This window comes from Actinomadura sp. RB99 (assembly GCF_014706005.1).
In the GTDB taxonomy this organism is placed as follows: domain Bacteria; phylum Actinomycetota; class Actinomycetes; order Streptosporangiales; family Streptosporangiaceae; genus Spirillospora.
In genome coordinates this window covers 110,886-166,536 of record NZ_JABMCA010000012.1, presented here as the reverse complement: position 1 = coordinate 166,536, position 55,651 = coordinate 110,886, and the positions used below count along the sequence as shown (strand labels likewise).

The following is a 55,651-nucleotide window of genomic DNA, read 5'->3' as shown; positions in this document are numbered from 1 at the left end:
CCGCTCCAGCTGTGAGCGCTTCTCGTCCTCGGTGGCGCGGGCCAGCTCGATCGTGTCCGGCGTCCCGTCGCCCGCGTCGGGGAGGCGGAAGGTGTTGACGCCGACGATCGGCAGCGACCCGTCGTGCTTGCGCTGCTCGTACAGCATCGACTCGTCCTGGATGCGGCCGCGCTGGTAGCCGGTCTCCATCGCGCCGAGGACGCCGCCGCGCTCGCTGATCCGGTCGAACTCGGCGAGGACGGCCTCCTCGACCAGGTCGGTCAGCTCGTCGATGATGAACGACCCCTGCAGCGGGTTCTCGTTCATCGCCAGACCCCACTCCCGGTTGATGATGAGTTGGATCGCGAGCGCGCGCCGGACCGACTCGGCCGTGGGCGTGGTGACGGCCTCGTCGTAGGCGTTGGTGTGCAGGCTGTTGCAGTTGTCGTAGATGGCGATGAGCGCCTGGAGCGTCGTGCGGATGTCGTTGAAGTGCATCTCCTGCGCGTGCAGGGAGCGCCCCGAGGTCTGCACGTGGTACTTCAGCTTCTGGCTGCGCTCGTTGGCGCCGTAGCGGTCCCGCATGGCGACGGCCCAGATGCGGCGGGCGACGCGGCCGAGCACGTTGTACTCGGGGTCCATGCCGTTGGAGAAGAAGAACGACAGGTTCGGCGCGAAGTCGTCGATGTCCATGCCGCGCGCCAGGTACGACTCGACGTAGGTGAACCCGTTGGCGAGCGTGAACGCGAGCTGGCTGATGGGGTTCGCGCCGGCCTCGGCGATGTGGTAGCCGGAGATGGACACCGAGTAGAAGTTGCGGACCTTGTTGGCGATGAACCACTCCTGGATGTCGCCCATCATCCGCAGCGAGAACTCGGTGGAGAAGATGCAGGTGTTCTGGCCCTGGTCCTCCTTGAGGATGTCGGCCTGGACGGTGCCGCGCACGGTGGACAGCACCCGCGCCCGGATCCCGGCGGCCTCCTCGGCGGACGGCTCGCGGCCGTTCTCCTCGCGGAACCGGTCGAGGCCCTGGTCGATCGCGGTGTTGAGGAAGAACGCCAGGATCGTCGGCGCCGGCCCGTTGATCGTCATCGACACCGACGTGGTCGGCGACGCTAGGTCGAACCCGTCGTAGAGCGCCTTCATGTCGTCGAGCGTCGCGATCGAGACGCCGGACGTGCCGACCTTGCCGTACACGTCGGGACGCTCGTCGGGGTCGCGGCCGTACAGGGTGACCGAGTCGAACGCGGTGGACAGCCGGGTGGCGGGCTGGCCCTCCGACAGCAGCTTGAAGCGGCGGTTGGTGCGGAACGGGTCGCCCTCCCCCGCGAACATCCGCGCCGGGTCCTCGTTGTCGCGCTTGAACGGGAACACCCCGGCGGTGAACGGGAACCTCCCGGGCAGGTTCTCCGAGCGCAGGAACCGCAGCAGCTCGCCGTGGTCGGTGTAGCGGGGCAGCGCGACGCGCGGGATCCGGCTGCCCGACAGCGACTCGCGGGTCAGCCTGGTGTGCAGCTCCTTGTCGCGGATCCTCACGACCTGCTCGTCGCCGGAGTAGGACTCGACCACGGCCGGCCAGCCCTCGATCAGCGCCGCGTTCTCCGGGGCGACGTCGCGGCGGGCCTTCTCCAGCAGCCCCTCGACCTCGGACGCGTCGGTCAGCTCGGCGCGGACCTCGTCGAGGCGCTGCACCCGCCGGACCGCCTCGGCCTGCGCGGCCGTGTCGGCGTGGTAGCCGCGGACGGTCTCGGCGATGTCGGACAGGTACCGGACGCGGCCCGGCGGGATGATCGTGGCGGCGCCGGTCGACACCCTGGTGTCGACGTGCGGCAGCGCGCCGTCCCGCAGGGTCAGGCCGTGCTCGGCGAGCATGCCGCCGAGGTGCTGGTAGAGCGCGGTGACGCCGTCGTCGTTGAAGGTGGCGGCGCTGGTGCCGAACACCGGCATGTCCTCGGGGCGCTGCCCGAACGCCTCCCGGTTGCGGACGAGCTGCCGGGACACGTCGCGGCGGGCGTCCTCGGCGCCGCGCCGCTCGAACTTGTTGATCGCCACGACGTCGGCGAAGTCGAGCATGTCGATCTTCTCGAGCTGGGACGCGGCGCCGAACTCCGGCGTCATCACGTACAGCGAGACGTCCACCAGCGGGACGATCGCGGCGTCGCCCTGCCCGATCCCCGGCGTCTCCAGGATGATCAGGTCGTATCCCGCGGCCTTCACCGCGGTGAGGACGTCCTCGATGCCCTCGGGTAGCTCGCGGGCGCCGCGGGTGGCCAGCGACCGGAAGAAGACCTTGTCACCGTCCAGGGAGTTCATCCGGATGCGGTCGCCGAGCAGGGCGCCGCCGCCGCGCCGCCGGGTCGGGTCGACGGCCAGCACCGCGACGCGCAGCCGGTCGCCCTGGTCGACGCGCAGCCGGCGGACCAGCTCGTCGGTGAGCGACGACTTGCCGGAGCCGCCCGTGCCGGTGATGCCGAGCACCGGGACGCGCCGACCGGACGCCGCGTCGGCGAGGGCGGCGCGGTCGGCGTCCGCCAGCTTCCCGGCCTGCAGGCAGGTGATGGTGCGGGCGAGGGCGCGCCGGTCGCCCGCCACGACCGCTTCCGCCGGGACGGGCTCGTCCGCCAGGTCGACGTCGCAGTCCCGGACCAGCTCGTTGATCATGCCGGGCAGGCCGAGCCGCTGCCCGTCCTCCGGGGAGAAGATCCGCACGCCCGCGTCCGCCAGCCGGGCGATCTCCTCGTGCACGATCACGCCGCCACCGCCGCCGAACACCCGCACCTGCTCGGCGCCCGCCTCCTTGAGGCTGCGCGACAGGTACTCGAAGTACTCGACGTGGCCGCCCTGGTAGGAGCTGATGGCGACGCCCTGCGCGTCCTCCTCCAGCACGGCGTCGACGACCTCGCGGACGGACCGGTCGTGGCCCAGGTGCACCACCTCGGCGCCCTGCGACTGCAGGATCCGCCGCATGATGTTGATCGCCGCGTCGTGCCCGTCGAACAGCGCGGCGGCCGTCACGAAGCGCACCGGGTGCACCGGCTTGTGGAGCGGTCCGGTCACGTCCCCCACCTCAACCTTTGGACATCCAATATTTGGAAGTTAAAATAGTTTCCGTGCGCGACGAGGTCAAGACGCCTTACGGTGGGGCGGTGCCCGACACCCCCGACCCCATCTCCGAGGCCCACCGGCAGTGGAGCGCCCGCTGGCCCGAGCACGCCGACCACATGGCGGCCGTGACCTCGGTGATGCGGGCGCAGCAGCTGCTGCTCGGCCGGATCGAGGCGGTGCTGAAGCCGCACGGGCTCACCTTCGCCGCCTACGAGGCGCTCCGGCTCCTCGCCTTCACCCGCAGGGGCACCCTTCCCATGGGAAAGATGGGCACTCGTCTCATGGTGCATCCGGCGTCGGTCACCAACGTGATCGGGCGGCTGGAGCGGCGCGGTCTCGTCGGCCGCGCCCCCTCCCCCGACGACCGCCGCGTCGTGCTCGCCACGATCACCCCGGCGGGCCGCGACCTCGCCGAGGAGGCCACCGCCGCGCTCAACGAGGCCGGCTTCGGCATCGCCGCGCTGCCCGCCGAGCGCGCCGCCGAGATCACCGCGGCGCTGCGCGCCGTCCGCGTCTCGGTGGGCGAGCTGCCCGACGAGTAGCCGGTCCGCGCCGGGGCGCCCCGGCCCCGCCTTGCCCGGCCCGTCCGGGCGGTGACACGGTGGGAACGATCAGCGGTACCGGCATCGAGGGGGCGGGCATGGCGAACGAGACGGTCTTCACCTACGGCGCGCCGCAGCTGAAGTTCGGCACGGGCGCGTCCGACGAGATCGGCCACGACCTCGCGCAGTACGGCGCGCGGCGGGTCCTCGTGGTGACCGACCCGGGCGTCGCCGCGACCGGCGGGCCGCAGCGGGTCGCCGACGCGATGAAGGCGTACGGGATCGAGGCGGCGGTGTTCGACCGCGTCCGCGTCGAGCCGACGGACGCGAGCATGCGCGAGGCGGTCGAGCACGCGCGGGAGACGGGGCCGTACGACGCGTACGTCGCGGTGGGCGGCGGGTCGAGCATCGACACCGCCAAGGCGGTCAACCTGCTCACCACGAACGACGGCGACCTCGCCGAGTACCTCAACCCGCCGGTCGGCGCGGGACGGGCGCCGGAGCGGGCGCTGCTGCCGCTCGTCGCCGTCCCCACCACGACCGGGACCGGAGCCGAGAGCACGACCGTCTGCGTCCTGGACGTCCTGGACCTGCGGGTCAAGACGGGCATCAGCCATCCGCGCATGCGCCCGACGCTCGCCGTCGTCGACCCCGACCTGATGGTGACGCAGCCGTCGGGGGTGACCGCGTCGTCCGGGATGGACATCGTGTGCCACGCGCTGGAGAGCTACACCGCCAAGCCGTACGACGCGTACGAGCGCAAGCGGCCCGAGCAGCGCGTCCCGTACTGCGGCGCGAACCCAGTGTCGGACATGTGGTCCGAGCGGGCGCTGGGCCTGATCGCGCATTCGTTCCGCGCGGCCGTCCGGGACGGCGAGGACCGCCGGGCCCGCGCCGACATGGCGCTGGCCGCCACGTTCGCGGGGCTCGGGTTCGGGAACGCGGGCGTGCACATCCCGCACGCCAACGCCTATCCGATCGCCGGGCAGGTCAGGGACTTCCGTCCGGACGGGTACCCGGACGGCGAGCCGATGGTCCCGCACGGGATGTCGGTGTCGCTCACCGCGCCCGAGGCGTTCCGGTTCACCTTCCAGGCGCGTCCGGAGCGCCACGTCCGCGCCGCCGAGCTGCTCGCCCCGGAGATGGACCGCCCGGACGACCCGGCCGAGTACCTGCCGCGCGCGCTGCTCGGCCTGATGCGCGACATCGGCATCCCGGACGGGATCGCGGGCGTGGGCTACGGGGAGGCGGACATCCCCGACCTGGTCGAGGGGACGATGCGGCAGCAACGGTTGCTGGTGGCGTCGCCGCGCCCGGTCACCGAGGACGACATCGCGGGGATCTTCCGGCGGTCGATCCGCTCCTGGTGAGCCCCGCCGGAGGCGCCGCCCGGCCGCCCGTGGGCGGATTGCCGGATATGTACGTCGCGTGCGCACCCAGCGGTCGAATGGGCGGAACGATCCAATATGCTGCGGGTCACATCCGTTGTGTCGCAAGGAGGCGGTGATGGCGGATTCGCCGACGATGACGTACGGCGGTTACCTGCGGCTGGATCGGCTCCTGTCCTGCCAGGAGCCCGAGACCGACGCGCACGACGAGCTGCTGTTCGTGATCATCCATCAGGTCTACGAGCTGTGGTTCAAGCAGATCCTGCACGAGTCCGCGCTGCTGCAGCGCCGGCTGGAGGCGGGCGGCAGCGCGGGCGCGCTGCACACCGCGCGCCGGATCGCCAAGATCCTCAAGACGGTGGTCGGGCAGCTGGACGTGCTGGAGACGATGACGCCCCGGCAGTTCGCCGCGTTCCGGGACGCGCTCGGCACCTCCAGCGGGTTCCAGAGCGACCAGTTCCGCGAGATCGAGGCCGTCCTCGGCCGGCGCGAGTTCCCGGCGTCGGTGCTGCGCGGCGACGAGCGGCTGCGCGACGCGGTGTCCCGGCCGTCCATGTTCGACTCGCTGCTGCGCTACCTCGCTGTGCAGGGCCACCCCGTCCCCCGCGAGGCGCTGGAGCGCGACACGTCCCTGCCGTGGGAGCCGGACGAGGCCGTCCAGCAGGTGCTGCTGGCGGTCTACGCCGACGAGAACGGGCCCGCCGCCGAGGTGTGCGAGGCGCTCGTGGACGTCGACGAGGGCGTCCAGGAGTGGCGGTACCGGCATCTGAAGATGGTCGAGCGGACCATCGGCGCCAAGATCGGCACGGGCGGCTCCGCCGGGGCCGACTACCTGCGCTCGACGCTGTTCGCGCCCGCGTTCCCCGACCTGTGGGAGGTCCGCTCGCAGACCGAGCAGCCCACCGCCGGGGAGGAGCCCGCCCATGGCGGCTGAGCGGCGCGGTGAGCGGGTCGCGATCGTCGGCGCGGGCCTCGCGGGCTGCCTGCTCGCGGTGCTGCTCGGCCGCCGCGGCATCGAGGTGACGGTCTACGAGCGGCGGCCCGACCCGCGGATCGCGGGCGCCGAGCGGGGCCGGTCGATCAACCTGGCGATCTCCGCGCGCGGGCTCGCCGCCCTTGAGCAGGTGGGGCTGCGGGACCGGTCGCTGAAGCAGGCGCTGCCGATGCACGGGCGGATGGTGCACCCGCTGGGCCGGGAGCAGAACTTCCAGCCCTACAGCGCTGACGGCCGGCGCGCGATCAACTCCATCAGCCGCGCCCAGCTCAACGAATCGCTGCTGGACACCGCGGAGGCCACGCCCGGCGTGACGCTGCGCTTCTCCCAGCGCGTCACCGGCGTGGACGTCCAGGCCGGGGCGCTGCTGTTCGAGGACGGCGGCACCGAGGCCGCGGACGTGGTCCTCGCCGGGGACGGCGCGTACAGCGCGGTGCGCCGATCCCTCGGGCTGAACGAGGACGCCGACTTCCTGGAGCACGGGTACAAGGAGCTGACCGTCCCGCCGCGCGACGGCGACTTCGCGCTCGATCCGGACGCGCTGCACATCTGGCCGCGCGGCACCTCGATGATGATCGCGCTGCCGAACCTGGACCGCTCGTTCACCTGCACGCTGTTCTGGCCCAAGTCCGACCTCGCGGCGCTGGACTCCCCCGAGAAGGTCACGGCGTACTTCGCCGAGCACTACCCGGACGTCGCGGGCCTGATCCCCGACCTGGTGGACGACTACGAGCGCAACCCGGTCGGGTCGCTGGTGACCGTCCGGTGCCGGCCGTGGACGCGGCGGGGCGACGGCGCGATCGTCGCGCTGCTCGGCGACGCCGCGCACGCGATCGTCCCGTTCTTCGGGCAGGGCGCCAACTGCGCGTTCGAGGACTGCATCGAGATCGACCGGTGCCTGACGGAGACCGGCGGTGACTGGGCGCGCGCGCTGGCGCTCTACGAGGAGCGCCGCAAGCCCAACACCGACGCGATCGCCGAGATGGCGCTGGACAACTTCATCGAGATGCGCGACCGCGTGTCGTCCCCCGTCTATCGGGCGAAGCAGGCGGCGACGCACGCCCTGGAGCGGCGGCTCGCGGGCCGGTACGTCTCGCGGTACGAGCTGGTGTCGTTCTCGACGATGCCGTACGCGCGGATCCCGGCCCGCATCCGGCGGCAGAACCTGGCGCTGGCGGGCGCGGCGTCAGCAGCCCTCGCGGGCCTGGCCGTGCTCCTGCGCCTCGCGCTGCGCGACCGCCGCTGACCGGGCGCGGCGGCCGGCCGCCAGGTCGGCGACGGCCGCCACCAGCGCCAGCACGACGAACACCAGGATGACGATGAGGCCGCGGCGGAACGCCCCGGGCCAGTCGCCGTGCGTGCTCGCGAGGGCCGAGAAGAACACCGACCCGACCGCCGCGATCCCCATCGCGGTGCCGACCCGCTGCCCGGTCTGCAGCACGCCGGCGGCGCTGCCGCCCTGCGTGTAGTGCACCTCCGACAGCGTGATGGTCTGGTTCGGGGCGATGACGAGGCCGCTGCCGCAGCCGGCGAACAGCAGCGGCAGCGCGGTCGCGATCCCCACGCCCCGTCCCGGCTCCAGCTCGACCGCGACCCACGCGGCGGCCAGCCCCACCGCCACCACCGCGAGGCCGGCGGCGACGAGCGGGCGCCCGTACTTCGCCACGATGCGCCCGCCGACGGCCGCCGCCACACCCGACCCGACCGCGAACGGGGTGATGGCCAGGCCCGCTTCCAGCGCGCTGTAGGACAGGCCGTTCTGCAGGTACAGCGTGAAGATGAAGAAGATCGCGGTGAACCCCGCGAAGTACAGCAGCGCGATCGCCGACCCCAGCGCGTACGAGCGGAGCCGGAACAGCCCGAGGTCCACCATCGGCGCGCCTGCCCGCCGCTCCCACCAGACGAACGCCGCGATCAGCAGCGCGCCCGCGAGGACGAGCAGCCATTTGAGGTTCCCGTGCCACTGCTGCTCCTGGACGAGCGGGAGCAGCACGCACACCACGCCCGCGCCGAGCAGCAGCACGCCGGGCGGATCGAGGCCCTGCTTCTCGCCGCGCACCGGCGGCGGCAGCAGCCGCCACGCCAGGAACAGCGCCGCCACGCCGACCGGGATGTTGACGTAGAACACCCACCGCCAGCCCTCCGCGTGACCGGCGAGCGCGATGATGCCGCCGCCCAGCAGCGGCCCGGCGGCCGTCGCGATCCCGATGACCGCGCCGAGCGCGCCGAACGCCCGGCCCCGGTCGCCGCCCTGGAACAGCTGCTGGATGAGGCCGGCGACCTGCGGGTTGAGGATGCCGCCCGCGACACCCTGGAGGAGGCGGGCCAGCACGAGCCACGTCATGGTCGGCGCGATGCCTGCCAGCGCGCTGGCCGCGGTGAACAGCGCCAGGCCCGTCATGAACACCGCGCGGCGGCTGCGCGCGTCGCCGAGCCGCCCGGCCGGGACGAGCACCAGCCCGAAGGTCAGCGCGTACCCCGACAGGATCCACTGCAGGCCCGCCTCCGAGGCGTGCAGCCCCTGCTTGATCGACGGGAGCGCGACGTTGACGATGCTGACGTCCAGCAGCGTCATGAACGCGGCGACGAGGCAGACCGACAGCGCCCGCCAGGGACGCTGCACCCCGCCCTCCTGGTCGGCCCCCGCCGTGGCCTCCGTCCGCACGAGCGATCTCCTTTCCGAAGATCACCGCACCAAACCCGGCGCACCGGGCGCACCGGCCGCTGTGCCACAGTTGCGTGGTGACCGCATCCCCACCGGGCTCCGACCCCGACGAACTGCAGTGCTCCGCCAAGGGCTGCCGCGCCGCGGCGGTCTGGGCGCTGCGCTGGAACAACCCGAAGATCCACACCCCGGACCGGCGGAAGATCTGGCTCGCCTGCGACGAGCACCGCGAGAGCCTGTCGGCGTTCCTCGACCGCCGCGACTTCCTCAAGGACGTGGTGCCGGTCGAGGACCGCGACGCCTGAGGCCCGGAGCGGGCGGCCTGCGGGGCTCCTAGGCCTCGTCGAGGACGCGTTCGCCGGCCTGCTCGGGCACGTCGCCCTGCCCCGCCGGCGCCCCGGCGTCCGCGGAGGGCTCGGCGGGTTCGGCGGGTTCGGCGCCCCAGGCCTCGGCCAGCTCCGTCAGCCGGGCGGCGGCGTCCCGGGCGGGGGCGCCGCGGCCGACCGCGAGGCCGAGGAGGTAGGCGGTGAGCGGCGCGCCCGGGCGCGCCACCCCGTGCGCGACGTCGCGGGCCAGGTCGAGCACGAGATCGCGGTCGATGTCGCCCCGTTCCAGGCCGAGTTCATCGCAGACCGCGGTCATCCAGTCCTCCAGTACGGACATGGGCGTCCCCCTTCAACGCGTCGACGTACGATGCCCACTCTCGCACGGTCAAAGCACGTCCGGCCGGGCGAGGCCGTCGGCGCGGGCGAGGTCCTCGGGCGTGTCGCAGTCGTACCACGGGGGCCGCTCCCCGGCGGGGAGCGCGACCTCCGCCGGGCCGAGCGGGCCGAGGACGCCGCGCAGCGAGGCACCGGTGTAGGCGGCGAGCGCGTCGCGCAGGCGGGCGGTGCGCCAGCATCCGGCGAGCCACTGCTCGCGGCCCTCGCCGTCCACCAGCACGGCCCCGTCGTGCTCCCCCGCCGCGTGGAGAAGCGCGGCGATGTGGCCGGGACGCAGGAACGGCAGGTCGGCGGCGAGCAGCGCGACCCAGGGCGCGCGCACCTCGGCCAGGCCCGCCCTCAGCGCGGGCACCGGCCCGGCGGCGGGCGGATCCTCGCGGACCCGGACGGCGCCCGGCAGCACGTCCCGCGGCGGCCCGACGACGATCGTCCGGGACGCGCCGGACGCCGCGGCGGCGACCCACTCGATCAGGGCGCGGCCGCCGACCTTCGCGGCGGGCTTGTCGGCGCCGCCGAGCCGCCGGGCGCGGCCGCCCGCGAGCAGCACCGCGTCGAAGGACGCCGGATCGGAGGGCACCGGATCGGAGGGCACCCCGCCGACGGGCACCGCGCCGGAGGGCACGGGGTCAGCCGCCGATGGCGGACATCGGCCGGGCCGGCTGCAGGAACGCCGGGTCGTCGATGCCGTGCCCGGCCCGCTTGGCCCGCACCGCCGTCCGCCAGCGGTCGGCGATCTCCTCGTCGGCCGCGCCGGCCCGCATCGCGTCGCGCAGGTTGGACTCCTCGGTCGCGAACAGGCAGTTGCGGACCTGGCCGTCCGCGGTCAGCCGGACCCGGTCGCACGCGCCGCAGAACGGCCGGGTCACCGACCCGATGACGCCGACCGTCTCGGGGCCGCCGCCGATCGCGAACGTCTCGGCGGGCGCGCTGCCGCGGTCGTGGCCGGCGTCCGGCGCCAGGTCGAACTCCGCGGACAGCCGCTCGAGGATCTCGTCCGCGGTGATCATGTCCTGCCGGGTCCAGCCGTGCTGGGCGTCCAGCGGCATCTGCTCGATGAACCGCAGCCGGTAGCCGTTCTCCAGGCAGAAGCGCAGCAGCGCGGGGGCCTCGTGGTCGTTGATCCCCCGCATCAGCACCGCGTTGATCTTGACGGGTTCGAGGCCCGCGGCGCGCGCCGCCTCCAGCCCGGCGAGGACGTCCGCGAACCGGTCGCGGTGCGCGAGCCGCTTGAAGGTCGCCGGGTCGAGGGTGTCCAGCGACACGTTCACCCGGTCGAGGCCGGCGGCGGCGAGCGGCCCCGCCAGCCGCGCGAGCCCGATCCCGTTGGTCGTCAGGGAGATCTCCGGGCGCGGCTCCAGCGCGGCCGTGCGCCGCACGATGTCCGGCAGCCCGCGCCGCAGCAGCGGCTCGCCGCCGGTGTAGCGGACCTCGGTGACGCCCAGCTCGCCGACCGCGAGGCCGACGAGCCGCACCACCTCGTCGTCGGTGAGCAGCTCCGGCTTGGGCAGCCAGTCCAGGCCCTCGGGCGGCATGCAGTACGAGCACCGGAGGTTGCACCGGTCGGTGAGCGAGACCCGCAGGTCCGTCGCGGTACGACCGAAGGTGTCGACCAGCACGGGCGCCCCTTCCTGCCGGGCGGACGGCCCGGTGGGCGGGCCGTCCGGGTTACGGTCGATCGGTCCAGCCTATTGCGGCGATCGCCGATCCGCCGCATCACGGGCTGCGGGCATGGCCGGTTCGGACGAGGAGGTACGGGTGACGGCGGCACGGGAGTGGGAGTTCGCGGGCACGCGGGGCGCGATCACGGCACGGATCTGGTCGGACGGCGAGCCCCGTTACGTCGCGGTCCTGGCGCACGGCTACGGCGAGCACCTCGGACGCTACGAGCACGTCGCGGACGCGCTGGTCCGGCACGGCGCGACCGTGTGCGGGCCCGACCACATGGGGCACGGCCGGTCGGCGGGCGACCGGGTGCTCATCGAGGACTTCGAGGACGTCGTCGCCGACCTGCACACCGTCGTCGAGGCGGCCCGCGGCGACCACCCCGGCCTGCCCGTCGTGCTGATCGGGCACTCCATGGGCGGGCTCATCGCCGCCCGCTACGCGCAGGTCCACGGCGACGCGCTAGTCGCGCTAGTGCTGTCGGGTCCCGTCCTGGGCCGCTGGTTCGTCGTGGACGACCTGCTCCCCCTCGACGAGATGCCCGACGAGCCGATCGACACCGCGACGCTGTCGCGGGACCCGGCCGTCGGGAAGGCCTACACCGAGGACCCGCTGGTGTGGCACGGCCCGTTCAAGAAGCCGACCGTCCGGGCCCTGAACGCCTGCCTCCGCGCCATCAACGAGCACGGCTCGCTCGGCGCGCTCCCCACCCTGCACGTCCACGGCGCCGACGACCGGCTCGTCCCGCTCGACGGCACCGAGGCCGGGATCGAGGCGATCCGGGGCGCCGACCTGACCCAGCGGATCTATCCCGGCGCGCGCCACGAGGTGTTCAACGAGACGAACCGCGACGAGGTGCTCGCCGACGTCACCGCGTTCATCGACCGCGTGCTGGGCTGATCAGCGGCGCCCCGGCGGGCGGCGGCGGCGCGCCCGCCGGCGGCGCGCCGCCTCGTCCTCCGCCCACGTGATCTCGCCGTGCCGGTCCCAGACGAGCGGCCGCAGCTCCGCCGGGTCGGCGGGGACGTCCGGGCGCGCGAGCACGTCGGCGCGGGCGCGGCGGGCGACGCTCACCCGCCGCCGGAAGTCGCGGAAGACCTGGATCTCGCCGGCGGCGGAGCGGCACTTCCCGCCGAGGTGGTCGTAGTCCATCCCGTGGGGATTCCGGACGTCGAGCCATCCCGCCTGCACCGCCCACTCCCGCGCCTCGGCAGGACGGGCCGGGAGGAGCGCGACGAGCCCGTGCGTCCGCTTCACCCGTCCGCGCTCGGGTCCGGGCGGCGGGTGCTCGCGGAACCAGCCGCGCGGGTCGGCGAGAGCGGCGTCGAGGCCGTGCGTCCGCCACCGGACGGTGCCGTCCGGCGGGCGCCGCAGCGGGAGGCGCCGCGCCAGCTCGCGGGCGGTCGCGGCGGTGAAGGGGGTGTGCCAGGCCGGGACCAGGGCGATCGGGTCCGCCGGGTCCGCGTCGAACGGCGTCGGCGTGAGGAACGGCCGGTCGATCACGAGCAGCGTGCCGGGCCGCGACTGGTAGGCCAGCCCCCACAGCAGCCGCGCGAGGACGCGGGCGCCGTGCTGGTCGGACAGCACGTGCCAGGTCTCATGGAACAGGTTGGTGCTGAAGCCCGCCTTGGTGGCGGGCCGCAGCCCGATGACCGTGTGCTCCCGCCCGCCGAGCCGGAGCGTCCGGCGGTGCAGCTTCATGCCGTCGCGCGCGCCGCGCGCGTTCGCCGGCCGCTGCACCGCCGTCACGCCCTCAGCCCTTCACGCAGACGAGTTGCCGCAGGTGCGCGACGACCTCGACGAGGTCGGACTGCGACTCCATCACCGTCTCCAGGTCCTTGTAGGCGCCCGGGATCTCGTCGATGACGCCGCTGTCCTTGCGGCACTCGACGCCCCTGGTCTGCTCGACCAGGTCCTCGACGGTGAAGTTCTTGCGCGCCTTGTTCCGGCTCATCCGGCGGCCCGCGCCGTGCGACGCCGAGTTGAACGCCGTCTCGTTGCCGAGGCCGCGGACGATGTAGGTGCCGGTCGCCATCGACCCCGGGATGATGCCGAGGTCGCCGGCGCCCGCGCGGATCGCGCCCTTGCGGGTGACGAGCAGCTCTTCGCCGCCGTACTCCTCCTCCGCCACGTAGTTGTGGTGGCAGGAGATGACCTGGTTCCACCGGCAGCGCTTCTCGCCGAACTGCCTGGTCACGACGTTCTGCGCGAGCGCCATCATGACCGCTCGGTTGCGGCGCGCGTACTCCTGCGCCCAGAACAGGTCGTGCCGGTAGGCGTCCATCTTCGCGGTTCCGCTGAGGAACACGGCGAGGTCGGTGTCCGGAAGGTCCTGGTTGTGCGGGAGCTTGCGGGCCGCCTCGATGTGGTGCTCGGCGAGCACGTTCCCGATGTTGCGCGACCCCGAGTGCAGGACGAGCCAGATCCCGCCTTCGTCGTCCGCGCACAGCTCCAGGAAGTGGTTGCCGCCGCCGAGCGTGCCCATCTGCGAGCGCGCGCGGCCGAGGCCGGAGCGGACCGCCGGGTGCAGGTCCTCGAACTCCTTCCAGAACTCGTACCAGCCGCGCTCCTTCAGGTTCGGCAGCGCGGACGGGTCGACGGCGCTCTTGTGCGAACCGCGCCCGACGGGGATCGCCTTCTCCAGCCGGTGCCGGATACCCGACAGGTCGTCCGGCATGTCCTCCACGGTGAGCGTGGACTTGGCGGCGGTCATCCCGCAGCCGATGTCGACGCCGACCGCCGCCGGGGACACCGCGTTCTTCATCGCGATGACCGAGCCGACGGTCGCGCCCTTGCCGTAGTGGACGTCCGGCATGACCGCGAGCCCCTCCACCCAGGGCAGCGCGGACACGTTGCGGAGCTGGTCGAGCGCCTGGTCCTCGACGGTGTCGGGGTCGGTCCACATCCGGATGGGAACGCGGCCGCCCTTCAGGGTCTGGTACGGCATGCCTTCTCCTTCTCGACGGGATCCGAACCGTGATCTATGACGCCAGAGCCGCACGCCGCGGTTCAACCGGTTTTCCCGCCATGGCCGGGGTCATCCCGGCGGGCCTCAGCGGCGCCGCTCGGTGAGGCCCAGGCCGTCGAGGTGCTCCAGCAGCGCGACGGCGACGCGGCGGCTGGTGGACAGCGCGTCGCCCGCCTGCCGCGGCGTGAACGGCTGCGGCAGCGCGGACAGGATGCGCAGCGCCTCGCGGTCGGCGCCGGGCAGCAGGACGATGCCGTCGCGCAGCCGCAGCACCGCCCCCGCCCGTTCGGCGGCGGCGAGGGCGCCGCCGGTGAGGCCGAGCTCGGCGAGACGCTCCTCGGCGGGCGCGTCGAACGGGGCGCGGGCGAGGTCGGCGCGGAGCCGCTCGACGGCGGCGGCCAGCCCGGGCGGCATCGCCGCCTCCCCCGAGGGACGCGCCGCGGCCCCGTCCGCCCCCGTACTCTGCGCCGAACCAGCTTCCCGCCCCGGATCCGCCACCGTAGCCGGAGACTCGGCCGCGCTCTGGGACGGCGCCGCGCTGGAAGGCGGCCCCGCGTCGGGAGACGGAACCGCGCTAGAGGCCGGGGCCGCACCGGACGCCGGAGCCGCGCTCGAAGGCGGGGACGCGCTCGGGGCCGGAGCTGGGCTGGCCGCCGGAGCCGCGTTGGAGGGGCGGACTGCGCTCGTTGGCGTCGCCGCGCTCGGTGGCGTGGCGGCAGGCGCGGGCGCGGCTGCGGGTGGGGCCGGGTCCGTGGACGGGGGGACGGGCGCAACCGGTGGCGTGTCGGCGTCCGGGGGCACGGCTGGTCGGGGTGGGGCCGCGTTCGGAGGTGCCTGAGGGGCGGGCTCGGGGGCCGGGGGGTGGACTCGGCCGCCGTCCAGCCGGAGCGGCGGGCGGACGAGCGCGGCGACGAGGCTCCGCGCGGGCAGCCCGAGCCGCAGCCTGGCGGTCTCCAGCGGGAGGCCGGGCGCGTGCGGGGTCTCGGCGGCGTGCCGCGCCGCCACCTCGGCGAGGCGCTCGCGCAGCGCCTCCCAGTGCGCCGGGTCGGCGAGCCAGCCGCCGTCCAGGGCGACGGCGCCGTCCGGCGGCGCGCAGCCCATCAGCTCCAGCTCGGACGCGCGGAGCACGCCGTGCCGGCGCAGCACCAGCGCGCCGTCCGGCCGGTCGGGCCAGCCGGCCAGCTCGCGGGCGCGGGCCGCGCCGGCGTCGCGCCGCACCAGGGTCGGCGGACGGACGTCCAGGACGCTGACCCCGGCGACGGCGCGCCGCTCGGGGTCGCGCAGCAGGGCGGTGTCGCCGATGTGCAGGGCCAGCCGGGCGTTCAGGGTGAGGCGGGCGGTGTCGGGGCCGAGCGGGCGCAGCCGCACCGGGACGGCGGCGGCGCCGATGTGCAGGGTCATCCGCCGCGCCAGCCGCCCGGACGCCTCGCCGAACCGGGTCCGCACGTCCACGCAGGTGGTGAGCGACCAGCGGTCCGGGGTGACGAGGGCCATGCCCGCGCCGACCCGTCCGGCGTCGCGCAGCGTGAGGACGACGCGGGAGACGCCGGTGGCGCTCTCCCGGGGCGCGCCGGTGCTGCCGATCGTGCGGACGCGGACGCGGCGGCCCGCGGGCATGAGGAGCAGCTCGTCGCCGACGGCGATCGTCCCGGCGGCGAGGGTGCCCGCGACGACGCTCTGCCGCCCGGCGGTGAAGGCGTGCTCCAGCCACAGCCGCACCGGTGCCTCGGGGTCGGGCACGGGCAGCCGTCCGGCGAGCCGGTCCAGCGCGGCGGCCAGCTCGTCCATCCCCGCGCCGGTGACGGTGCTGACGGCGACGGCCTCGACGCCGCGCAGCGCGGTCCCGGCGAGCCGGTCGCGGGCCTGGCGCAGCGCGAGCTTGGGGTCGGCGACGTCCGCGCGGGTCACCGCGAGGACGCCGGCCTGGACGCCGAGCGCGGCGAGCGCGTCGAGGTGCTCCTGCGACTGGGGCATCCAGCCCTCGTCGGCGGCGACGGCGAACAGCACGGCGGGGACCGCCCCCACGCCCGCGAGCATCGCCGGGACGGACCGCTCGTCGCCGGGGACGTCGACGAACGCCAGCCTGGCGCCGGAGGGCAGCTCCGTCCAGGCGCCGGGCTCCTCGGGCTCCATGCCGGTGAGGGCGCGCACCAGGGCGGACTTGCCGTGCCCGTGGTGGCCGGCGGTGGCGACGACCTGCATCAGCGCCCTTCCCGGGTCGCGGCGCGCGGGGCCGCGGGGAAGGGTGCGGGCACGGCGCGGGCGCCGGCGGGGACGGCATAGCGGGGGTTTTGCAGACGTAGGTCCACGGAAGGCAACCCTAAGGACGCCGGGCCCGGAAGCGAAACCCGATCCGGCCCACACCGCGCGATCATAAATCTCACTAACTTCGCGTAAACCTCAACTGGCGATGAATCGTCACGCCGAGGGCGCGGCTAATCGGCGGATCGGCCCTCGCAGCGCGCGAGACGCTCGGAATGCGCGAGGAAGTCGTCGACCATCCGGTGCACCAGCCCGGCCAGTTGCGCCCGCTCGCCCGGCGACCAGCCGGCGAGGGCGTCGGCCATCCACTGCCGGCCGGCGGCGCGGACCCGCTCGACGGCCTCCAGCCCGGCGTCGGTGATCCGCACGCGCTGGGCGCGGCCGTCGTCGGGGTCGGGGACGCGCTCGACGTAGCCGGCCCGCTCCAGCCGCTGCACCTGGCGGGTGACGTGCGGCGCCTCCACCGCGAGCCGGACGGCCAGCTCCCCCGGCCGCAGCGGGTCGGGGGCGTCGGCGAGGGCGCCGAGCAGCGGCACGGCGGCCCGGTCGACCGCCACGCCCGCCACCGCCACCGTCCGGTCGTGCTGCTTGGCGCGGGTGAGCATGTGCGACACGCGGCTGATCGCGCGCTCGATCTCCACGATGTCGCGCGGCGCCGCGGCGCCGGTGTCGGGGTGGGCGGCGGACCGCGGCGGGGTGGACATGTGATCCATTGTACGATGCATTTACTTAACTTAAGTAAGTAGAGTGACCGAGCACGCCCCCGCTCCCACCGACCGGGACCGTCCCCCCAGGAGGCTTCATGACCGGCGCCCAGACGGCGGCCGCCGCCACGACCGGGCGGCGGGCCGCCGGCCCCCCGCGCACCGGCCTCACCCTGTTCGCGCTGGCGATCGCCGGCATGGTGGTGTCCGTCCAGCAGACCCTCGTGATCCCGCTGCTGCCGGAGCTGATGACCCGCTTCCACGTCTCGGTCACCGCCGTGACCTGGGTTTTCACCGCGTCCCTGCTGGCCGGCGCCGTCGCCACGCCGCTGCTGTCGCGGTTCGGCGACATGTACGGCAAGAAGAGGATGATCCTGCTGGTGCTGGCACTGCTGCTGATCGGCTCGGTGGTCTGCGCGGTGTCCGGCTCGCTCGGCGTGCTCATCGCCGGAAGGACCCTGCAGGGCGTGTCGTCCGCGATGATCCCGCTGGCCATCGGGATGATCCGGGACACCTTCCCGCGCGAGCGGATCACCACCGCGATCGGCATCGTCAGCGCCACCATGGGCGTCGGCGGCAGCGCCGGCATGATCGTGACGGGCCTGATCGCGGACCGCACCACCAGCCACCACCCGGTGTTCTGGATCACCGCCGCGCTCGCCGCGGCGGGCCTCGTGCTGGTCGCGGTCACCGCGCACGACGCCGGGGCGCGCGCGGGCGGACGCCCCGACCTGGCCGGCGCCCTCGTGCTGGCCGGATGGCTGGTCTGCCTGCTGCTGGCGATCAGCGAGGGCAACGACTGGGGCTGGACGTCCGGCGGGGTGATCGCCCTGTTCGGCGCCGCCGTCGTGCTGTGCGGGCTGTGGGTCGTGATCGAGCAGCGGGTGCGCGAGCCGCTGGTGCGGCTGAGCCTGCTGGTCGGGCCGAAGTCGCTGTCGGCGAACCTGTCCTCGGCGCTGCTCGGCTTCGCCATGTTCGCCGCGTTCACCCTGATCTCCGGCTTCGTCCAGTCCCCGTCCGACAAGGTGGGGTACGGGCTGGGCGGCTCGGTGCTGGACGTCGGCCTCTACATGCTGCCCAGCACCGTCACGATGCTCGTCGCGTCCGCGATGTCGGGCAACGTCGCCCGGCGCATCGGCCCGGCCTACACGCTCGCGCTCGGCTCGGTCTTCGCGGGGCTCAGCTACACCTGGCTCGCCGTGTCGAACTCGCACGGCTACGACATGCTGGCGTTCAGCGCGATCCAGGGCATCGGCTTCGGCGTCGCCTACGCGGCGCTCGGCACGCTCGCCGTGCAGCACGTCCCCATGGACCAGAGCGGCATCGCCAGCGGCATCAACTCGCTCGTCCGCACCACCGGCGGCAGCGTCGCGGGCGCCGTCACCGCCTCGATCCTCGCCGGGAAGGTGATCGCCGGGACGGAGGTGCCGACGCTCGGCGCGTACGAACTGTGCTTCTGGATCGTCGCGGCCGGCGCGGTCCTGGCGGCTGCCGTCGCCGTCGTGCACGGCGTCCGGCACCCGCACGAGCGTCCCGCCTGACCGGGGCGTCCGGGGGCCGCCCGCACGGGCGCGGGCGCGGCGGCCCCGGGCGGGACGGTGACCCTCCGCGACCGGGAGGTGGCGGCGCGGGGCCTTGACGAACGGTACCCGCGCCGTGCCCTATAGGGGTGCGCCCCGAAACGCGGATTCGGGGCCGGACCCGACCGCCACCGGGAGGACGAAATGGGCGCCTACGCGGCCGCGTACGAACGCAGCATCGCCGATCCGACCCGGTTCTGGGGGCTGGCGGCGCGGGACGTGCGCTGGCTCGTCCCGCCGGACCGCGTGCTGGACGACGGCGCCCCGCCGTTCTACCGCTGGTTCACCGGCGGCGAGCTGAACACCTGCGACAACGCCCTGGACCGGCACGTCGACGAGGGGCGCGGCGACCAGGCGGCGCTCATCTACGACAGCCCCGTCACCGGGACGGTCCGCGGCTACACCTACCGCGAGCTGACCGACCTGGTCGCACGGTTCGCCGGGGCCCTGCGCGCGCAGGGCGTCGACCGCGGCGACCGGGTCGTCATCTACCTGCCGATGATCCCCGAGGCCGTGATCGCGATGCTGGCGTGCGCGCGGCTCGGCGCGGTGCACTCGGTGGTGTTCGGCGGGTTCGCGGCGCGGGAGCTGGCGGTCCGCATCGACGACGCCCGCCCGAAGGCGGTCGTGTCGGCGTCCTGCGGGATCGAGGCCGGCCGGATCGTCGCCTACAAGCCGCTGCTCGACCAGGCGCTCGAGTTGGCGAAGCACAAGGTCGAGCGGTGCGTGATCCGGCAGCGCGAGCAGCTGCACGCCGACCTCGTCCGGCCGCGGGACGTGGAGTGGGACGAGGCGGTCGAGGCCGCCCGTCCCGTGGAGTGCGTGCCGGTCGCCGCCACCGACCCGCTGTACATCCTCTACACCTCCGGCACGACCGGGCGGCCGAAGGGCGTCGTCCGCGACAACGGCGGCCACGCGGTGGCGCTGCGCTGGTCGATGGAGAACGTGTTCGGCGTGGGCCCGGGCGACGTGTTCTGGGCCGCGTCCGACGTGGGCTGGGTCGTCGGGCACTCCTACATCGTGTACGCGCCGCTGCTGACCGGCTGCACGACCGTCCTGTACGAGGGCAAGCCGGTGGGGACGCCGGACGCGGGCGCGTTCTGGCGCGTCGCCGCGCAGCACCGCGTCAAGGTGCTGTTCACGGCGCCGACCGCGATCCGCGCCGTCAAGAAGGAGGACCCGGAGGGCGCGCTGCTCGCCGGGCACGACCTGTCGGCGCTGGACGCGCTGTTCCTGGCCGGGGAGCGGCTCGACCCCGACACCTACCACTGGGCGTCGCGGGTGCTGGACCGGCCGGTCATCGACCACTGGTGGCAGACCGAGACGGGCTGGCCGATCGTGGCGAACCTGCGGGGCCTGGAGCCGATGCCGGTCAAGCCGGGGTCGCCGTCGGTGCCGGTGCCGGGCTACGACGTGCGGGTCCTCGGCCCGGACGGAGCGCCCCTCCCGCCGGGGACGGACGGGGACATCGCGATCCGGCTGCCGCTGCCGCCCGGCACGCTGCCGACGCTGTGGCAGGACGACGAGCGGTTCGTGGAGTCGTACCTGACCCGCCATCCGGGCCACTACCTGACCGGCGACGGCGGGCACCTGGACGAGGACGGCTACGTGTGGGTGATGGGCCGCACCGACGACGTGATCAACGTGGCCGGGCACCGGCTGTCGACCGGGACGATGGAGGAGGTCATCGCCGCGCACCCGGCGGTGGCCGAGTGCGCGGTGATCGGCGTGGAGGACGCGCTGAAGGGCCAGGTCCCGCGCGGCTTCGTCGTGCTGAAGAGCGGCGTGGCGGCCGACCCGGGCGAGCTCGGCGCGGAGCTGGTGCGGATGGTGCGCGAGCAGGTCGGCCCGGTCGCGGCGCTGAAGGAGGTCGCGGTCGTCCCGGCGCTGCCGAAGACCCGGTCCGGCAAGATCCTGCGCGGGGTGATGCGGGGCATCGCCGACGGCAAGAACGTGGCGGTGCCGTCGACGATCGAGGACACGGCCGTGCTGGAGGATCTGCGGCCCGTCCTGCGCCCGCCGGCGCCCTGACGGCGCCAGACGGCGCCCTGGCGGCGCGGGCTCGGGAAGCGGCGTGCCCTAGAGGTCGCTCCTCGTCGGCCACAGCACCGCGACCGCCCACACGCCCGCCGCGGCGACGCCGATCTGGAAGATCGTCTCCCAGAAGTTCCAGCCGGACGTGCGGAAGCCGACCATCGCGCACAGTCCCGTCCCGGCGAAGGCGGCGACGACGCCGACCGCCGCGGCGACCCAGCCCGGCATGCTCCGCCGTCCCGGCACGACCAGCCGGCCGAGGATCCCCACGACGGCGCCCAGCACGATGGCGGAGACGATCCCCCCGATGGTCATGCCCGCTCCTTCGCTCACCCCCGCCCTACCCGCCCTCGCCGCCGCGTATCTCGCGGGCTAGCGGACGACGAGGTGGCGCCGGCCGAGCGGGGCCAGCTCACCGATCACCGGGGCGCCGGGGATCTCGCCGGCCACCAGCAGCCCGCCGGAGGTCTGCGCGTCGGCGAGCAGCAGCCGCTCCTCCTCGGCGATCCGGCGGAACTCGGTGTGCGGGGAGACCCAGGCGAGGTTGCGGCGGGTGCCGCCCGGCACGAAGCCGTCGCGGACGGCGGCGCGCGCCCCCTCCAGGTACGGGACGGCGGCGGCGTCCACGATGGCGGTGACGCCGCTCGCGCGGGCCAGCTTGTACAGGTGGCCGAGCAGCCCGAAGCCGGACACGTCGGTGGCGCAGGCGGCGCCGCGTTCCAGGGCGGCCGCCCCGGCCGCCGCGTTCAGCGCCGTCATCGTCTCGACGGCCTCGGCGAACACCTCGCCGGTCGCCTGGTGCCGGGCGTTGAGGACGCCGAGGCCGAGCGGCTTGGACAGCGAGAGCGGGACGCCGGGCCGCCCGGCGTCCAGCCGCAGCAGCCGGTCGGGGTCGGCGACGCCGGTCACCGCGAGGCCGTACTTGGGCTCGGGGTCGTCGATGCTGTGCCCGCCGGCGATCGGGCAGCCGGCGAGGTCCGCCACGTCCCGGCCGCCGCGCAGCACCTCGCGGGCCAGCTCGGCGGGCAGCGCGTCGCGGGGCCAGCCGAGCAGGTTCAGCGCCATGAGCGGCTCGCCGCCGACGGCGTACACGTCGGACAGGGCGTTGGCGGCGGCGATCCGCCCCCAGTCGTAGGCGTCGTCGACGACGGGGGTGAAGAAGTCGGCGGTGGACACCACCGCGCGGCCGCCCGCGATGCGCAGCACGGCCGCGTCGTCGCCGTCCCCGCCGCCGATCACCAGGGCGTCGCCGCCGCCGGTGAGGCCGGCCACGACGCTCTCCAGCTCGCCGGGCGGGATCTTGCACGCGGAGCCGCCGCCGTGGGCGTACTGGGTGAGACGGGCGGCTCGGGCGAGACGGTTCACCAGGAAATTTAACGCACAACTACCCCAAATGATCAAGAAACGGACGGTACGGGTCCGGTCACCCAGGGGTCGCCCTCGCCTCCGACCAGCGGAAGATGGCCGAAGGGGTTGTCCGAACCACGTTCGGCATGGTGCGATCCTGTTCTGCAAGTCATCACTTACTCAAGGGGCGCCTTATGGGGATCCAGGAGCAGCGGGACGAGCTGGACCGGGCCGTCGAGGGGCAGACGGTCTGCACCGGCCTCGCCGCCACCGCCGCCGAACACGGGGACGAGCCGGCCTACTCCGACCGGATCGACGGCCAATGGCGGACCCTGACCTGGGCCGAGACGCGGACCCGGGCCCTGGAGACCGCCGCCGGGTTCGCCGCCCTCGGCCTCGAGCCGGGCGACGTCGTCGCGCTGATGATGCCCAACCGGTCCGAGCACGTGCTCGCCGACCTCGGCGCGGTGCACGCCGGCGGCGTGCCGACGACCGTCTACGCGACGCTCGCGCCCGACCAGATCGCCTACGTGGCGGGCCACTGCGAGGCCAAGTACGCGGTCCTGGACGGCGCCGACCAGCTCGCCCGCTGGCAGCCCGTCCTCGACCGGCTCCCCGACCTCCGCAAGATCATCGTGGTGGACGCCGCCGCCTGCCCGGACGGCGACGACCGGTACCTCGGCTGGGACACCTTCTCCGCGCTCGGCCGCGGCGCCCTCGCCGCCGACCCGGAGGCGATCGACCGCCGCTGGCGGGCCGTCGCCCCCGAGGACACCGTCACCCTGCTCTACACCTCCGGCACCACCGGGGACCCCAAGGGCGTCCTCATCACCCACTCGATGGTGCTGCACGAGGCCGCCATGGTGCAGCGCAGCTCGGTGCTGCCCGACCACCCGTCCGGCGTCTCCTACCTGCCGTTCGCGCACATCGCCGACCGCGTCCTCAGCTACTACCTGCCCGTCCGCCTCGCCGCGCACGTCCACTTCTGCCCGGACCCGGCGCAGCTGACCACGGTGCTGGCCGAGGTGCGCCCGCACTCGTTCTTCGGCGTCCCGCGCGTCTGGGAGAAGATCATGGCCGGCATCCAGGCGGTGCTGTCGGCCGAGCAGGACCCGGCGAAGCGGGCCGCCGTCGCCGCGGCCCTGGACGCCGGCCGCGCCTACGTGTCCGGCCAGGAGTTCGGCAACACCCTCACCCCCGAGGTCACCGCCGCGTTCGAGGCCGCCGACGCCGCCGTCCTCACCCCGATGCGGGCGCTGCTCGGCCTGGACCGCGTCCGGCAGGCGTCCAGCGCCGCCGCGCCGCTGCCGGTCGAGGTCGCCCGGTTCTTCGCCGGCCTCGGCCTGAAGATCTTCGACGCCTACGGGATGACCGAGACCACCGGCGCCATCACCGCCAACCTCGCCGACTCCTTCAAGCTCGGCACCGTCGGCCGCCCGTTCGACGGCGTCGAGCTGACGCTCGCCGAGGACGGCGAGATCCTGGTGCGCGGCGCGACCTGCACCCCCGGCTACCTGAACCGGCCCGAGGCGACCGCCGACCTCATCGACGCCGACGGCTGGGTGCACACCGGGGACGTCGGGCGCCTCGACGAGGACGGCTTCCTCACCGTCGTCGACCGCAAGAAGGAGCTGATCATCACCGCCGGCGGCGAGAACATCGCCCCGTCGATGATCGAGAACCACCTCAAGGAGCACCCGCTGGTCGGCCAGGCGCTCGCCTTCGGCGACCGCCGCCCCTACGTCGTCGCGCTCATCACGCTGGACGGCGAGGTCGCGCCGGTCTGGGCCGCCGCGCACGGGATCGAGACCACCGACCTCGCCGCGCTCGCCGAGCACCCGCTCGTGCTGGAGGAGGTGGGGAAGGCCGTCGAGGACGCCAACGCCCGGCTCGCCCGCGTCCAGCAGGTCAAGAAGTGGCGGCTGCTGCCCGCCGAGTGGACGGCCGAGAGCGAGGAGCTGACCCCCACCCTCAAGCTGCGGCGCCGGGTCGTGCACGGCAAGTACGCCGAGGCCCTCGACGCCCTCTACGCGGGGTGATCGACTAGTATCGCGGCGGAGGCGCGCGAGCGCCTGGTGGCCTCCGCGGTCTTCAAAACCGTTGGTCCCGAGGATCTCGGGACGGCGGGTTCGATTCCCGTGCGCCTCCGCGGGCGCGCCCGCGGCCGCCGGCCGAGCCGAAGCGCCGGCGGCCCGGGCGTCAGGGCCGCGGCGACCTGCGACGTACGGTGGGGGTATGAGGCGGCGCAAGCTCGCTTACGGGATCATGATGGGGACGTGCCTCACCTTCATCGTCCTCGCCTGGACGGTCGTCCGGCTGTACTCGACGCCCGCCGCGATCGGGATGTCGGTGTTCGCGATGATCATCCCGCCGTTCGCGGCCGTGGTGGCCAACTGGAACATCGACCGTCCCGACAAGCGCGAGTGAAGCCGGGCGGGGCCGCCCGGGGGCGGCGGCGCGCCCTGCGGGAGAGCGCGTGAAGGGGCCCGACGTCCCCCAGCTGCTGGACCTCGCGGGCATCTTCGTGTTCGCGGTGTCCGGGGCGCTGGCGGCCGTCCGCAAGCGGCTCGACGTCGTCGGCATGGTGGTGCTCGCGGAGATCACCGCGCTCGGCGGCGGGATCCTGCGGGACCTGCTGATCGGCGCGGTCCCGCCGGCGGCGTTCACCAGCCTCGGCTACGTGCTGGTGCCGCTGGCCGCGTCGGCGCTGGTGTTCTTCTGGCATCCGCAGGTCGCGCGGCTGTTCCCCGCGGTGCTGCTGTTCGACGCGGCGGGCCTCGGGCTGTTCTGCGCGACCGGAACGCTGAAGGCGCTCGACTACGGGCTGTCACCGCTGCACGCGGTGCTGCTCGGCGTGGTCACCGCGGTCGGCGGCGGCGTCCTGCGCGACATGCTGAGCGGGCAGATCCCCGCCGTCCTGTACGACCGGCAGCTGTACGCGCTGCCGGCGATGCTCGGCGCCGCCGTCACGGCGGCCGCCTCGTCGGCGGGGCTGCACGGCGGCGCCGTGACCGCCGGCGCCGCGGTGCTGGCGTTCGCCCTTCGGGTGCTGGCGATGCGCTACGGCTGGCGGGCACCCCGCCCCCGCGGGGTGCCCGACTGACGCCGGTGCCCTGGACGGGCCGAGCAGCGCCGAGAGGCGGGGACGCCGGCACGGCCGGCCCGTCCTCGGGCGGCTACGCCTTCTTCAAGGAGTAGCGGACGTCCCAGCCGTCGACGGAGGTGACCGTGGCGATCACTCGGTGCTTCCGCCCCTTGCTGTCATAGACGGCGCACGTGATCTTCGCGCCGACCTCGCTCCTGAGCCGGCCCGGGCAGAACGCCTGGATGGGGCCGATGCCCGCGGCGTCGTACTCGGGGCCGAGCTGCTTGCGGATCCGGTCCTGCACCATGTCCCCGGAGACGTCCCCATTGAGCCCGCAGCCTGCGGCGCCGAGCAGCAGGCCGCCGAGCAGGGCCGGCACGATCAGCGACGTGCGCACGGGTCCGGCGGCCCTCCGTGTCGACGCCGGGACCGCGGGTGCCAGGAGGCGGGCGTCCCGGTGAAGCGGACCTCGCCGCCATCGACCGAACCGATTCCCCGTCGAGGTGGTGCTCTTGTCAGGTGCCACTGTGCTCTTCCCCGTCATGTCGGCGCCCCGGTCCCCTGGGAGCGCCGTCCGGAGGCATCCTCCGTCGCCCGGCGTCTCGGGTGCCAGGGCGCCTCATCCCGAGAAAGAAGGGACGGAGAACGGGACGGCGGGCGCCGAACCTTTCCCTGGTCGTGCCCGTCGAAGTAACGCCATGGCGGGCACCCCGCCCCCGCAGGGGCGCCCGACCGGACGCGGCCCGGAGGGCTAGGAGGCGGCCCTCATCGAGAAGTGGACCTCGCTCCCCTTGACCGAGGTGACGGTGACGGTGAGCCGGTGGCTGCCGCCCTTGCCGTCGCGCACGGTGCAGTCGAGCGTGGTGCCGACCTTGCCCTTGAGGTCGCCCGGGCAGGACGCCTTCGCCGGGCCGAGGCCGGCCGCCTGGTACATCGGGCCGAACTTGGCGTCGATCTGCTTCTCCACCGTGCCGGAGCCGACGGTCTTCTCCACCTGGCAGCCCGCCGCGGCGAGCGCGAGGCCGCCGGCGAGAACGGGCACGATCAGGAACTTGCGCATGGTTCTGCTCCCCGTGATGCGCGGCGCCCGGGTCCCCGTGGGGCGCCGTCCGCAGGTATGGTCCGCCGCCGCGCGACCCGGCCGCCAGGGCACGCCGTCCCGCCCGACAAAGGACGCGGAACGGGACAGATCGCCGCGAACTTTTTCGTGCGGCGGTGACAACCGGGGTACCGTCGAGTCCATGGGTCGGATCACCGTGCGCAAGCCGGTCCTGCGCGTGAGCACCGGCGGGACGGCGGGACGCCGGCCCGACACGCTCGCCGTGGAGGAGCCGCTCGAGATCCGGGTGGCGGGCAAGCCGCTGACGATCACGATGCGCACCCCGGGCCACGACTTCGACCTCGTCGCCGGGTTCCTGGCGGCGGAGGGCGTCATCCGCGGCGCGGCCGACCTCACCGCCATGCGGTACTGCGCGGACACCCAGGAGCAGAACACCCTGGACGTGACGCTCGCCCCAGGGGTGGCGCCGCCCGACGAGGCGATGACGCGCGCGTTCACCACCACGAGCGCGTGCGGGGTGTGCGGGAAGTCGAGCATCGAGGCGCTGCGGACCGACCGGCCGTACGAGGTGTCCGCCGACCCCGTCCGCCTCACCCCGCGGGTGCTGGCCGCCCTGCCGGACCGGCTGCGCGCCGCGCAGCGGGTCTTCGACCGGACGGGCGGGCTGCACGCGGCCGGGCTGTTCGACGCCGAGGGCGGGCTGCTGGCGGTACGCGAGGACGTCGGGCGGCACAACGCGGTCGACAAGGTCGTCGGGTGGGCACTGCGGCAGGGCCTGCTGCCCCTCGCCGGCCGGGTCCTCATGGTCAGCGGGCGCGCGTCGTTCGAGCTGACCCAGAAGGCGATGACCGCGGGGATCCCCGTCCTCGCGGCGGTGTCGGCGCCGTCGTCGCTGGCGGTCGAGCTGGCCGAGGACGCCGGGATGACGCTGGTCGGGTTCCTGCGCGGGGACACCATGAACGTCTACACGGGCGCCGAGCGGCTCGGCGCCTGACGCCCGCCCGGCCCCCTCCCGACACCCGCTAGGGCGGCCGGGCGTTTGTCATCTCGGACCGAAAACCAAACGGTAACTTGTTGGCCCGTCCTCAAGACACCGACCCCGCCACAGGAGTTGACTGCTCCCCCTACGCACTGACGCGCGCGTGCACGCACGCCGCGTCCGGCCCCGGGCGCGCGAAGCGGAGGATCACGGAATGACGAGGCCCCTCACCGGCGGCGGAGCGGCGTCCGGCATCGACGAGCGCCACCCCCCGATCAAGCCTCGGCGGGTGTCCTTCGACTGGTCGTCCACTCCCCTGCACTGGGTCCCCGGCGACCCGCTCGCCACCCACGTCATCAACTCGTTCCACATCGTCCTTCCCGAGGGCGAGAAGTGGTTCATCCAGTGCGTCAAGGACGCCCGGCCGTACATCAGGGACCAGCGGCTGCTGGAGGAGATCCGGGGGTTCATCGGCCAGGAGATGGTGCACGCCCGCTCGCACCAGGGCGTCCTCGACCAGATCCTCGAGGCCAACGGGATCGACGTCGCCAAGATCACCGACCAGATGGCCAAGGGGAACGCCGAGCGGCCCGAGCAGATGGCGGCGCTCAAGGAGAAGAGCCCGCGGGCCTGGCGGCGCCGGCTGCGGTTCGAGTTGGCGGCGGTCGCCTCGATCGAGCACTACACCGCCGTGCTCGGCCAGTGGATCATGGACAACGACCGGCTGGAGAAGGCCGGCGTCGACCCGACGATGCTGGACCTGCTGCGCTGGCACGGCGCCGAGGAGGTCGAGCACCGGTCCGTGGTGTTCGACGTCTACAAGGCGATGGGCGGGCGCTACCCGACCCGGGTGGCGGCCTGGGTCGTGTCGCTGTTCTTCCTGTACTGGGCGCTGATCGGCGGCTCGCTCTACCTGATGAAGCAGGACCCGACGGTGACGAAGCGGGTCACGCCGCTGCGGGTGGTGCGCGCGTACCGCCGCTCCGTCCGCCACGGGCACGTGCCCGGCATCTTCAAGCTGCTGCTCGGCGAGGCGCCCGTCTATCTCAAGCCGAACCACCACCCGTCCAAGGTCTGCTCGACGCCGCGCGCGCTGGAGTACCTCAAGCGGTCCCCCGCCGCGCAGGCCGCGGGCTACGACCCGTACTAGCACGGACATCGCGACCGGAGGCTCCCCGGAGACCTCCCCCTGAGGGCCCGTACCGCCGCGCCGTACGGGCCCTCGCGGGTTCCCGGGTGGCGAGCGTCACGCGCGGCCCCCTTGACCACGGTCCGGATCGCGCGGTTAATTAACACCGTGTCCAATAAAGTGACGCTCGCCCGCACCCGAGATGAGGCGGAGCTCGAGCGATTCCGCGACGTCCAGCGCCTGTGCTACCAGTGCGCCGACGAGGTCGCCGCCACCCTCGAACCGGGCGTGACCGAGCGGGAGGCGTGCCGCCGGATGCGCCGCTGGCTGCGCGGGCACGGCGTCGACGACTGGCTGCACACCCCGTTCGCCTGGTTCGGCGACCGGTCGGCCTTCCGCGGCTTCAAGGTCCCGACCCAGTTCCTCCCCAGCGCGACGCGCCTGGAGGAGGGCATGCCCTACATCCTCGACATGGCGCCGGTCCGCGGCGGCTACTCCGCCGACATCGGCTACGGCGGCGTCCTCGGCGAGAACCGGATCTGGGAGCGGCTCGACGCCGACCTCGCCGGCTACCGCGACCTCATCCTCCGCCTCGTCCGCGAGCGCCGGACCTTCGCCGACATCTACGCCGAGGTCGACGCCCTGATCGAGCGGCAGGGCTACCAGAACCGGCACGCCAAGTACCCCGGACGGGTCATCGGCCACCAGGTCGGGATCATCGGCGGCATCCTTCCCAAGCGCGTCGGTTTCCCGTTCGGTGTACGGTTCCTGCAGACGATCGGCCGCGAACTGGTGAAGGAGCGCCTCGAGGGGCGCTCACCGCTCTGGAACGGGGCCGCGCAGTCCCAGCACCCCCCGACGCCCGGGCTGTGGGCGGTGGAGCCGCACATCGGCTTCCGCGGCGTCGGCGTGAAGTTCGAGGAGATCCTCGTGGTCACCGAGGACGACGCCCACTGGCTCGACGACGACCTGCCCCACGTGCACCGGTGGGCGCGACGGGAGGCGCAATGACGCAGACCATCACCTCCGGCGCCGCCCCCGCGGCGCCGGTGAGGCGCCGCCGGGTCCGCGGCGACGGCGTCGACCTCGCCGTCTACGAGCAGGGCGACCCCTCCCGCCCGACCGTCCTGCTCATGCACGGCTACCCCGACACCCACGCGGTGTGGGACGAGGTCGCCGCGCTGCTCGCCGACCGGTACCACGTCGTCCGCTACGACGTGCGCGGAGCGGGCGCCTCGTCCCGCCCGTTCGGGCGCAAGCGCTACACCTTCGACTACCTGATGTCGGACATGCGGGCGGTGCTGGACGCCACCGCCCCCGAGCGCAAAGTGCACCTCGTCGGGCACGACTGGGGCTCGATCCAGTCGTGGGAGGCCGCCTGCACGATGCCGGAGCGGTTCGCCTCGTTCACCTCCATCTCCGGGCCCTGCCTGGACCACGTGGCGCACTGGACGCGACGCAACATCGCCCGCCCGACCCCGGCGAACCTGAAGCGCGCCGCCGGGCAGGGCGTCCGGTCCTGGTACATCTACTTCTTCCAGACGCCCGTCCTGCCGGAGCTGATGTGGCGCGCCGGGCTGTCCCGGCCGTTCAGCCGGGCCCTGGAGCTCGGCGAGGGCGTCGCGCTCCGCGACGGCCACCCGGCGCGGACGATGGCGCGGGACGGCGCGTCCGGCGTCGGCCTGTACCGGGCGAACATGGTGCAGCGGCTGCGCCGCCCGCGCGACCGCCGCACCGACGTGCCCACGCAGGTCATCGTCCCGACGAAGGACCTGTTCGTGTCGCCGCACCTGGTCGGCGGGCTGAGCGCGCGCGTGCCGAACCTGTCGCTGCGCCCGATCGCGGCCGGCCACTGGGTGCCGCGCAGCCACCCCGGCGTCATCGCGCGCTGGATCACCGAGCACATCACCGGCGTCCAGGGCGGCCCGCTCACCGCCGCCGAGTCCCGCGCGCTCACGCGCGCCCGCGTCCGCCGGGACCGCCGCCCCCTCGACGGCTCGCTGGTCGTCGTCACCGGCGCCGGCAGCGGCATCGGCCGCGCCACCGCGCTCGCGTTCGCCGAGCAGGGCGCGGAGGTCGTCGCCGCCGACCTCGACCTCGCCACCGCGCAGCGCACCGCGGAGCTCGCCGGCCTCGTCGGCCCGGCCGGGCACCCGTACCGGGTGGACGTGTCCGACGCCGCCGCGATGGAGGACTTCGCCAAGTCCGTCCTGCACGACCACGGCGTCCCGGACGTCGTGGTGAACAACGCCGGGATCGGCATGGCCGGGTCGTTCCTCGACCACACGGTGGACGACTGGGACGCGGTCCTCGGCGTGAACCTGTGGGGCGTCGTGCACGGCTCGCGGCTGTTCGCCGCGCAGATGGTGGAGCGCGGGCAGGGCGGCCACATCGTCAACACCTCCTCGGCCGCCGCGTTCACCCCGTCCCGGACGCTGCCCGCCTACGCCACCAGCAAGGCGGCCGTGCTGATGCTGTCGGAGTGCCTGCGCGCCGAACTGAAGGGCAAGGGCATCGGCGTCAGCGCGATCTGCCCCGGCATCGTCAACACCAACATCACCCGGACGTCCCGGTTCGTCGGGCGCGGCTCGCGGGAGCAGGCGCGCAGCCGGGAGCGGGCGGCGCGGGCGTACGCGCTGCGCGGCTTCGGTCCGGAGGGCGTCGCGAAGCAGATCGTCAAGGCGGTCCGCGACGACAGGGCGGTCGTGCCGGTCACCCCGGAGGCGCGGCTGGGCCACCTCGTGTCCCGGCTGTCGCCGGGCGCGATGCGGCTGCTGGCCCGCTTCGACGCGGGCTAGGGCTCCCGCGCGGGGGTAGGACGCCCGCACACGCCCTAGGGTGATCATCGGGAGGCGGTGCGGGATGGCGGACGCCGTGGTCGTCGGCGCGGGACCCAACGGGCTCGTGGCGGCCAACATGCTGGCCGACGCGGGCTGGGACGTGCTGGTCCTGGAGGCGCAGCCGGAGCCGGGCGGCGCGGTGCGCAGCGACCGGGGCGTCCACCCCGATTACGTCAGCGACCTGTGCAGCGCGTTCTACCCGCTCGGCGTCGCGTCGCCGGCGATACGGGCGCTCGGCCTGGAAGGGCACGGGCTGCGCTGGAAGCACGCCCCGGCGGTGCTGGCCCATCCGCTGCCGGACGGGCGCGCCGCCGTGCTCGAACGCGACCCGGACGCGACCGCCGCGAGCCTCGACGCGCTCGGCGCGGGCGACGGCGACGCCTGGCTGCGGCTGTGGGGCCTGTGGGAGGAGATGGGGGACGCGGTGCTGCGCGCCCTGTTCACCCCGTTCCCGCCCGTCCGGGCCGCGCTGCCGCTGGCCGCGTCGGCGCGCCGCGCGGGCGGGCTGCGCGTCCTGCGCTCGCTGCTGGCGCCCGTCCGGACACTCGGCGAGCAGGAGTTCGCCGGGCCGGGCGGGCCGCTGCTGCTCGCCGGGGCGGCGCTGCACACCGACATGTTCCCGGAGAGCACGGGCGGCTCGGTCTTCGGCTGGCTGCTCGCCATGATCGGCCAGAGGCACGGGTGGCCGGTGCCGGAGGGCGGCTCGGGCGAGCTGACCGCCGCGCTGGTGCGGCGGCTGGAGGCGCACGGCGGACGGATCCGCTGCGGCACGCCCGTGACCTCCGTGATCGTCCGGGACGGGCGCGCGCTCGGCGTCCGGACCGAGGGCGGCGAGGCCGTGCGGGCCGCCAGGGCGGTGCTCGCGGACGTCTCGGCGCCCGCGCTCTACGGCGGGCTGGTCGGCTGGTCCGACCTGCCCGGCTCGCTGCGCGCGGACATGCGGCGCTTCACCTGGGACCACGCCACCTTCAAGGTCGACTGGGCCCTCTCCGGGCCGATCCCGTGGGCCTCGCCGGACGCGGCGCGCGCCGGGACCGTCCACCTGTCCCCCGGCCTGGACGCCATGACCGACTACAGCGGCCACATCGCCACCGGGCGCGTCCCGGCCGAGCCGTTCGCGCTGCTCGGGCAGATGACGACCGCCGACCCGGCCCGCTCCCCCGCCGGAACCGAGTCGGTATGGGCGTACACGCACGTCCCGCACCGCGTGAAGGGCGACGCCGGCCCCGACGGGATCACCGGCGCCTGGGACGAGCGCGAGCGGGACGCCATGGCCCGCCGCGTCGAGGACGTGGTCGAGCGCTTCGCGCCCGGCTTCCGCGACCGCGTCACCGCCCGCAGGGTCACCGCCCCGCCCGCGTTCGCCGAGCACGACGCCAACCTGCCCGGCGGCGCGCTGAACGGCGGCACCGCGATGATCCACCAGCAGCTGGTGTTCCGCCCCGTCCCGGGGCTCGGCCGCGCCGAGACGCCCGTCGCCGGGCTCTACCTCGCGTCGGCGTCCGCGCACCCCGGCGGCGGCGTGCACGGCGCCTGCGGGGCGAACGCCGCCCGCGCCGCCCTCGCCCACGCCTCGCCCGCGGGCCGCCTCCTCACCCCCGCCCTCCGCTCCCTGACCGCCCTCCTCGCCCCCTGAACCGCGTCCCTCGCGGTGACGAAGCGCGGGCCGGGGGCGCGGTCAGACGTGCTCGGTCAGGTTCAGGCCCGTCTCGGGCTCGAAGAGGTGGATGGAGGCCGGGTCGTACTCCAGGTCGAGCATGCGGCCCTCCCGCGCCTCCGACCTCGGGTCCAGGCGCGCGACGATCTGCGCGTGCCGGTGCCCCGGGGAGTGGCCCTGGAACGCGTCCTCGAGGTGCTCGGAGTCGACCACCGTGCCCGGCTCCAGGTCGATGTAGGCGAACTTCTCCGCGCCGAGCGACTCCAGGATCTCGACCCGCCCGCCGAAGCGGAGCTCGCCGACGTCCTGCTCGCGGCGGCGGTCGAGGCTCGCGTCCGCGAACGCCTCCGGCCGCACGCCCATGACCACCCGGTCCGGCGAGTGGTGCGCATCCAGCGCCCGCCGCATCCGGTCCGACAGCGGGATCTCGCCGAGCACCGAGTGCAGCGCGCCGCCGGAGATGTCGGCGGGCAGGAAGTTCATCGACGGCGAGCCGATGAACCCGGCCACGAACAGGTTGTGCGGATGGTCGTACAGCTCCTCGGGCGTGCCGACCTGCTGGACGATCCCGCGCCGCATCAGCACGATCCTGTCGCCGAGCGTCATCGCCTCGGTCTGGTCGTGGGTGACGTACACGGTGGTGGTGCCGAGCTGGTTCTGCAGCCGCGAGATCATCGTGCGCATCTGCACCCGCAGCTTGGCGTCCAGGTTGGACAGCGGCTCGTCCATCAGGAACGCCTTGGGGTTGCGGACGATGGCGCGGCCCATCGCCACCCGCTGCCGCTGCCCGCCCGACAGGTGCGCGGGCCGCCGGTCCAGGAACGGCTCGATCGCCAGGATCCGCGCCGCCTCCTCGATCTTGGCGTTGGCCTCCGCCTTGTTCATCCGGGCGAGCTTCAGCGGGAAGCCGATGTTCTCCCGGACCGTCATGTGCGGGTACAGCGCGTAGGACTGGAACACCATCGCGATGTCGCGCTCGCGGGGCGCCCGGTCGTTGACCCGGCGGCCGTCGATCAGCAGCTCGCCCTCGCTGATGTCCTCCAGCCCCGCGATCATGTTCAGGGTGGTGGACTTCCCGCAGCCGGACGGGCCGACCAGGATGATGAACTCCCGGTCGGCGATCGACAGGTCCAGGTCCTGCACGGCGGTGGTGCCGTCGGGGTAGCGCTTGGTGACCCCGGAGAGGACGATCTCAGCCATCGCGCCGCCTCATCCCTTCACCGCGCCGGACGTCAGCCCGGCCACGATCCGGCGCTGGAACACCAGCACGAACACCACGATCGGCACGGTGATGACGATGGCCGCCGCGGCGATCGACCCGGTCGGGTCCTCGAACTGCGACGACCCCGTGAAGAACGAGATCGTCGCGGGCGCGGTCCGCGCCCGGCTGGAGGATGTCAGCGAGATGGAGAACAGGAAGTCGTTCCAGCACACGATGAACGCCAGGATCGCGGTCGTCACGACGCCGGGCGTGGCCAGCGGGACGATGACCCGCCGGAACGCCTGGAACGGCGTGGCGCCGTCCATCTTGGCGGCCTTCTCCAGGTCCCACGGGATCTCCTTGAAGAACGTCGACAGCGTGTAGATGGTCAGCGGCAGCGCGAAGGTGATGTACGGCAGGATCAGGCCCGGCCAGGTGTCGAACAGCCCGAGCGTCCGCTCGATCTCGAACAGCGGCGTGACCAGGGAGATCTGCGGGAACATCGCGATCAGCAGGGACAGCCCGAGCACCAGCGGCTTGCCGGGGAAGTCCAGCCGGGCCACCGCGTACGCGGCCATCGTGCCGATCACGATCGCGACCAGCGTCGACACCAGCCCGATGCCGATCGAGTTGCCGAGCCCGCGGACGAAGTCCGCGTTGTCGAAGATGCCGCTGTAGTTGCGCAGTGTCCATTTGGTCGGGAAGAACGTGCCGTTGGAGAAGGTCGACGGGTCCTTGAACGACAGCGACGCGATCCACACGACCGGGACCAGCGCGTACAGCAGGACCAGCAGGTTGACCAGGCTCCAGCGGGTGATCCCGCCCGCGGTGCGGTCCATCAGCGCCTCCCGGCGTCGGGCGCGCTCGTGCCGAGCACCTTGACGAACACGAACGCGATCAGGGCGACGGCCAGGAAGATCAGCACCGACATGGTGGAGCCGATGCCGAGGTTCAGCCCGCCGATCAGGTTGTGGTAGGCGATCAGCGACACCGAACTGGTGTTCTGCGCGCCGTTGGTGAGCACGAAGATGTCGTCGAAGATCCGGAAGGCGTCCAGCGTGCGGAACAGCAGGGCGGCCAGGATCGCCGGCTTCATCAGCGGCAGCGTGATCTGGACGAACCGCTGCCAGGCCGTCGCGCCGTCGGTCGACGCCGCCTTCAGCGCGTCCTCCGGGACCAGCGCCAGCCCAGCCATCAGCAGCAGCGCCATGAACGGGGTCGTCTTCCAGATCTCCGCGAGGATGATGACCCCGATGGCCGGGAAGTGGTCGGTGAGCGGCGCCGACCCCGCGGGCAGCAGCCGCGTGAGGAACCCGGTGCCGGGCGTCCACGCGTACTTCCAGCCGTAGGCGGCGGCGACGGTCACGATCCCGTACGGGATCAGAACGAGGGCCCGCACCAGCCCGCGCCCGACGATCGTCCGGTACATCACCAGCGCGATCACCATGCCGAGGACCAGCTCCACCGCGACGCTGACGACCGTGACGAGCACGGTGACGGCGAACGCGTTCCACCAGAACGAACTGCCCAGCACCGTCGTGTAGTTGTCCACCCCGATCCACGCCTTCCGGGCGGGGAAGCGCAGGTCGAAGCGCTGCAGCGACAGCAGCACCGAGTACACGATCGGCCAGCCGGTGACCGCGAGCATCACCACGGCGGCGGGCGCGCACAGCAGCCAGCCGAGCCGCCGCTCCGACCTGCGGTTCGCGCTCGGCACCGCCACCGCCCGGCCCGCCACCGGGATGGCCTCCGTGCTGCTCAACTCCTCGTTCATGGAAGCACCCCCTTGCTCTGCAACGCGTCCTCGATGAGGCCCCGCAGCGAGCGCAGCGTGCGGGGCGGGTCGATGGCCGACGGCGGCGAGAGCCGTACCGCCGTCACCGTCGACACGTTCTGGTAGGTGGGGGTCATGGGGCGGGCGGCGGCGTTCCGGAGCGAGTCGAGGATCGCCTGCCGCATCGGGTACGCCTTCGCCATCCCGGGCGCCCAGTACACCGACTCGACGGCCGGCGGCAGCCCGTCGCTGATCGCCGCGGCGCGCTGGCTCTCCGGGTCCCGCAGGCACAGCGCGGCCTGGAACGCGGCGTCCGGCTGCGCGCTGTAGCGGCTGACGGCGAAGTTCGCCCCGCCGAGCGGCGCGCGCCCCGGCCCGGTGATGCCGGGATAGGGCGCCCACTTGAACTTCTTCGCCAGCTTGGGCTGGAGGCTGGCCATCGACGCATACACGAACGGCCAGTTGATCTCGTAGGCGCCGCGGCCCGACTCCACCGCCAGCCGCGCGTCGTCCTCCTTGGTGTTGGAGATCGACGGGTCGGCCGCGGCCTTGGACCGGGCGAACGCCCGGATCGTCCGCAGGGCCGTCTCCGCGGACGGGCCGATCTCGACCCGGCGGCCGTCGGGGCTGAGGATCCGCCCGCCGGCGGACGCGACGAGGCTGTTGAACCAGACGACGAGCCCCTCGAACTGCGCGCCGGTGACCTCGCCGTAGTGCGGCTTGCCCGCGGCCGCGAGCCGCTCCGACTCCTTGATCAGCCCCGCCCAGGTGGACGGCGGGTGGGGGATCAGGTCCGAGCGGTACCACAGCAGCTGGACGTTGGTGTTGTACGGCGCCGCGTACAGCCGGCCCTCCCAGGTCGCGGTGGCGAGCGGTCCGGGCAGGGTGCCCTTGCGGGCCTCCGCGCCGTACCGACCCGTCCACTCGCGGATCCAGCCGGCCTCCGCCAGCTCCGCGGTCCAGGTCACGTCGAGGCCGAGGACGTCCAGCCCGGAGTCGCGCGCGGCCAGCCGCCGGACCAGCTGCTCGCGCTGGTCGTCGGCGCCGCGCGGCAGCGTGTTGACGACGATCCGGTACCGGCCGTGCGCCTCCCGGTTGCACCGGGCGGCGATCGCGCCGATGCTCTCCTGCGGCGCGTTGTACAGGTTCACGACACGGGTGCCCGAGGCGCCCGACGCGCAGCCGGCCGCCGTCCCGGCCGCCAGTACGGCCATCATCGCCGCGATCGCGCGGCGCCCGGCGGGCGCGCCCGCCGGAGACAGTGCACGCCCCATCGGCAGCGCCCTGGTCACAAGCTGTGTTCGACGTCGACGAGGCTGCTGGTCCGCGGGTCGAGCAGCCCGAGCCGGATCAGGTCGTCGCCGGCCGCGGCGTGGATCAGCCACTGGCCGAGGACCCGCGCCCGCGCCGACACCGACGGGACCGTCACCAGGTGGTAGCCGCGGGTCACGGCCTGCGCGACGATCCCGGTCAGCTCCACCCCGAACGGCCGCGCGACCGCTTGGACGCCGCCGAGGTCGACCACGAGGCCGAGGTCCTTGTGCCGGTACTGGCGGGGCTCGTGGCCGAGCAGCGACGCCGCGATGTTGTGCGCGGCGACGCGGGCCTGCCGGGTGGCGTGCTGCGCCGTCGGCGGGCACACCGCGTCGCCGCCGCGCGTCAGGTCGGGCACGGCGGCCGCGTCCCCGACCGCGTACACGTCGGGGAACTCGGCGAGCCGCAGGTCCGCGCCGACCCGGACCCGGCCGCGGTCGGCGGGCAGGTTCAGCGTGGAGATCACCGGGCTGGGGGTGACGCCGGCCGTCCAGATCGCGGTGCGGCACGGTAGCGTCGTCCCGTCGGTCAGGTGCGCGCAGTGCGGTTCCAGCCGTTCGAGGGTGGTGCCGAGCCGGATGTCGACGCCGCGGCGGCTGAGCAGCCGCATCGCCTCCCGGCCGAGCCGCTCGCCGAGCTCCGGCAGCAGCTTCGGGGCGATGTCGATCAGCGTCCAGGTCAGCAGCGCCGGATCCAGGCGCGGGAACCGGCGCAGCGCCTTGGTGGTGAGCAGCTGCAGGTTCGCGCAGGTCTCCACCCCCGAGTAGCCGCCGCCGACGACCAGGAACCCCAGCCGCGCGGCCCGCTCCGCCGGGTCCATGCTGGCGTTCGCCAGCTCCAGCTGGGCGATCACATGGTCGCGCAGGTAGACCGCCTCGGCGAGGTTCTTCAGGCCGTGCGCATGCTCCCGCAGGCCCGGGATGTCGAAGGTGCGGGTCACGCTGCCCGCCGCGAGGACGAGCCGGTCGTAGCGCACCGTCACCTTCGTCCCGTCGATCTTCTCGACGTCGATGGTCCGCTCGTGCAGGTCGGCGCCGCGCACCTTGCCCGGCAGCAGCTGGGTGCGGCGCAGCAGCCGGTGCAGCGGCCCGGCGATGGCGCGCGGGTCCAGCACGCCGCCCGCGACCTGCGGCAGCAGCGGCTGGTACAGCGTGTAGCCGAACGGCGCCACCATCACGATCTCGGCCTTGGCTGGCCGGAGCAGGCGCTCCAGCGCGCGGGCTGTGTTGTAGCCGGCGAAGCCGGCGCCCATGATCACAATTCGCGGTACGGGCACGGCGGGCTCCCTGGTCACCTAGGACGGCCTTCACTGAGTGATCAAGAGACCACATTACGTGACCCGTGATCGGCGTCCACGGACCGGGGTCGGGTGAACACGACCTGTCAGGACGCGCCGGGCATCCCCCGGCGCGTCGCCGGGCCGGTGCCCGTCCGCCACCGGTCCGGAAATGATGTACCGTGCCGGGGTTTTCCCGGACGCCGAACCATGCGACCTTGTCAGGAACAGCCCCCCGGCGGACGCCCGCCACGGGTCCGATACCGGCACCGGAGCGTGAGCCATGCGGATTCGCGAGATCCTGCGGAGGAAGGGAGACACGGTGGCGACGGTGACGCCGGACGCCACCGTGCGCCGGCTGCTCGCCGTCCTCGCCGAGCACAACATCGGGGCGGCGGTGGTCTCGCCGGACGGCGCGGCCATCGCCGGCATCGTCACCGAACGCGACGTCGTGCGGCGCATGCACGACCGCGGCGCGGCGCTGCTCGACCACCCCGTGTCCGAGATCATGACCACCGAGGTGCGCACCTGCGGTCCCGCCGACGACGTCGACGACCTGCGCCGCACCATGACCGAGAACCGGTTCCGGCACGTCCCCGTCGTCGACGGCGGGCGCCTCGCCGGCATCGTCAGCATCGGCGACGTCGTCAAGAGCGCCATCGACGAGCTGGAGAGCGAGCGCGAGCACCTCGTCGACTACATCCAGCGGGCGCCGTGACCGTCCCCCCGCCCTAGGCGCCCGTCAGACGTAGGCGGGCAGGGGGCGGGGCGCCGGGGCCGCCTGCACCTCGCGGTAGGCGTGCGCGAGCCGCTCCACCGCGTCGCGCAGGGTGTCGGGCGGCAGCACGTAGGGCAGGCGGACGTAGTCCTCCAGGACGCCGTCCACCCCGAACACCGGGCCCGCGACGACCCGCACGCCGAGCCGCTCGGCGGTCTCGGCGAGCACGGTGGCGACGGGCGCGCCCAGCCGCACCCACAGGGACATGCCGCCGTCGGGCAGGCGGAACTCCCAGCCGGGCAGCAACTCCCGCAGCGCCGCGGCGAGCGCGTCCCGGTTGCGCAGCAGCGTCGCCGCGCGCTCGGCCCGCACGTCCTCGATCCGCAGCAGCAGCTCGCGGACGATCAGCTGGTCGAGCACCGGGCTCGCCATGTCGAACGGCTCGCGGGCGAGCACCAGCCGCCGCGCGAGGGGCCCGGTGGTGCGGATCCAGCCGATGCGCAGCCCGCCCCACATCAGCTTGGACGCCGACCCGATGGTGGCGACGCGCCCGCCGGTGTCGTAGGCGGCGACCGGCGGCATGCGCGGCGCGTCCGGGTCGTGCGCGAGGTCGGCGAAGGTCTCGTCGGCGACGACGAACGCGTCCGCGCGGCGCGCCGCGTCGACCAGCGCGGCCCGGTCGTCGGCGGACATCAGCCGGCCGGTCGGGTTGTGGAAGTCGGCGATCGTGTAGGCCATCCGGACGGCGGCCTGCCGCATGCTGCCCGCGACCAGCTCCATGTCCCAGCCCTCGTTCACCCCGACCGGGACGAGCCGGGCGCCGCGCCGCCGCAGCGCGCCCAGCGCGTGCGGGTAGGTCGGGCGCTCCACCATCACCGGGTCGCCGGGCTCCACGAGCGTCTGCGTCAGCAGCGTGAACGCGTGCTGCGCGCCGGTCGTGACGACGATCTGGTCCGGGCGGGTCGGCACCCCGCGCGCCTCGTAGCCCGCGGCGATCACCTCGCGCAGCCCGGCCAGCCCGGCGGGCTCGTAACCGGGGCCGCCGCTGTAGCGGGGCAGCTCCTCCACGGCGGCGGCGACCGCCTCGTTGAAGATCTCCGGGGCGCCGGGCGTCGCGCAGCCGAGGTCGACGAACGCCGGGTCGTCGGGCACCGGGTGCGCCATCCCGTACCGCCCGCCGGGGGCCGGCTCGGCGGACGACATGCGGACCGGCGGCAGCGCCGTCCAGCTCCCGGCGCCCTGCCGGCTCTCGATGTAGCCCTCCTCGCGCAGCCGGTCGTAGGCGGCGGTCACGGTGGTGCGGCTGACGCCGAGCGCGGCGGCGAGGTCCCGCTCGGCGGGCAGCCGGGTCCGCAGCGCGAGCCGGCCGTCGAGGACGAGGGTCCGGACGGCGCGGGCGAGCGCGGCGTAGACGGGACGCTCGCGCGGGACGTCGCCCAGCAGCCGGGCCAGTTGGGTGCCGCTGACGTAACGCATGCTCACACAGACCACTTTCGCATATTGGCCCTGCTATTACCAGGCCACCCTCCGGCAGAATAGGGCAGGAATCGGACCTGACACCCATCTGGAGTAAGAAATGGCCTTGAGGACCCGGCGCCTCGTGCAGCTCTACGCGGGATTGGCCTTGTACGGCTTCGGGATCGCGCTGCAGGTGTCCTCCCGGCTCGGGAACGACCCGTGGGACGTCTTCCACCAGGGCCTGTCCCGCCGGTTCGGGCTGTCGATCGGCACGTGGATCATCATCGCGGGGGCGGTGGTGATGCTCGCGTGGATCCCGCTGCGGCAGCGGCCCGGCCTCGGCACGATCAGCAACGTCCTGCTCATCGGCGCGTTCGCCGACCTGTTCCTCTGGCTGCTGCCGAGCCCGGACGCGCTCGCCGCCCGCTGGGCGTTCCTGCTCCTCGGCGTGGTGGCCGGCGGGTTCGCGACCGGCTGCTACATCGGCGCGGGCCTCGGACCGGGCCCGCGCGACGGCCTGATGACCGGCCTGGCCGCGCGGGGGCACTCGATCCGGGTCGTGCGCACCGGGATCGAGCTGAGCGTCCTCGCCGTCGGCTGGCTGCTCGGCGGCACCGTCGGCGTCGGCACCGTCCTGTACGCCGTGGCGATCGGGCCGCTCTCGCACGTCTTCCTGCCGGCCTTGCAGATCAAGACCCCGGAGACCCCGGTACCCACCGAGGACCCGCAACCGATCGCCGCCTGACCGGCCCCCACCAGGGGTGTGGGGCTGGCCCCCTCACCCCGCAGCGGGGGGTGTGGGGGGGCGCCCCACATAGACACGCACGGCCTGCTCCGCGAGAGCGCTCAGCAGCGGCGCGGCCTCGGCCTTGAGGGCGTCCAGCGTGCGGGGCCCGTCGGCGATGCTGAAGGCGGCGGTGAGGCCGAGGGCGTGCAGCTCGTCCAGCGGGCCGGTGACGCCGCCGGCGAGCGCCACGACGGGGATCGCGCGGCCCCTGGCCAGGGCGGCGACGGCGGAGACCACCTTCCCGCCGGCGCTCTGGCCGTCCACCCGCCCCTCGCCCGTGATCACGAGGTCGGCGCCGTCCAGCGCGCCGTCCAGGCCGACGGCCTCGGCGACGAGCCGCGCGCCGGGGGACGGCTCGGCGCCGAGCACGCCGACCAGGCCGCCGCAGGTGCCGCCTGCCGCGCCGGCGCCGGGCAGGTCGTGGACGCGGACGCCGAACCGCCCGGCGACCACGTCGGCGAACCGGGCGAGCGCCGCGTCCAGCTCGCGGACCTGCGCGGGGCCGGCGCCCTTCTGCGGCCCGAACACCGCGGCGGCGCCCTCCGGGCCGACGAGCGGGTTGGTGACGTCGCAGGCGACCCGGAACCGGACGTCGCGCACCGCGTCCGGGACGCCGGAGTCGTCGATCGCGTCGAGGCGCGCCAGCGCGGCGCCGCCGGGCGGCAGCTCCGCGCCGGCCGCGTCCAGGAAGCGGACGCCGAGCGCGCGCAGCAGCCCGGTGCCGCCGTCGGTGCTGGCGCTGCCGCCGATGCAGACCAGCACGTCCCGCGCGCCGCGCCGGACGGCGTCGGCGATCAGCTCGCCGGTGCCGGCCGTGCCGGCGCCCATCGGGTCGGCCGGGACATCCTCCACCAGCGGGAGCCCGGACGCGGCGGCCAGCTCGACGACGGCCGACCGGCCGTCGCCCGACAGCGCGTAGGCCGCCTTCACCGGCCGGCCCACCGGGTCGGTCGCGGCGACCTCGACCAGGTCGCCGCCGCGTGCGGCCACGAAGCAGTCGAGGGTGCCCTCGCCGCCGTCGGCCATCGGCACGCGGACCACCTCGGCGCCCGGCACGGCGCGCAGCGCCCCGGCCTCCACCGCCGCGCAGACCTCCGCCGCGGACAGGCTCCCCTTGAACGAGTCGGGAGCGATGACGATCTTCACGTTCAGTACTCCGCGGTCGTCGTGGCCAGCACGGACGTGAAGTCGCGCGGCAGGACGAGCGAGTCGCCCTCGTAACGGGTCTCCAGGTAGGTCAGCTCGCCGGCGCGCCACCAGTACAGGTGCGGGCTGAGCGAGCCCGGCCCCTCCTCGTAGGCGCGGTGCGCCTGCGCCTGCAACTCGTTCGCGGCCGCCACGGCGGCGCGGTAGCGGGCCCGCGGGTGGACCTCCGACATCCGCAGCGCGTGCGCGACAATCAGGCTCCGGTTCGGCGCGATGACCAGCGCGCCGTGCGGGCCGATCGGCAGGTACTCCTCCAGCCACGCCAGGTGGGTGACGGCGTAGAACGTCCAGCCGTGCAGCACCGACACCCGGACGCCGCCGAGGTCCTGCTCGTCGAGCTGGAGCGGTCCGTCGGCGCGCACGTTGGCGCGGCCGAGCATGAACAGCGCGTCGCCGGAGACCGGCCAGCCGTTCATCTCGTCGGTGGTGACCGTCCGGACGGTGGTGGGGGTGTCGACCACGACCGCCTCGATCAGCCCGGGCGCGAACGGCCGGGCCGCGAGCACCCCGTTGTCGGCCTCGGCCGGGTAGATCCGGGTGCGCAGCAGGTGCTGGGCGAGGTCGAAGTCGCTGAGGTCGAGGGGCTCCTCGATCGCGGTGACGATCGTGGTGACGTGGTCGGACACCAGCGCCGGCCAGTCGTCGCGCGGCACCATCCGGGCGAGCTGCCGCAGGTCGCGCATGCTGACGTGCAGCCGGTTGGCGCCCTCCAGCAGCATCACCTCGCCGGGCGCCCGATGGCAGGCGTAACCGAGGCTCTCGGCCACCAGTACCAGCAGCGAGTCCAGTGTTCCGTCGTCCCACGGGTCGGGACGGGCGTGCCGGCCGCTCATCGCACACCTCCCGGCGCTTCCAGGGTCAGTACGCCGCCGTCCGGCCCGGGGTTCAGATCGCCGGACGCGTCGAGCACCGCGGGCGCGCCGAGCTCGAGCGTGAACTGCCGGGCGCCGTGCCCGGCGGGCAGGCCGGCGAGGACGGGGACGCCGAGCGGCCCGAGCCGCGCGGCGAACACGGCGTCCAGCTCGGCGGGGTCGCCGGAGCGTTCCCACGAGCCGAGCGCGACGCCCGCCGCGCCGTCGAACCAGCCGGCCTGGAGCAGCTGGACGAGCATCCGGTCGATCCGGTACGGCGCCTCCGTGACGTCCTCCAGGAAAACGATGCGGCCCTTCGCGGGCGGCGGGGCGTACGGGGTGCCGAGCAGTGCGGTGATCAGGGTGAGGGTGCCGCCGGTGAGCGGGCCCTCGGCGAGTCCGGGGCGCAGGGCGTGCGTGCCGGGCAGCGCGACGGGGCCGCCGAACAGCGCGGCGCGCAGGCCGTCCAGGGTGGCGGCCAGGTCGCCGTGCGGGTCCGGGCCGCCGAAATCGGCGATCAGGCCGGCGGGCATCGGGCCGAACGACGTGGTGACGCCGAGGCGCGCGCCGAACGCCGCGTGCAGCGCGGTGATGTCGCTGGAGCCGTGCAGGATCTTCGGGGCGGCGGCCGCCTCCGCGGCGGCCGCGAGGGCGTCCCAGTCGAGGTGGTCGAGGACGCGGGTGGCGCCGTAGCCGCCGCGCGCGCAGATCACCGCGCGGACGCGCGGGTCGCACCAGGCGGCCTGGAGGTCGGCGGCGCGGTCGGCGTCGGCGCCGGCGAGCCGGTGCCAGTCGTCCCGGACGGGCCCCGGGGCGCCGAGGTTGACACGGTCGAGGGCGTGCTTGCCGACCACGACGTCAAGGCCGAGGTCGCGCAGCACCGCGCAGCCCGCCTCGAGCCGCGCCGGCTCGGCGGGACCGCTGGGCGCGACGACCGCGACCCGGTCCCCCGGGCGCAGACGTCCGTACCTGCGGGTCCTCCCCCGTGCCGGCCGTTCGCCGGGCAAGCCTGCGGCGGGCGCGTCGGACGGCCCCTCGACCCCCTCCGCGCGGGCGCCCCCGCTCATCAACCCGATCCCTCCTCGCACCGCAACGGATAGAGCTTGTCAGGATCCGGCCGCCAGCGGAAGGGGCGCCCGGTCACGACCCGCCAACGGATCAACGCCCGCCGCCGAGGGCGATGCGGGCCAGCCGCGGCAGCGCCTCGCCGATCGGCGTGCGCAGCACCGCGTCCGCCAGCCCATCGTAGGGGGTCGGCTCGGCGTTCATGATCACCAGCCGGGCGCCGTGGTCGGCGGCCTCCAGGCACAGCCCGGCGGCGGGCTGCACGGTGAGCGAGGTGCCGACGGCGAGGAACAGGTCGCAGGAGCGCGCCGCGGTGATCGCCGCGTCGAGGACGTCCTGCTCCAGCGCCTGCCCGAAGGAGATCGTCGCGGACTTCTGGATGCCGCCGCAGGCGGTGCAGGGCGGGTCGTCCTCCCCCGCGTCGACCCGGGCGAGGACCTCCGGCATCGGGGTGCGCAGGCCGCAGGACAGGCACACCGCGTCGCGCATGGTGCCGTGGATCTCGATCACGGTCTCCGGGCCGGACCCGGCCCGCTGGTGCAGCCCGTCGATGTTCTGGGTGATCAGCGCGCGCAGGCGGCCGGCCCGCTCCAGCTCGACGAGGGCGGCGTGCGCGGCGTTCGGCTCGGCGTGCCAGGCCGGATGGTCGCGGCGGGCGCGCCAGGAGCGCCGGCGCACCTCGGGGTCGGCGATGTAGGCGCCGATCGTGGACATGGCCTCGGCGGAGGGGTCCTTGGTCCAGACGCCCTGGGGGCCGCGGAAGTCGGGGATGCCGCTGTCGGTGGAGATCCCGGCGCCGGTGAGGACGGTGATCGACGCCGCCTGCGGCAGCAGCCCGGCGAGCGTGAGGGGTGCGTCCATTCCTCAAGGTTAGGGGCCGAACGATCCCGCGCGTCCCGGTTTCGGGTGCCCGCTACGGTGCGTCACGGCCCGCCCGGCTCTCAAAAGGTGACAAACTTGTCCGGGTATGAGGTCGACGCCGCACATCCTGGTGATCAACGGCACCAAGGTCCACCGCCCGGTCTTCATCCTGGGCGCGCCGCACTCGGGTGCCGATCTCCTCGCGCGCGCCGTCAAGCGGTCCGCCGGGTTCCACCTCACCACCGGGCGTCCCGGCGTGCTCCGCGTGATCTACGCCTTCGCCCGCCGGCCCGCCATCGCCACCGAGCGCGGCACGGGGGCGGCCCGGGTGATCCGCGACGCCTACGCCGAGGCCTGGCAGATCTCCGCGCGGGCCTGCGCGGAGTGCCCGGACGACTGCCGGGAGCTGGCCGGGCTGCCGCCGCGCCCGGCGGTGCTGCGCGGCCGGCCGGTGCACGACGGCGACGTGGAGGAGCCGTGCGTGCAGCCGCGCGGCATCGCCCGGTACGCCGACGCCTCCCCCGACCTGATCTACAGCGCCGACGTGCTGCTGGACGCGTTCCCCGACGCCCAGCTCGTCCAGGTGATCCGGGACGGCCGGGACGCGGTCGCCGACATGCTCGCCGACGACCGGTGCCTGGCGTGGTTCAAGCCGGGGCTGGCCAACCTCGACACGGTCTTCCCGAACCCGTTCCTCGGGGTCGAGGACCACACCGACCGCAACCGCTGGCCGCGCGCGGCGACGGCGGTGAAGTGCGCGCTGCGCTGGCGCGGTTCGGTGCGCCTCAGCGCGAAGCTGCGGCTGCAGGTGCCCGAGGAGCAGCTGTTCACCGTCCGCTACGAGGACCTGGTCGCCCGGCCGCGCCGGGTCGCCGCCGAGATGTCGCGGTATCTGGACGCGGACCTGTCGAAGACGACCCTCTCCGGCCTCGTCCGGGCCGGGGGGCGCGGCGGGCCGGACGAGGCCGGCACCGAGCACGCCGTCGGCGCCTGGCGGGACCGCCTGACGCCCCGACAGCTCGCGCAGGTCGAGAAGGTCGCGGGCACCGAGCTGCAGCGCCTCGGCTACCGGCTCAGCACGGACGCCTGAGCCCGGCGTCCCGCTACCCCGCGTCCCGCTACTCGGCGCCCAGCGGCTCGGCGCCCAGCGGCTCGGTCGCCCGCTCCTCGTCCTTCTGGTGGGAGAACTGGGTCCGGTACAGCTCGGCGTACAGCCCGCCCTCCAGCAGCAGCTCCTCGTGGCGGCCGCGCTCGGCGACACGGCCCTCCTCGATCACCAGGATCTGGTCGGCCTCCCGGATCGTGGACAGCCGGTGCGCGATCACCAGCGAGGTCCGTCCGGCCAGGGCCGTCCGCAGCGCCTCCTGGACGGCGGCCTCCGACTCGGAGTCCAGGTGCGCGGTCGCCTCGTCCAGCACCACCACCGAGGGCGCCTTCAGCAGCAGCCGCGCGATGGCCAGCCGCTGCTTCTCGCCGCCCGACAGCCGGTAGCCGCGGTCCCCGACGACGGTGTCGAGGCCCTCCGGCATGCCCGCGACGAGCCCGCCGATCTGCGCGGCGTCCAGCGCGGCGAGGATCTCCTCGTCGGTGGCGTCCGGACGGGCGTAGCGCATGTTCTCGCGGATCGTGTCGTGGAACAGGTGCGCGTCCTGGCTGACCACGCCGACCTCGGCGCGCAGCGAGTCGAGGGTGATGTCGCGGACGTCCACGCCGCCGATCCGCACCGCGCCGTCCGACACGTCGTACAGCCGCGACACCAGGTGCGTGATGGTCGACTTGCCGGCGCCGGACGGGCCGACCAGCGCGACGAGCTGCCCGGGCTCGGCGGTGAAGTCGACGTCGTGCAGCACCTCCTTGCCGGGGGCGTGGTCGGCGCGGGCGATCGACTCCAGCGACGCCAGCGACACCTCGTCGGCGGACGGGTAGCCGAACCTGACGTGCTCGAACCGGATCGCCGGGGCGCCTCGCCGGGCGGCGCCGTTGCCGTTGGACCTGGCCGGCTCCGCCGCCCCGGCCTCGCGCGCCTCCGCCAGCGTCCGGGCGCCCTCGCGGTCGCGGATCAGCGGCTTGAGGTCGAGCACCTCGAAGACCCGGTCGAAGCTGACGAGCGCCGTCATGACGTCCACGTGGACGTTGGACAGCGCGGTGAGCGGGCCGTACATCCGGGTGAGCAAGGTGGCGAGGGCGACGAGCGTGCCGAGCTGGAAGCTGCCGTCGACGACCAGGTAGCCGCCGACGCCGTAGACCATCGCGGTGGCGAGCGCGGCGACGAGGGTCAGGCCGGTGAAGAACACCCGCCCGTACATGGCGGAGACGACCCCGATGTCGCGGACCCGCGCGGCGCGCCCGGAGAAGTTCTCCTCCTCCTCGGCGGGACGGCCGTAGAGCTTGGCGAGCATGGCGCCGGCGACGTTGAACCGCTCGGTCATGAGCGAGCTCATCTCGGCGTCCAGCACCATCTGCTCGCGGCTGATCCGCGACAGCCGCTTGCCGACCCACTTGGCCGGCAGGATGAACACCGGGAGCAGCAGCAGGGCGATCACCGTCACCTGCCAGGACAGGATCATCATCGTGACCAGCACCAGGATCAGGCTGATCACGTTGGAGACCACCGACGACAGCGTGGTGGTGAGCGCCCGCTGCGCCCCAATGACGTCGTTGTTGAGCCGGCTGACGAGGGACCCGGTCTGCGCCCGCATGAAGAACGCGACGGGCTGGCGCTGGACGTGCCCGAACACCTCGCTGCGCAGGTCGTAGATCAGGCCCTCGCCGATGCGCGCGGAGTACCAGCGCTGCGCGAGCCCGAGCACCGCGTCCATCAGGGCGAGCCCGGCCACCGCGACGGCGAGCCAGATCACCAGGTCCTGCCGGTGGTGCAGGATGCCGCGGTCGATGATCGACTTCAGCAGCAGCGGGTTGGCGACGACGACCAGCGCGGCGAGCGCGTTCAGGCCGAGGAACAGGACCAGGTCGCGGCTGTAGGGGCGGGCGTAGCCCGCGATCCGCTTGATCGTGCCGGGCTTGAGCCGCTGCTGCGTGACCGACTCGTCCCGCCGGAACGAGGCCATCACCTGCCAGCCGTTGCCCGGCATTCCCGGCATGCCCACTACTGCCTCCGAGGGGTCGCCGCGCGCCCGGCGGGAGCGAGGGCGCGCTGGAACGTAATCAAGTAAGCATCTCAGTATCCGACGGGACAACGCGCGCCCGGCCGCCGCGCTTCCCCGCTCCGCTCACGGCGTAACGGCTCTGGACTTCCCGCCCGAACCGGTGGTTAATGTGATCAACAACTTCAGGCTCTCACCCCCCAGGAGCCCCTGTGTCCCAGCGCTCACCACAGCGCACGCGCATGCGCCCGCCACGAGCGGGCGCGGCCGCCGCCGCACTGGCCGCCGCCGCCGCGCTGCTCGCCACCGCACTGCCCGCGGCGTCCGCGTCCGCGAGATCCGCGCCCGCCGCGCCGCCGCACCGGCTGACCGTCGCCGACGGCGAGACCCAGCCGGTGTTCTCGCGCGCCGACGCCGTCACGCAGACCGTGAACATCGAGACCACCGCCGACAGCGACCACGACGGCGTGCGCGACCGCGTCCAACTGCGGATCATGCGGCCGAAGGAGACCGACACCGCCGGCCTCAAGGTCCCGACGATCATGGAGCCGAGCCCGTACTGGGCCGGCATCAACGACGTCCCGAACCACCCGGTGGACATCGGCGACGCGCGGGCCCGCGCGCTGACGACCACCCAGCGGAACCTCGCGGAGATGTTCCCCGGCTACTACGACAACTACTTCCTGCCGCGCGGGTACGCCGTCGCCGACCTCGACAGCATCGGGACGGGCGGCTCCACCGGCTGCCCGACGTCCGGGGACCGCAGCGAGCAGGCGGGCGCCAAGGCCGCCGTCGACTGGCTGAACGGCCGCGCCCGCGGCTGGGCGCCGGACGGCACGCCCGTCACGGCCACCTGGTCCACCGGGAACGTCGGCATGATCGGCCAGTCCTACGACGGGACGCTGCCGAACATGGCCGCGGCGTCCGGCGTCGAGGGCCTGAAGGCCATCGTCCCGATCGCCGGGATCAGCAGTTGGTACGACTACTACCGCGCGGGCGGCGGCGTCGTCGCGCCGGGCGGCTACCAGGGCGAGGACCTGGACGTGCTGGCGAAGGCCGTGCTGACCCGCAAGGACCCCGAGGTCTGCCGGAAGGTCATCGATCAGATCGAGGCGACCCAGGACCGCGAGACCGGCGACTACGGCAAGGTCTGGGCCGAGCGCGACTACGTCGGCCAGGCGCGGAACGTGCACGCGGCCGTCATGGTGGTGCACGGGCTCAACGACTGGAACGTGAAGCTCAAGAACTCCGTCCAGTGGTGGGACGCGCTGAAGAAGGCGGGTGTGCCGCGCAAGCTGTGGCTGCACCAGGGCAACCACTCCACGCCGTTCCGCTGGCGCGTGGAGGAGTGGCTGCGGCAGACGCTCCACTGGTTCGACCGCTACCTGTACGGGATCCGCAACGGGATCGACAAGGAGCCGCGCGTCGACATCGAGCACGCGGACGGGACCTGGGAGACCGCCAAGGACTGGCCCGTTCCGGGAACCCGCACCGTCCCCGTCCACCTGGACGCGGGCCCGGCCGGCCAACCCGGCACGCTCGATCTGAGGGCCGGAGCGGGCGCCACGCAGTCGTTCACCGACGCGGGCAAGACCCGCACCGCCGAGGACCTGCTCGCGAACGAGGGCCAGGCCGATCCGAACCGGCTCGCCTACCTCACCGGGACGCTGGACCGCCCCGTCCGGATCGACGGCACCCCGTCGATGTCGCTGCGCGCGTCCCTGGACGGCCGCTCGCCCTACCTGACGGCGCTGCTGGTCGACTACGGCACCGACAGCCGGCCGACCGGCGCCCGCGTCGACACCGGGCAGAGGGTCTGCTACGGGCAGAGCGTCCCGGGCGACGAGGGCTGCACCACCCGGCAGGCCCTCGCCATGCAGACCGCCCCGTACAAGATCATCACGCGGGGCTGGCTGGACGCGCGGAACCGGAAGAGCTTCAGCCGCACCGACCCGATCGCGCCGGGACGCACCTACGCGTTCCGGTGGGACCTCCAGCCGACCGACTACACCGTCAAGGCCGGTCACCGGCTCGGCGTGATCCTGCTGTCCACCGACCACGACTACACGCTGCGCTACCCCGCCGGAACCGTCGTCACGGCGAGGACGGGCGTCAGCGGCATCGACCTCCCGCTCGCCCGCGGCGGCCGCGAGGCCCTGGGCTGACCCGCGTTGCCTCGCGGCGAGCCGCCGTCATGGACGCACCCATGACGGCGGCTCGCCGCACGTCAACGATGGCGGGAGCGGGGCGCGTGCGCAGAAGGCGGGAGGGTCACTTGCCGAAGAGCTCGCGGAGGCGGCCGATCTGCTCGCGGCGCTCGGCGGCGCACTGCTGCTCCAGGCTGTTCTGCGGCGCCTCCCACAGCAGCCGCTTGGTGGCCACGGCGGCACCGGGGTTCACGGCGAGGAGGGACGCGACGAGCTCGGCGACGGCGGCGTCCAGGCCGTCCCGCGGCACGACGATCTCGGCGAGGCCGAGCCGGGCCGCCTCCTCGGCGTGCACGGTCCGGGCCGTCAGGCACAGCTCCAGGGCGCGCCCGATCCCGACGATCTCCACCAGCGGCTTGGTGCCGGTGAGGTCGGGGACGAGCCCGAGCGCGGGCTCCTTCATGCAGAACTTGACGTCGTCGGCGGCGACGCGGATGTCGCAGGCCAGGGCGAGCTGGAACCCGCCGCCGATGGCGTGCCCGTGCACCGCCGCGACGGTGACGATCTCGGGGCGCCGCAGCCAGGTGTACCCCTCCTGCAGCTCGGCGATGAAGCGGTCGGTCGCCGCGGCGTCGGAGCCGTCGGCGAAGCCCTCGCCGCCCTCGCCGGAGAACATCGACAGGTCGATGCCCGCCGAGAACGAGGGACCGGCGCCGCGCAGCACGACCACCCGCACGCCCTCCGGCAGCGACCGCCCGATCGCCGCCAGGCCGCGCCAGGTGGCGAACGTCATGGCGTTGCGCCGCTCCGGCCGGTTCAGCGTGACGGTCGCGACCGCCCCGTCGACCTCCAGCCGCAGCCCGGCCTCGGCCAGTGCCTCCTCCGCCGGCCCGGCCGCGGTGGCCGTCTCCACCCAGGCGTTCGCGTCCGCCATCGACACTTCCCCTTCCGACGAGCACGGCGGGCCCGCCCCGCCGTCCACGAGGCGGGACCCGTCCTGCCCGCCGCCGCGACCGAACCCTACTCGGTGGGCCGCGGCGACGGATCAGGCGGTGCGCTCATCCGGGGGAAGTCGTCCGTCCCGGACCTCGGGCCGTGGTGGACCCGCGTCCGTTCGGAACGTTCGTCCGGTCAGGACTTCTTGCCCCGGGTCGCGCCGCCGCGACCGCGCAGGTTGACTCCCGACTCCGTCAGGATCCGGTGGATGAAGCCGTACGAGCGGCCGGTGGCGGCTGCCAGGGCGCGGATGCTCTCGCCGGAGTCGTACCTCTTCTTGAGGTCCGCCGCCAGCTTGTCGCGCTCGGCACCGGTCACGCGGGTGCCCTTCTTGAGGGTCTCGGCCACGAGTACCTCCCGTAGTGATGTGGTGACCGCTGCGTTATCCCCCGCCATGATCAGTCATTCCCGCGCGTTCGGCTACCCACTCGGCCAGAAAAGATCTGCGGAAGGCACCCTGCAGGTCACGCAAGTGCCACCAGATCGGCAAACTCGTCACTCCAGATGTCTTCGACACCATCGGGCAGCAAAATCACTCTTTCCGGCCGCAGCGCGTCCACCGCACCCTCATCGTGGGTCACCAGGACGATGGCCCCGGCGAAGGTGCGCAGCGCCCCGAGGATCTCCTCGCGGCTGGCCGGATCGAGGTTGTTGGTGGGCTCGTCCAGCAGCAGGACGTTGGCGCTGGACACCACCAGCATCGCCAGTGCCAGCCGGGTCTTCTCGCCGCCGGACAGCACGCCCGCGGGCTTGTCGACGTCGTCGCCGGAGAACAGGAACGAGCCCAGGATCTTGCGGACCTCGACGGGTGCGAGGCCGGGCGCGGCCGACTGCATGTTCTCCAGCACCGAGCGCTCCACGTCGAGCGTCTCGTGCTCCTGGGCGTAGTAGCCGATCCGCAGCCCGTGCCCGGCCACGACGGTCCCGGTGTCGGGCTTGTCGACCCCCGCCAGCATGCGCAGAAGGGTGGTCTTCCCCGCCCCGTTCAGGCCCAGCACGACGACGCGGCTGCCCCGGTCGATGGCCAGGTCCACGTCGGTGAAAATCTCCAAAGATCCGTACGATTTCGACAAACCCTCGGCGGTAAGGGGGGTTTTGCCACAAGGTGCCGGGTCCGGGAAGCGAATTTTGGCCACCTTGTCGGCCTGCCGCTCCCCCTCGACGCCGGCGAGCAGCTGCCGGGCCCGCCGGTCCATCTGCTGCGCCGCCTTGGCCTTGGTCGCCTTCGCGCGCATCTTGTCGGCCTGCGACAGCAGCGCCGACGCCTGCCGCTGCGCGTTGGCCGTCTCGCGCCTGCGCCGCCGCTCGTCGGTCTCCCGCTGGTCGAGGTACTTCTTCCAGCCGACGTTGTAGATGTCGATCACGCTGCGGTTGGCGTCCAGGTGGAAGACCCGGTTGACCACCACGCCGAGCAGGTCGACGTCGTGGCTGATCACGACCAGGCCGCCCTGGTGCGACTTCAGGAAGTCGCGCAGCCAGACGATCGAGTCGGCGTCCAGGTGGTTGGTCGGCTCGTCCAGCAGCAGCGTGTCGGCGCCGGAGAACAGGATGCGGGCCAGCTCGACGCGGCGCCGCTGCCCGCCCGACAGGGTGCCGAGCGGCTGCCCCAGCACCCGGTCGGGGAGCCCGAGGCTGGAGGCGATCGAGGCGGCCTCGGCCTCGGCGGAGTAGCCGCCGAGCACGTGCAGCCGCTCCTCGAGCCGCCCGTACCGGCGGACGGCCTTGTCGCGCTCCTCGCCGGTCGCGGTGGCCATCGCCTCCTCGGCGGCGCGCAGCTTGCGGACGACCTCGTCCAGCCCGCGGGCCGACAGGATGCGGTCGCGGGCCAGCTCGTCGAGGTCGACGCCGCGCGGGTCCTGCGGGAGGTAGCCGATGGTGCCCGACGACGTGACGCCGCCCTGCGCGGGGATCGACTCCCCGGCCAGCACCTTGGTGAGGGTGGTCTTGCCCGCGCCGTTGCGGCCGACCAGGCCGACCCGGTCGCCGGGGTTGACCCGGAACGAGGCGGACTCGATCAGCAGCCGGGACCCGGCGCGCAGCTCGATGTCTTTCGCGATGATCACAGTGACAGGGCTCCCCTGACGGACGGCTCGATGGACAGGCGCACGAAACAGCGCGCCGCGCGGTCCATCCGACCGGGGCGCGCTGGGCGGCCTGTCAACTCGGGAGCGAAACCATCACCACAGTGTACGTGACACGCGGGCCGCTCCCGGCCATGCCGATCGGGCCGGGCGGATGTGTGAACGCCGCGCCGCGGGCCAGGATGGGAGTACGGCGGGCGACGGCGGACGCCCGGGGCCGGACGCCCCGGCACGAAGGAGTGTGAGTCGGATGACCCAGGTCACGGGCAACCTGCCGGACGGGACGCCCAACTGGCTGGACATCGGCGTGCCCGACATCGAGCGGGCCAGGACGTTCTACGGGACGCTCCTCGGCTGGCAGTTCGAGGACGCGGGGCCGGAGGCGGGCCACTACAACCAGTGCAAGCTGCGCGGAGCGCCGGTCGCGGGGATGATGCAGAACCCGGACGACGCGCCGGACGAGTACTGGTGGACCGTCTACTTCGCCGCGGACGACTGCGACGGCCTCGCCAAGCGGGCCGCGGACGCGGGGGGCGCGGTGGTCGTGCCGCCCATGGACGTGATGTCGATCGGCCGCATGGCGATCGTCAGGGACCCGCAGGGCGGCCAGTTCGGGCTGTGGCAGGGGCGGGAGCACCACGGCTCGGCGATCGTGAACGAGCCGGGCTCGTTCGTCTGGAACGAGCTGGTCACCCCCGACGCCAAGGCGGCGGGCGACTTCTACCAGGCGGTGTTCGGCTACGAGCTCGAGCCGATGCCGGGCGACATGGACTACACCGTCCTGCGGCGCGCCTCCGACGGGCGCTACATCGGCGGGATGCTCGGCGGCGCGGACATGGTGCTCGGCAACGGCCGGACCGCCGTGCCGACGTGGATGACCTACTTCGCGGTCGACGACGCGGACGAGGCGGTCCGGAAGGTCACCGCGGGCGGCGGCACGGTCGACTCGGGGCCCGCCGACAGCCCGTACGGCCGGTCCGCGGCCGTACGGGACCCGTTCGGGGTGCCGTTCCACGTGATGAAGCCCGCGCCCGAGCAGGGATGACCGCCCGCGGGGGCCCGGGGCGCCCGGGCCCCCGCGCGCGGCCCCCCGCCGTCCGGCGCCGGCCCCGCCGTTCGGCGTCAGCCCTGCCGTTCGGCGGACAGGCGCCGGCTGATCGTCTGCTGGAGCCGCTGCAGCCCCGACGTGCCGACCATGCCGATCTGGCCTTCGAGGTCGCGCAGCAGCACGTCCTCGTTCATCACGACCTCCGAGGACTGCATCAGCACGGTGCCCTGGCCGGTGAAGTCGAACTGGTGCTCCTCCCCCGACGACCCGCCGATCCCGAAGACCATCCGGGCCGCGCCGAACGCGCCGCGCATGTAGGAGTGGTCGTAGTGGTGGCAGGGCGACGGGCAGTCCGCCCAGCCCAGCAGGGCCTGCGGGTCCACCCGGACCGGCGGCTCGACGAAGTGCACCGGCCCGTTGGAGGCGGCCACGAACCGGCCCGTCCCGATCAGGGTCAGGAACCCCGGGATGATCGACTGCTTGAGCTCCAGGCCGGGCTCGAACGCCAGCAGGTTCCCGGCCCGGACGGTGAGGTTGCCGTCGTCGAGGTCGAAGGAGTTCACGTCGAAGCCGCGGTCGGCGAGGACGAGCTTGCCCCGCCCCTGCGCGACGATCCAGTCCTGGGCGTACAGCGGCGAGTTGAAGGTGTGCGCGACCAGCGCGTCCAGCGGCCCGGACGAGAGCGCCTCGAACCTGATCTGCCCGTAGTAGGCGATCATCTTGCCCTTCTGCGCGAACCACCGGCCGTCGAGGTCGACGCTGAAGGCGTAGGGGTTGACGTTGTCGTTCACCGGGAGGGTGGCCGCGTTCCAGGTCCGCGTGCCGAAGCTGCTCACGGTCAGATCTTCCTCTCGCTGGCCTGGACGTAGACGACGCCGGAGCCGCTCAGCTCGAGCTGGAAGCCCTCGCCGGAGCCGCGTCCGATGAGGTCGCGCAGCCCCACCGCCGTGGTGAGCCGGTTCTGCACCTGGCCCCGGTGGGCCACGTACGCCTGCGGGTCGACGTGGACGGGGCGCTGCGGGGCGATCGGCAGCTCCATGACGCCGCCGTGCGAGAGCAGCG

Annotated in this window: 50 protein-coding genes and 1 tRNA gene (2 of these 51 only partly in view); 22 read left to right on the top strand and 29 right to left on the bottom strand. The window is 73.9% G+C overall.

What is annotated here, in order from left to right; all coding sequences use genetic code 11:
• Positions 1 to 3,036: the 5' portion of a fused isobutyryl-CoA mutase/GTPase IcmF gene (icmF, locus tag amrb99_RS14360; protein WP_190856428.1), read on the bottom strand. The gene continues 183 nt to the left of window position 1, outside the view; only the first 3,036 of its 3,219 coding nucleotides appear in the window; its start codon is at positions 3,034 to 3,036; its stop codon lies off the left edge, out of view.
• Positions 3,037 to 3,089: 53 nt separating this feature from the next.
• Between icmF and amrb99_RS14355 the strand changes: the two genes are divergently transcribed.
• The 4 genes from amrb99_RS14355 to amrb99_RS14340 all read left to right on the top strand — a co-directional run bounded on the left by amrb99_RS14355 (position 3,090) and on the right by amrb99_RS14340 (position 7,254).
• Positions 3,090 to 3,626, top strand: coding sequence for a MarR family transcriptional regulator (locus amrb99_RS14355; RefSeq protein WP_347256675.1), 537 nt, complete (start codon positions 3,090 to 3,092; stop codon positions 3,624 to 3,626).
• 98 nt (positions 3,627 to 3,724) lie between these two features.
• Complete coding sequence (locus amrb99_RS14350) at positions 3,725 to 4,996, top strand: hydroxyacid-oxoacid transhydrogenase (protein WP_190856458.1); 1,272 nt, start codon at positions 3,725 to 3,727, stop codon at positions 4,994 to 4,996.
• Positions 4,997 to 5,132: 136 nt separating this feature from the next.
• Positions 5,133 to 5,948 (top strand): tryptophan 2,3-dioxygenase family protein, encoded by an 816-nt coding sequence (locus amrb99_RS14345; RefSeq protein WP_206699937.1) that lies wholly within the window; start codon positions 5,133 to 5,135, stop codon positions 5,946 to 5,948.
• Positions 5,938 to 7,254 (top strand): NAD(P)/FAD-dependent oxidoreductase, encoded by a 1,317-nt coding sequence (locus tag amrb99_RS14340; RefSeq protein WP_190856427.1) that lies wholly within the window; start codon positions 5,938 to 5,940, stop codon positions 7,252 to 7,254. The genes amrb99_RS14345 and amrb99_RS14340 overlap by 11 nt, the downstream gene beginning before the upstream one ends.
• On the opposite strand, the gene amrb99_RS14335 is transcribed toward amrb99_RS14340, so the two are convergent.
• Entirely contained in the window at positions 7,195 to 8,673 is a 1,479-nt protein-coding gene (locus amrb99_RS14335) for an MFS transporter (RefSeq protein ID WP_347256674.1), read from the bottom strand. The two genes, amrb99_RS14340 and amrb99_RS14335, sit on opposite strands and share 60 nt — an antisense overlap.
• Positions 8,674 to 8,750: 77 nt before the next feature.
• Between amrb99_RS14335 and amrb99_RS14330 the strand changes: the two genes are divergently transcribed.
• On the top strand, positions 8,751 to 8,978 hold the full coding sequence (locus amrb99_RS14330; RefSeq protein ID WP_190856426.1) for a hypothetical protein: 228 nt from the start codon (positions 8,751 to 8,753) through the stop codon (positions 8,976 to 8,978).
• Positions 8,979 to 9,006: 28 nt separating this feature from the next.
• On the opposite strand, the gene amrb99_RS14325 is transcribed toward amrb99_RS14330, so the two are convergent.
• The 3 genes from amrb99_RS14325 to moaA are packed head-to-tail and all read right to left on the bottom strand — an operon-like array spanning position 9,007 to position 11,011.
• Entirely contained in the window at positions 9,007 to 9,336 is a 330-nt protein-coding gene (locus amrb99_RS14325; RefSeq protein WP_190856425.1) for a DUF6457 domain-containing protein, read from the bottom strand.
• A gap of 48 nt (positions 9,337 to 9,384) precedes the next feature.
• A complete protein-coding gene (locus amrb99_RS14320; protein WP_347256673.1) occupies positions 9,385 to 9,972 on the bottom strand; it encodes a molybdenum cofactor guanylyltransferase in 588 nt (195 codons plus the stop codon).
• Positions 9,973 to 10,021: 49 nt separating this feature from the next.
• Entirely contained in the window at positions 10,022 to 11,011 is a 990-nt protein-coding gene (moaA, locus tag amrb99_RS14315) for a GTP 3',8-cyclase MoaA (protein ID WP_347256672.1), read from the bottom strand.
• 139 nt (positions 11,012 to 11,150) lie between these two features.
• Here moaA and amrb99_RS14310 point away from each other — a divergent pair, with 139 nt between their 5' ends.
• Positions 11,151 to 11,957, top strand: a complete 807-nt coding sequence (locus amrb99_RS14310) for a lysophospholipase (RefSeq protein WP_347256671.1) — start codon at positions 11,151 to 11,153, stop codon at positions 11,955 to 11,957.
• Here the strand turns inward: amrb99_RS14310 and amrb99_RS14305 are convergent, their stop codons facing one another.
• From amrb99_RS14305 to amrb99_RS14285, 4 genes are all read right to left on the bottom strand, one after another.
• Positions 11,958 to 12,806 carry a hypothetical protein gene (locus tag amrb99_RS14305; protein WP_190856423.1) on the bottom strand — a complete coding sequence of 283 codons (849 nt, stop codon included), beginning with the start codon at positions 12,804 to 12,806 and terminating at the stop codon, positions 11,958 to 11,960.
• Between the two features lie 4 nt (positions 12,807 to 12,810).
• On the bottom strand, positions 12,811 to 14,004 hold the full coding sequence (locus tag amrb99_RS14300; protein WP_190856422.1) for an RtcB family protein: 1,194 nt from the start codon (positions 14,002 to 14,004) through the stop codon (positions 12,811 to 12,813).
• 105 nt (positions 14,005 to 14,109) lie between these two features.
• The gene (locus amrb99_RS51005; RefSeq protein ID WP_241755540.1) at positions 14,110 to 16,227 is read right to left on the bottom strand and encodes a SelB C-terminal domain-containing protein; all 2,118 of its coding nucleotides are present in this window, start codon (positions 16,225 to 16,227) and stop codon (positions 14,110 to 14,112) included.
• 233 nt (positions 16,228 to 16,460) lie between these two features.
• Positions 16,461 to 16,991, bottom strand: a complete 531-nt coding sequence (locus amrb99_RS14285) for a MarR family transcriptional regulator (RefSeq protein WP_190856421.1) — start codon at positions 16,989 to 16,991, stop codon at positions 16,461 to 16,463.
• Between the two features lie 98 nt (positions 16,992 to 17,089).
• Here amrb99_RS14285 and amrb99_RS14280 point away from each other — a divergent pair, with 98 nt between their 5' ends.
• A complete protein-coding gene (locus tag amrb99_RS14280; protein ID WP_190856420.1) occupies positions 17,090 to 18,532 on the top strand; it encodes an MFS transporter in 1,443 nt (480 codons plus the stop codon).
• Between the two features lie 183 nt (positions 18,533 to 18,715).
• Positions 18,716 to 20,602: a propionyl-CoA synthetase gene (locus tag amrb99_RS14275; protein ID WP_190856419.1), complete on the top strand. Its 1,887-nt coding sequence runs from the start codon at positions 18,716 to 18,718 to the stop codon at positions 20,600 to 20,602.
• 48 nt (positions 20,603 to 20,650) lie between these two features.
• Here amrb99_RS14275 and amrb99_RS14270 read toward each other — a convergent pair whose 3' ends face one another.
• Together amrb99_RS14270 and selD are read right to left on the bottom strand one after the other, a co-directional pair.
• Positions 20,651 to 20,920, bottom strand: coding sequence for a GlsB/YeaQ/YmgE family stress response membrane protein (locus amrb99_RS14270; RefSeq protein ID WP_190856418.1), 270 nt, complete (start codon positions 20,918 to 20,920; stop codon positions 20,651 to 20,653).
• A gap of 57 nt (positions 20,921 to 20,977) precedes the next feature.
• Entirely contained in the window at positions 20,978 to 21,970 is a 993-nt protein-coding gene (selD, locus tag amrb99_RS14265) for a selenide, water dikinase SelD (protein ID WP_190856417.1), read from the bottom strand.
• A 176-nt stretch (positions 21,971 to 22,146) separates the two neighbouring features.
• Between selD and amrb99_RS14260 the strand changes: the two genes are divergently transcribed.
• The 4 genes from amrb99_RS14260 (at position 22,147) to amrb99_RS14245 (ending at position 25,055) form a co-directional block, all read left to right on the top strand.
• Positions 22,147 to 23,991 carry an AMP-dependent synthetase/ligase gene (locus amrb99_RS14260; RefSeq protein WP_190856416.1) on the top strand — a complete coding sequence of 615 codons (1,845 nt, stop codon included), beginning with the start codon at positions 22,147 to 22,149 and terminating at the stop codon, positions 23,989 to 23,991.
• A 17-nt stretch (positions 23,992 to 24,008) separates the two neighbouring features.
• Positions 24,009 to 24,102: transfer RNA gene (locus tag amrb99_RS14255), tRNA-Sec, on the top strand.
• Between the two features lie 85 nt (positions 24,103 to 24,187).
• Entirely contained in the window at positions 24,188 to 24,379 is a 192-nt protein-coding gene (locus amrb99_RS14250) for a DUF3099 domain-containing protein (RefSeq protein ID WP_190856415.1), read from the top strand.
• 49 nt (positions 24,380 to 24,428) lie between these two features.
• Entirely contained in the window at positions 24,429 to 25,055 is a 627-nt protein-coding gene (locus tag amrb99_RS14245) for a TRIC cation channel family protein (RefSeq protein WP_190856414.1), read from the top strand.
• Between the two features lie 73 nt (positions 25,056 to 25,128).
• On the opposite strand, the gene amrb99_RS52375 is transcribed toward amrb99_RS14245, so the two are convergent.
• Both amrb99_RS52375 and amrb99_RS14235 read right to left on the bottom strand, forming a co-directional pair.
• On the bottom strand, positions 25,129 to 25,434 hold the full coding sequence (locus amrb99_RS52375; RefSeq protein ID WP_190856413.1) for a DUF4333 domain-containing protein: 306 nt from the start codon (positions 25,432 to 25,434) through the stop codon (positions 25,129 to 25,131).
• Between the two features lie 354 nt (positions 25,435 to 25,788).
• Positions 25,789 to 26,097 (bottom strand): DUF4333 domain-containing protein, encoded by a 309-nt coding sequence (locus tag amrb99_RS14235; protein WP_190856412.1) that lies wholly within the window; start codon positions 26,095 to 26,097, stop codon positions 25,789 to 25,791.
• A gap of 181 nt (positions 26,098 to 26,278) precedes the next feature.
• Here amrb99_RS14235 and fdhD point away from each other — a divergent pair, with 181 nt between their 5' ends.
• The 5 genes from fdhD to amrb99_RS14210 all read left to right on the top strand — a co-directional run bounded on the left by fdhD (position 26,279) and on the right by amrb99_RS14210 (position 32,681).
• The gene (fdhD, locus tag amrb99_RS14230) at positions 26,279 to 27,091 is read left to right on the top strand and encodes a formate dehydrogenase accessory sulfurtransferase FdhD (RefSeq protein ID WP_190856411.1); all 813 of its coding nucleotides are present in this window, start codon (positions 26,279 to 26,281) and stop codon (positions 27,089 to 27,091) included.
• A gap of 199 nt (positions 27,092 to 27,290) precedes the next feature.
• Complete coding sequence (locus amrb99_RS14225) at positions 27,291 to 28,226, top strand: metal-dependent hydrolase (RefSeq protein ID WP_190856410.1); 936 nt, start codon at positions 27,291 to 27,293, stop codon at positions 28,224 to 28,226.
• 159 nt (positions 28,227 to 28,385) lie between these two features.
• Positions 28,386 to 29,216, top strand: coding sequence for a M24 family metallopeptidase (locus amrb99_RS14220; protein ID WP_190856452.1), 831 nt, complete (start codon positions 28,386 to 28,388; stop codon positions 29,214 to 29,216).
• The gene (locus amrb99_RS14215; RefSeq protein ID WP_190856409.1) at positions 29,213 to 31,003 is read left to right on the top strand and encodes an SDR family oxidoreductase; all 1,791 of its coding nucleotides are present in this window, start codon (positions 29,213 to 29,215) and stop codon (positions 31,001 to 31,003) included. The genes amrb99_RS14220 and amrb99_RS14215 overlap by 4 nt, the downstream gene beginning before the upstream one ends.
• 64 nt (positions 31,004 to 31,067) lie before the next feature.
• Positions 31,068 to 32,681 carry an NAD(P)/FAD-dependent oxidoreductase gene (locus amrb99_RS14210; RefSeq protein ID WP_190856408.1) on the top strand — a complete coding sequence of 538 codons (1,614 nt, stop codon included), beginning with the start codon at positions 31,068 to 31,070 and terminating at the stop codon, positions 32,679 to 32,681.
• 42 nt (positions 32,682 to 32,723) lie between these two features.
• On the opposite strand, the gene ugpC is transcribed toward amrb99_RS14210, so the two are convergent.
• From ugpC to amrb99_RS14185, 5 genes are read right to left on the bottom strand one after another with little or no spacing between them, the layout of a single operon-like run.
• A complete protein-coding gene (gene ugpC, locus amrb99_RS14205) occupies positions 32,724 to 33,902 on the bottom strand; it encodes a sn-glycerol-3-phosphate ABC transporter ATP-binding protein UgpC (RefSeq protein WP_190856407.1) in 1,179 nt (392 codons plus the stop codon).
• Positions 33,903 to 33,911: 9 nt separating this feature from the next.
• Positions 33,912 to 34,742: a carbohydrate ABC transporter permease gene (locus tag amrb99_RS14200; RefSeq protein WP_190856406.1), complete on the bottom strand. Its 831-nt coding sequence runs from the start codon at positions 34,740 to 34,742 to the stop codon at positions 33,912 to 33,914.
• Complete coding sequence (locus amrb99_RS14195) at positions 34,742 to 35,677, bottom strand: sugar ABC transporter permease (protein WP_190856405.1); 936 nt, start codon at positions 35,675 to 35,677, stop codon at positions 34,742 to 34,744. Before amrb99_RS14195 ends, amrb99_RS14200 begins: the two co-directional genes overlap by 1 nt.
• On the bottom strand, positions 35,674 to 36,951 hold the full coding sequence (locus tag amrb99_RS14190) for an ABC transporter substrate-binding protein (RefSeq protein ID WP_190856404.1): 1,278 nt from the start codon (positions 36,949 to 36,951) through the stop codon (positions 35,674 to 35,676). Before amrb99_RS14190 ends, amrb99_RS14195 begins: the two co-directional genes overlap by 4 nt.
• A gap of 14 nt (positions 36,952 to 36,965) precedes the next feature.
• Complete coding sequence (locus amrb99_RS14185; RefSeq protein WP_190856403.1) at positions 36,966 to 38,267, bottom strand: FAD-dependent oxidoreductase; 1,302 nt, start codon at positions 38,265 to 38,267, stop codon at positions 36,966 to 36,968.
• A gap of 283 nt (positions 38,268 to 38,550) precedes the next feature.
• Here amrb99_RS14185 and amrb99_RS14180 point away from each other — a divergent pair, with 283 nt between their 5' ends.
• A complete protein-coding gene (locus amrb99_RS14180) occupies positions 38,551 to 38,985 on the top strand; it encodes a CBS domain-containing protein (protein ID WP_190856402.1) in 435 nt (144 codons plus the stop codon).
• 24 nt (positions 38,986 to 39,009) lie between these two features.
• Here the strand turns inward: amrb99_RS14180 and amrb99_RS14175 are convergent, their stop codons facing one another.
• Positions 39,010 to 40,461, bottom strand: a complete 1,452-nt coding sequence (locus tag amrb99_RS14175) for a PLP-dependent aminotransferase family protein (protein ID WP_190856451.1) — start codon at positions 40,459 to 40,461, stop codon at positions 39,010 to 39,012.
• 100 nt (positions 40,462 to 40,561) lie between these two features.
• On the opposite strand from amrb99_RS14175, the gene amrb99_RS14170 reads away from it, so the two are divergent.
• On the top strand, positions 40,562 to 41,188 hold the full coding sequence (locus tag amrb99_RS14170) for a hypothetical protein (RefSeq protein ID WP_190856401.1): 627 nt from the start codon (positions 40,562 to 40,564) through the stop codon (positions 41,186 to 41,188).
• Positions 41,189 to 41,221: 33 nt separating this feature from the next.
• On the opposite strand, the gene amrb99_RS14165 is transcribed toward amrb99_RS14170, so the two are convergent.
• The 4 genes from amrb99_RS14165 to amrb99_RS14150 all read right to left on the bottom strand — a co-directional run bounded on the left by amrb99_RS14165 (position 41,222) and on the right by amrb99_RS14150 (position 45,213).
• On the bottom strand, positions 41,222 to 42,376 hold the full coding sequence (locus amrb99_RS14165; protein WP_347256670.1) for a glycerate kinase: 1,155 nt from the start codon (positions 42,374 to 42,376) through the stop codon (positions 41,222 to 41,224).
• A 2-nt stretch (positions 42,377 to 42,378) separates the two neighbouring features.
• On the bottom strand, positions 42,379 to 43,269 hold the full coding sequence (locus amrb99_RS14160) for a hypothetical protein (RefSeq protein WP_190856400.1): 891 nt from the start codon (positions 43,267 to 43,269) through the stop codon (positions 42,379 to 42,381).
• The gene (locus amrb99_RS14155; protein WP_190856399.1) at positions 43,266 to 44,354 is read right to left on the bottom strand and encodes an LD-carboxypeptidase; all 1,089 of its coding nucleotides are present in this window, start codon (positions 44,352 to 44,354) and stop codon (positions 43,266 to 43,268) included. The genes amrb99_RS14160 and amrb99_RS14155 overlap by 4 nt, the downstream gene beginning before the upstream one ends.
• A gap of 91 nt (positions 44,355 to 44,445) precedes the next feature.
• Positions 44,446 to 45,213 (bottom strand): Sir2 family NAD-dependent protein deacetylase, encoded by a 768-nt coding sequence (locus amrb99_RS14150; RefSeq protein ID WP_190856398.1) that lies wholly within the window; start codon positions 45,211 to 45,213, stop codon positions 44,446 to 44,448.
• 106 nt (positions 45,214 to 45,319) lie between these two features.
• On the opposite strand from amrb99_RS14150, the gene amrb99_RS14145 reads away from it, so the two are divergent.
• Positions 45,320 to 46,303 carry a sulfotransferase gene (locus tag amrb99_RS14145; protein ID WP_190856397.1) on the top strand — a complete coding sequence of 328 codons (984 nt, stop codon included), beginning with the start codon at positions 45,320 to 45,322 and terminating at the stop codon, positions 46,301 to 46,303.
• Positions 46,304 to 46,331: 28 nt separating this feature from the next.
• Here the strand turns inward: amrb99_RS14145 and amrb99_RS14140 are convergent, their stop codons facing one another.
• Complete coding sequence (locus tag amrb99_RS14140) at positions 46,332 to 48,305, bottom strand: ABC transporter ATP-binding protein (protein ID WP_190856449.1); 1,974 nt, start codon at positions 48,303 to 48,305, stop codon at positions 46,332 to 46,334.
• A 254-nt stretch (positions 48,306 to 48,559) separates the two neighbouring features.
• Between amrb99_RS14140 and amrb99_RS14135 the strand changes: the two genes are divergently transcribed.
• A complete protein-coding gene (locus amrb99_RS14135; protein WP_190856396.1) occupies positions 48,560 to 50,482 on the top strand; it encodes a Xaa-Pro dipeptidyl-peptidase in 1,923 nt (640 codons plus the stop codon).
• Between the two features lie 106 nt (positions 50,483 to 50,588).
• Here the strand turns inward: amrb99_RS14135 and amrb99_RS14130 are convergent, their stop codons facing one another.
• The 3 genes from amrb99_RS14130 to amrb99_RS14120 form a co-directional block, all read right to left on the bottom strand.
• Entirely contained in the window at positions 50,589 to 51,398 is an 810-nt protein-coding gene (locus amrb99_RS14130; protein WP_190856395.1) for an enoyl-CoA hydratase/isomerase family protein, read from the bottom strand.
• Between the two features lie 197 nt (positions 51,399 to 51,595).
• Positions 51,596 to 51,808, bottom strand: a complete 213-nt coding sequence (locus amrb99_RS14125) for a helix-turn-helix domain-containing protein (protein WP_021596738.1) — start codon at positions 51,806 to 51,808, stop codon at positions 51,596 to 51,598.
• Between the two features lie 116 nt (positions 51,809 to 51,924).
• Positions 51,925 to 53,523 (bottom strand): ATP-binding cassette domain-containing protein, encoded by a 1,599-nt coding sequence (locus amrb99_RS14120; RefSeq protein ID WP_190856394.1) that lies wholly within the window; start codon positions 53,521 to 53,523, stop codon positions 51,925 to 51,927.
• A 268-nt stretch (positions 53,524 to 53,791) separates the two neighbouring features.
• Between amrb99_RS14120 and amrb99_RS14115 the strand changes: the two genes are divergently transcribed.
• Positions 53,792 to 54,586 (top strand): VOC family protein, encoded by a 795-nt coding sequence (locus amrb99_RS14115; RefSeq protein WP_190856393.1) that lies wholly within the window; start codon positions 53,792 to 53,794, stop codon positions 54,584 to 54,586.
• A 77-nt stretch (positions 54,587 to 54,663) separates the two neighbouring features.
• Here amrb99_RS14115 and amrb99_RS14110 read toward each other — a convergent pair whose 3' ends face one another.
• Positions 54,664 to 55,425, bottom strand: a complete 762-nt coding sequence (locus amrb99_RS14110; protein ID WP_190856392.1) for an AIM24 family protein — start codon at positions 55,423 to 55,425, stop codon at positions 54,664 to 54,666.
• A gap of 2 nt (positions 55,426 to 55,427) precedes the next feature.
• A protein-coding gene (locus amrb99_RS14105) for an AIM24 family protein (protein ID WP_190856391.1) crosses the window boundary here: on the bottom strand, positions 55,428 to 55,651 show its 3' portion. The gene runs 430 nt beyond the window's last position; 224 of the gene's 654 nt are visible here — the last part of the coding sequence; the start codon falls outside the window, past its right edge; it ends in the stop codon at positions 55,428 to 55,430.

What these genes read in the sequence shown, in the direction of transcription:
- amrb99_RS14235 (WP_190856412.1), bottom strand. Translation starts at nt 26,097, where the DNA reads ATGCGCAAGTTCCTGATCGTGCCCGTTCTCGCCGGCGGCCTCGCGCTC.
- amrb99_RS14170 (WP_190856401.1), top strand. Translation starts at nt 40,562, where the DNA reads ATGGCCTTGAGGACCCGGCGCCTCGTGCAGCTCTACGCGGGATTGGCC.
- amrb99_RS14215 (WP_190856409.1), top strand. Translation starts at nt 29,213, where the DNA reads ATGACGCAGACCATCACCTCCGGCGCCGCCCCCGCGGCGCCGGTGAGG.
- amrb99_RS51005 (WP_241755540.1), bottom strand. Translation starts at nt 16,227, where the DNA reads ATGCAGGTCGTCGCCACCGCCGGCCACCACGGGCACGGCAAGTCCGCC.
- amrb99_RS14210 (WP_190856408.1), top strand. Translation starts at nt 31,068, where the DNA reads ATGGCGGACGCCGTGGTCGTCGGCGCGGGACCCAACGGGCTCGTGGCG.
- amrb99_RS14260 (WP_190856416.1), top strand. Translation starts at nt 22,147, where the DNA reads ATGGGGATCCAGGAGCAGCGGGACGAGCTGGACCGGGCCGTCGAGGGG.
- amrb99_RS14270 (WP_190856418.1), bottom strand. Translation starts at nt 20,920, where the DNA reads ATGACCATCGGGGGGATCGTCTCCGCCATCGTGCTGGGCGCCGTCGTG.
- amrb99_RS14225 (WP_190856410.1), top strand. Translation starts at nt 27,291, where the DNA reads ATGACGAGGCCCCTCACCGGCGGCGGAGCGGCGTCCGGCATCGACGAG.
- amrb99_RS14180 (WP_190856402.1), top strand. Translation starts at nt 38,551, where the DNA reads ATGCGGATTCGCGAGATCCTGCGGAGGAAGGGAGACACGGTGGCGACG.
- amrb99_RS14130 (WP_190856395.1), bottom strand. Translation starts at nt 51,398, where the DNA reads ATGGCGGACGCGAACGCCTGGGTGGAGACGGCCACCGCGGCCGGGCCG.
- amrb99_RS14140 (WP_190856449.1), bottom strand. Translation starts at nt 48,305, where the DNA reads ATGCCGGGCAACGGCTGGCAGGTGATGGCCTCGTTCCGGCGGGACGAG.
- amrb99_RS14275 (WP_190856419.1), top strand. Translation starts at nt 18,716, where the DNA reads ATGGGCGCCTACGCGGCCGCGTACGAACGCAGCATCGCCGATCCGACC.
- amrb99_RS14340 (WP_190856427.1), top strand. Translation starts at nt 5,938, where the DNA reads ATGGCGGCTGAGCGGCGCGGTGAGCGGGTCGCGATCGTCGGCGCGGGC.
- amrb99_RS14145 (WP_190856397.1), top strand. Translation starts at nt 45,320, where the DNA reads ATGAGGTCGACGCCGCACATCCTGGTGATCAACGGCACCAAGGTCCAC.
- amrb99_RS14345 (WP_206699937.1), top strand. Translation starts at nt 5,133, where the DNA reads ATGGCGGATTCGCCGACGATGACGTACGGCGGTTACCTGCGGCTGGAT.
- amrb99_RS14175 (WP_190856451.1), bottom strand. Translation starts at nt 40,461, where the DNA reads ATGCGTTACGTCAGCGGCACCCAACTGGCCCGGCTGCTGGGCGACGTC.
- amrb99_RS14190 (WP_190856404.1), bottom strand. Translation starts at nt 36,951, where the DNA reads ATGGGGCGTGCACTGTCTCCGGCGGGCGCGCCCGCCGGGCGCCGCGCG.
- amrb99_RS14195 (WP_190856405.1), bottom strand. Translation starts at nt 35,677, where the DNA reads ATGAACGAGGAGTTGAGCAGCACGGAGGCCATCCCGGTGGCGGGCCGG.
- amrb99_RS14325 (WP_190856425.1), bottom strand. Translation starts at nt 9,336, where the DNA reads ATGTCCGTACTGGAGGACTGGATGACCGCGGTCTGCGATGAACTCGGC.
- amrb99_RS14285 (WP_190856421.1), bottom strand. Translation starts at nt 16,991, where the DNA reads ATGTCCACCCCGCCGCGGTCCGCCGCCCACCCCGACACCGGCGCCGCG.
- fdhD (WP_190856411.1), top strand. Translation starts at nt 26,279, where the DNA reads ATGGGTCGGATCACCGTGCGCAAGCCGGTCCTGCGCGTGAGCACCGGC.
- amrb99_RS14200 (WP_190856406.1), bottom strand. Translation starts at nt 34,742, where the DNA reads ATGGACCGCACCGCGGGCGGGATCACCCGCTGGAGCCTGGTCAACCTG.
- amrb99_RS14155 (WP_190856399.1), bottom strand. Translation starts at nt 44,354, where the DNA reads ATGAGCGGGGGCGCCCGCGCGGAGGGGGTCGAGGGGCCGTCCGACGCG.
- ugpC (WP_190856407.1), bottom strand. Translation starts at nt 33,902, where the DNA reads ATGGCTGAGATCGTCCTCTCCGGGGTCACCAAGCGCTACCCCGACGGC.
- amrb99_RS14300 (WP_190856422.1), bottom strand. Translation starts at nt 14,004, where the DNA reads ATGCCGTACCAGACCCTGAAGGGCGGCCGCGTTCCCATCCGGATGTGG.
- amrb99_RS14150 (WP_190856398.1), bottom strand. Translation starts at nt 45,213, where the DNA reads ATGGACGCACCCCTCACGCTCGCCGGGCTGCTGCCGCAGGCGGCGTCG.
- amrb99_RS14350 (WP_190856458.1), top strand. Translation starts at nt 3,725, where the DNA reads ATGGCGAACGAGACGGTCTTCACCTACGGCGCGCCGCAGCTGAAGTTC.
- amrb99_RS14115 (WP_190856393.1), top strand. Translation starts at nt 53,792, where the DNA reads ATGACCCAGGTCACGGGCAACCTGCCGGACGGGACGCCCAACTGGCTG.
- amrb99_RS14280 (WP_190856420.1), top strand. Translation starts at nt 17,090, where the DNA reads ATGACCGGCGCCCAGACGGCGGCCGCCGCCACGACCGGGCGGCGGGCC.
- amrb99_RS14160 (WP_190856400.1), bottom strand. Translation starts at nt 43,269, where the DNA reads ATGAGCGGCCGGCACGCCCGTCCCGACCCGTGGGACGACGGAACACTG.
- amrb99_RS14135 (WP_190856396.1), top strand. Translation starts at nt 48,560, where the DNA reads ATGCGCCCGCCACGAGCGGGCGCGGCCGCCGCCGCACTGGCCGCCGCC.
- amrb99_RS14250 (WP_190856415.1), top strand. Translation starts at nt 24,188, where the DNA reads ATGAGGCGGCGCAAGCTCGCTTACGGGATCATGATGGGGACGTGCCTC.